Annotated in this window: 55 protein-coding genes (2 of these 55 only partly in view); 29 read left to right on the top strand and 26 right to left on the bottom strand. The window is 65.4% G+C overall.

The window, feature by feature from the left end; all coding sequences use genetic code 11:
• The 3 genes in view from AC5RVN_RS15470 to AC5RVN_RS15460 are tightly spaced (at most 28 nt apart) and all read right to left on the bottom strand, a layout consistent with a single transcriptional unit that may run on beyond the window.
• Window positions 1-1430: the 5' portion of a LicD family protein gene (locus AC5RVN_RS15470; protein ID WP_494138505.1), read on the bottom strand. The gene continues 217 nt to the left of window position 1, outside the view; 1430 of the gene's 1647 nt are visible here — the first part of the coding sequence; the start codon lies at window positions 1428-1430; the stop codon falls past the left edge of the window.
• On the bottom strand, window positions 1427-2899 hold the full coding sequence (locus AC5RVN_RS15465) for an SDR family NAD(P)-dependent oxidoreductase (protein WP_494105275.1): 1473 nt from the start codon (window positions 2897-2899) through the stop codon (window positions 1427-1429). Before AC5RVN_RS15465 ends, AC5RVN_RS15470 begins: the two co-directional genes overlap by 4 nt.
• Window positions 2900-2927: 28 nt before the next feature.
• On the bottom strand, window positions 2928-3845 hold the full coding sequence (locus tag AC5RVN_RS15460; RefSeq protein ID WP_494105276.1) for a metallophosphoesterase: 918 nt from the start codon (window positions 3843-3845) through the stop codon (window positions 2928-2930).
• A gap of 225 nt (window positions 3846-4070) precedes the next feature.
• On the opposite strand from AC5RVN_RS15460, the gene AC5RVN_RS15455 reads away from it, so the two are divergent.
• The 4 genes from AC5RVN_RS15455 (at window position 4071) to ctaD (ending at window position 7606) form a co-directional block, all read left to right on the top strand.
• Window positions 4071-4430 (top strand): hypothetical protein, encoded by a 360-nt coding sequence (locus tag AC5RVN_RS15455; RefSeq protein WP_494105277.1) that lies wholly within the window; start codon window positions 4071-4073, stop codon window positions 4428-4430.
• Between the two features lie 45 nt (window positions 4431-4475).
• Window positions 4476-4724, top strand: a complete 249-nt coding sequence (locus tag AC5RVN_RS15450) for a hypothetical protein (RefSeq protein WP_494041568.1) — start codon at window positions 4476-4478, stop codon at window positions 4722-4724.
• 309 nt (window positions 4725-5033) lie between these two features.
• Window positions 5034-5852 carry an aa3-type cytochrome oxidase subunit II gene (gene ctaC, locus AC5RVN_RS15445; protein ID WP_494138574.1) on the top strand — a complete coding sequence of 273 codons (819 nt, stop codon included), beginning with the start codon at window positions 5034-5036 and terminating at the stop codon, window positions 5850-5852.
• The gene (gene ctaD, locus AC5RVN_RS15440; protein WP_494105278.1) at window positions 5852-7606 is read left to right on the top strand and encodes an aa3-type cytochrome oxidase subunit I; all 1755 of its coding nucleotides are present in this window, start codon (window positions 5852-5854) and stop codon (window positions 7604-7606) included. The genes ctaC and ctaD overlap by 1 nt, the downstream gene beginning before the upstream one ends.
• 72 nt (window positions 7607-7678) lie before the next feature.
• On the opposite strand, the gene AC5RVN_RS15435 is transcribed toward ctaD, so the two are convergent.
• Both AC5RVN_RS15435 and AC5RVN_RS15430 read right to left on the bottom strand, forming a co-directional pair.
• Window positions 7679-8563 (bottom strand): manganese catalase, encoded by an 885-nt coding sequence (locus tag AC5RVN_RS15435; RefSeq protein WP_494138504.1) that lies wholly within the window; start codon window positions 8561-8563, stop codon window positions 7679-7681.
• Window positions 8564-8640: 77 nt separating this feature from the next.
• A complete protein-coding gene (locus AC5RVN_RS15430; protein WP_494138503.1) occupies window positions 8641-9165 on the bottom strand; it encodes a DUF2243 domain-containing protein in 525 nt (174 codons plus the stop codon).
• A 219-nt stretch (window positions 9166-9384) separates the two neighbouring features.
• Here AC5RVN_RS15430 and AC5RVN_RS15425 point away from each other — a divergent pair, with 219 nt between their 5' ends.
• The 5 genes from AC5RVN_RS15425 to AC5RVN_RS15405 all read left to right on the top strand — a co-directional run bounded on the left by AC5RVN_RS15425 (window position 9385) and on the right by AC5RVN_RS15405 (window position 12601).
• Window positions 9385-10533, top strand: a complete 1149-nt coding sequence (locus tag AC5RVN_RS15425; protein WP_494105281.1) for a zinc-dependent alcohol dehydrogenase — start codon at window positions 9385-9387, stop codon at window positions 10531-10533.
• Between the two features lie 13 nt (window positions 10534-10546).
• The gene (locus AC5RVN_RS15420) at window positions 10547-11134 is read left to right on the top strand and encodes a hypothetical protein (protein WP_494138502.1); all 588 of its coding nucleotides are present in this window, start codon (window positions 10547-10549) and stop codon (window positions 11132-11134) included.
• The gene (locus AC5RVN_RS15415) at window positions 11131-11901 is read left to right on the top strand and encodes an MBL fold metallo-hydrolase (RefSeq protein WP_494138501.1); all 771 of its coding nucleotides are present in this window, start codon (window positions 11131-11133) and stop codon (window positions 11899-11901) included. Before AC5RVN_RS15420 ends, AC5RVN_RS15415 begins: the two co-directional genes overlap by 4 nt.
• A gap of 107 nt (window positions 11902-12008) precedes the next feature.
• A complete protein-coding gene (locus tag AC5RVN_RS15410) occupies window positions 12009-12233 on the top strand; it encodes a hypothetical protein (protein WP_494138500.1) in 225 nt (74 codons plus the stop codon).
• Between the two features lie 104 nt (window positions 12234-12337).
• Window positions 12338-12601, top strand: coding sequence for a GlsB/YeaQ/YmgE family stress response membrane protein (locus AC5RVN_RS15405; RefSeq protein WP_494138499.1), 264 nt, complete (start codon window positions 12338-12340; stop codon window positions 12599-12601).
• Window positions 12602-12744: 143 nt separating this feature from the next.
• Here AC5RVN_RS15405 and nhaA read toward each other — a convergent pair whose 3' ends face one another.
• From nhaA to AC5RVN_RS15390, 3 genes are all read right to left on the bottom strand, one after another.
• Window positions 12745-14082: a Na+/H+ antiporter NhaA gene (nhaA, locus tag AC5RVN_RS15400; protein ID WP_494138498.1), complete on the bottom strand. Its 1338-nt coding sequence runs from the start codon at window positions 14080-14082 to the stop codon at window positions 12745-12747.
• Between the two features lie 119 nt (window positions 14083-14201).
• Window positions 14202-14876: a PAS and ANTAR domain-containing protein gene (locus tag AC5RVN_RS15395; RefSeq protein WP_494138497.1), complete on the bottom strand. Its 675-nt coding sequence runs from the start codon at window positions 14874-14876 to the stop codon at window positions 14202-14204.
• Window positions 14877-15041: 165 nt separating this feature from the next.
• Window positions 15042-16262: an FAD-dependent oxidoreductase gene (locus tag AC5RVN_RS15390; protein ID WP_494138496.1), complete on the bottom strand. Its 1221-nt coding sequence runs from the start codon at window positions 16260-16262 to the stop codon at window positions 15042-15044.
• Window positions 16263-16441: 179 nt separating this feature from the next.
• Between AC5RVN_RS15390 and AC5RVN_RS15385 the strand changes: the two genes are divergently transcribed.
• The 5 genes from AC5RVN_RS15385 to AC5RVN_RS15365 all read left to right on the top strand — a co-directional run bounded on the left by AC5RVN_RS15385 (window position 16442) and on the right by AC5RVN_RS15365 (window position 21996).
• Window positions 16442-17104 (top strand): arsenate reductase/protein-tyrosine-phosphatase family protein, encoded by a 663-nt coding sequence (locus tag AC5RVN_RS15385; RefSeq protein WP_494138495.1) that lies wholly within the window; start codon window positions 16442-16444, stop codon window positions 17102-17104.
• 114 nt (window positions 17105-17218) lie between these two features.
• Window positions 17219-18316 (top strand): LCP family protein, encoded by a 1098-nt coding sequence (locus AC5RVN_RS15380; protein ID WP_494138494.1) that lies wholly within the window; start codon window positions 17219-17221, stop codon window positions 18314-18316.
• A gap of 113 nt (window positions 18317-18429) precedes the next feature.
• The gene (locus AC5RVN_RS15375) at window positions 18430-20106 is read left to right on the top strand and encodes an alkaline phosphatase D family protein (protein WP_494138493.1); all 1677 of its coding nucleotides are present in this window, start codon (window positions 18430-18432) and stop codon (window positions 20104-20106) included.
• Between the two features lie 161 nt (window positions 20107-20267).
• Window positions 20268-21044, top strand: a complete 777-nt coding sequence (locus tag AC5RVN_RS15370; protein ID WP_494138492.1) for a histidine phosphatase family protein — start codon at window positions 20268-20270, stop codon at window positions 21042-21044.
• A complete protein-coding gene (locus AC5RVN_RS15365) occupies window positions 21028-21996 on the top strand; it encodes an NAD(P)H-hydrate dehydratase (protein WP_494138491.1) in 969 nt (322 codons plus the stop codon). The genes AC5RVN_RS15370 and AC5RVN_RS15365 overlap by 17 nt, the downstream gene beginning before the upstream one ends.
• A 182-nt stretch (window positions 21997-22178) precedes the next feature.
• Here the strand turns inward: AC5RVN_RS15365 and AC5RVN_RS15360 are convergent, their stop codons facing one another.
• Window positions 22179-22601, bottom strand: a complete 423-nt coding sequence (locus tag AC5RVN_RS15360; RefSeq protein ID WP_494041552.1) for an Hsp20/alpha crystallin family protein — start codon at window positions 22599-22601, stop codon at window positions 22179-22181.
• A gap of 607 nt (window positions 22602-23208) precedes the next feature.
• Between AC5RVN_RS15360 and AC5RVN_RS15355 the strand changes: the two genes are divergently transcribed.
• From AC5RVN_RS15355 to AC5RVN_RS15335, 5 genes are all read left to right on the top strand, one after another.
• Window positions 23209-25446 carry a S9 family peptidase gene (locus AC5RVN_RS15355; RefSeq protein WP_494138490.1) on the top strand — a complete coding sequence of 746 codons (2238 nt, stop codon included), beginning with the start codon at window positions 23209-23211 and terminating at the stop codon, window positions 25444-25446.
• A gap of 120 nt (window positions 25447-25566) precedes the next feature.
• On the top strand, window positions 25567-26319 hold the full coding sequence (locus tag AC5RVN_RS15350) for a peptidoglycan-binding protein (protein WP_494138573.1): 753 nt from the start codon (window positions 25567-25569) through the stop codon (window positions 26317-26319).
• A gap of 6 nt (window positions 26320-26325) precedes the next feature.
• On the top strand, window positions 26326-28758 hold the full coding sequence (locus tag AC5RVN_RS15345) for a hypothetical protein (protein ID WP_494138489.1): 2433 nt from the start codon (window positions 26326-26328) through the stop codon (window positions 28756-28758).
• Between the two features lie 9 nt (window positions 28759-28767).
• Entirely contained in the window at window positions 28768-28974 is a 207-nt protein-coding gene (locus AC5RVN_RS15340; RefSeq protein ID WP_494041549.1) for a hypervirulence associated TUDOR domain-containing protein, read from the top strand.
• Between the two features lie 4 nt (window positions 28975-28978).
• Entirely contained in the window at window positions 28979-30175 is a 1197-nt protein-coding gene (locus AC5RVN_RS15335) for an NAD(P)/FAD-dependent oxidoreductase (RefSeq protein ID WP_494138488.1), read from the top strand.
• Between the two features lie 6 nt (window positions 30176-30181).
• On the opposite strand, the gene AC5RVN_RS15330 is transcribed toward AC5RVN_RS15335, so the two are convergent.
• The gene (locus AC5RVN_RS15330) at window positions 30182-30766 is read right to left on the bottom strand and encodes a GNAT family N-acetyltransferase (protein ID WP_494138487.1); all 585 of its coding nucleotides are present in this window, start codon (window positions 30764-30766) and stop codon (window positions 30182-30184) included.
• A 33-nt stretch (window positions 30767-30799) separates the two neighbouring features.
• On the bottom strand, window positions 30800-31966 hold the full coding sequence (locus AC5RVN_RS15325; RefSeq protein ID WP_494138486.1) for an acetate kinase: 1167 nt from the start codon (window positions 31964-31966) through the stop codon (window positions 30800-30802).
• Window positions 31967-32105: 139 nt separating this feature from the next.
• On the opposite strand from AC5RVN_RS15325, the gene AC5RVN_RS15320 reads away from it, so the two are divergent.
• Window positions 32106-32390 (top strand): hypothetical protein, encoded by a 285-nt coding sequence (locus AC5RVN_RS15320; protein WP_494105299.1) that lies wholly within the window; start codon window positions 32106-32108, stop codon window positions 32388-32390.
• Window positions 32391-32448: 58 nt separating this feature from the next.
• Here AC5RVN_RS15320 and pta read toward each other — a convergent pair whose 3' ends face one another.
• On the bottom strand, window positions 32449-34527 hold the full coding sequence (gene pta / locus AC5RVN_RS15315) for a phosphate acetyltransferase (protein WP_494138485.1): 2079 nt from the start codon (window positions 34525-34527) through the stop codon (window positions 32449-32451).
• Window positions 34528-34761: 234 nt separating this feature from the next.
• On the opposite strand from pta, the gene AC5RVN_RS15310 reads away from it, so the two are divergent.
• From AC5RVN_RS15310 to AC5RVN_RS15290, 5 genes are all read left to right on the top strand, one after another.
• Window positions 34762-35211, top strand: coding sequence for a hotdog fold thioesterase (locus AC5RVN_RS15310; protein ID WP_494138484.1), 450 nt, complete (start codon window positions 34762-34764; stop codon window positions 35209-35211).
• A 6-nt stretch (window positions 35212-35217) separates the two neighbouring features.
• On the top strand, window positions 35218-36570 hold the full coding sequence (locus AC5RVN_RS15305) for an AMP-binding protein (RefSeq protein ID WP_494138483.1): 1353 nt from the start codon (window positions 35218-35220) through the stop codon (window positions 36568-36570).
• Window positions 36571-36620: 50 nt separating this feature from the next.
• Window positions 36621-37244, top strand: coding sequence for a TetR/AcrR family transcriptional regulator (locus AC5RVN_RS15300; protein ID WP_494041541.1), 624 nt, complete (start codon window positions 36621-36623; stop codon window positions 37242-37244).
• Between the two features lie 97 nt (window positions 37245-37341).
• A complete protein-coding gene (locus AC5RVN_RS15295) occupies window positions 37342-38463 on the top strand; it encodes a S1C family serine protease (protein ID WP_494138482.1) in 1122 nt (373 codons plus the stop codon).
• Window positions 38464-38488: 25 nt separating this feature from the next.
• Complete coding sequence (locus AC5RVN_RS15290) at window positions 38489-38782, top strand: hypothetical protein (protein ID WP_494138481.1); 294 nt, start codon at window positions 38489-38491, stop codon at window positions 38780-38782.
• A gap of 67 nt (window positions 38783-38849) precedes the next feature.
• Here the strand turns inward: AC5RVN_RS15290 and paaZ are convergent, their stop codons facing one another.
• Window positions 38850-40958 (bottom strand): phenylacetic acid degradation bifunctional protein PaaZ, encoded by a 2109-nt coding sequence (paaZ, locus tag AC5RVN_RS15285; protein ID WP_494138480.1) that lies wholly within the window; start codon window positions 40956-40958, stop codon window positions 38850-38852.
• Between the two features lie 144 nt (window positions 40959-41102).
• On the opposite strand from paaZ, the gene AC5RVN_RS15280 reads away from it, so the two are divergent.
• Window positions 41103-41549: a PaaI family thioesterase gene (locus AC5RVN_RS15280; protein ID WP_494138479.1), complete on the top strand. Its 447-nt coding sequence runs from the start codon at window positions 41103-41105 to the stop codon at window positions 41547-41549.
• A gap of 52 nt (window positions 41550-41601) precedes the next feature.
• Here the strand turns inward: AC5RVN_RS15280 and AC5RVN_RS15275 are convergent, their stop codons facing one another.
• Window positions 41602-43569 (bottom strand): S1 family peptidase, encoded by a 1968-nt coding sequence (locus AC5RVN_RS15275; protein ID WP_494138478.1) that lies wholly within the window; start codon window positions 43567-43569, stop codon window positions 41602-41604.
• Between the two features lie 101 nt (window positions 43570-43670).
• Window positions 43671-44390 (bottom strand): tyrosine-protein phosphatase, encoded by a 720-nt coding sequence (locus tag AC5RVN_RS15270; protein ID WP_494041535.1) that lies wholly within the window; start codon window positions 44388-44390, stop codon window positions 43671-43673.
• A 150-nt stretch (window positions 44391-44540) separates the two neighbouring features.
• On the opposite strand from AC5RVN_RS15270, the gene AC5RVN_RS15265 reads away from it, so the two are divergent.
• The gene (locus AC5RVN_RS15265) at window positions 44541-45383 is read left to right on the top strand and encodes an SGNH/GDSL hydrolase family protein (protein WP_494138477.1); all 843 of its coding nucleotides are present in this window, start codon (window positions 44541-44543) and stop codon (window positions 45381-45383) included.
• Between the two features lie 5 nt (window positions 45384-45388).
• Here AC5RVN_RS15265 and AC5RVN_RS15260 read toward each other — a convergent pair whose 3' ends face one another.
• Window positions 45389-45997, bottom strand: a complete 609-nt coding sequence (locus AC5RVN_RS15260; RefSeq protein WP_494138476.1) for a GNAT family N-acetyltransferase — start codon at window positions 45995-45997, stop codon at window positions 45389-45391.
• A 75-nt stretch (window positions 45998-46072) separates the two neighbouring features.
• Here AC5RVN_RS15260 and AC5RVN_RS15255 point away from each other — a divergent pair, with 75 nt between their 5' ends.
• On the top strand, window positions 46073-46306 hold the full coding sequence (locus tag AC5RVN_RS15255) for a DUF6480 family protein (RefSeq protein ID WP_494138475.1): 234 nt from the start codon (window positions 46073-46075) through the stop codon (window positions 46304-46306).
• Window positions 46307-46315: 9 nt separating this feature from the next.
• On the opposite strand, the gene AC5RVN_RS15250 is transcribed toward AC5RVN_RS15255, so the two are convergent.
• The 5 genes from AC5RVN_RS15250 to AC5RVN_RS15230 form a co-directional block, all read right to left on the bottom strand.
• On the bottom strand, window positions 46316-47188 hold the full coding sequence (locus AC5RVN_RS15250; RefSeq protein WP_494138474.1) for a 3-hydroxyacyl-CoA dehydrogenase family protein: 873 nt from the start codon (window positions 47186-47188) through the stop codon (window positions 46316-46318).
• Window positions 47188-48012: an enoyl-CoA hydratase/isomerase family protein gene (locus AC5RVN_RS15245; protein ID WP_494138473.1), complete on the bottom strand. Its 825-nt coding sequence runs from the start codon at window positions 48010-48012 to the stop codon at window positions 47188-47190. Before AC5RVN_RS15245 ends, AC5RVN_RS15250 begins: the two co-directional genes overlap by 1 nt.
• The gene (locus AC5RVN_RS15240) at window positions 48012-49238 is read right to left on the bottom strand and encodes a thiolase family protein (RefSeq protein ID WP_494138472.1); all 1227 of its coding nucleotides are present in this window, start codon (window positions 49236-49238) and stop codon (window positions 48012-48014) included. Before AC5RVN_RS15240 ends, AC5RVN_RS15245 begins: the two co-directional genes overlap by 1 nt.
• A gap of 116 nt (window positions 49239-49354) precedes the next feature.
• Window positions 49355-50032 carry a pentapeptide repeat-containing protein gene (locus AC5RVN_RS15235; protein ID WP_494138471.1) on the bottom strand — a complete coding sequence of 226 codons (678 nt, stop codon included), beginning with the start codon at window positions 50030-50032 and terminating at the stop codon, window positions 49355-49357.
• On the bottom strand, window positions 50032-50493 hold the full coding sequence (locus AC5RVN_RS15230) for an SRPBCC family protein (RefSeq protein WP_494041528.1): 462 nt from the start codon (window positions 50491-50493) through the stop codon (window positions 50032-50034). The genes AC5RVN_RS15235 and AC5RVN_RS15230 overlap by 1 nt, the downstream gene beginning before the upstream one ends.
• Before the next feature lie 139 nt (window positions 50494-50632).
• Here AC5RVN_RS15230 and AC5RVN_RS15225 point away from each other — a divergent pair, with 139 nt between their 5' ends.
• Window positions 50633-50809 (top strand): CsbD family protein, encoded by a 177-nt coding sequence (locus AC5RVN_RS15225; RefSeq protein WP_494041527.1) that lies wholly within the window; start codon window positions 50633-50635, stop codon window positions 50807-50809.
• Between the two features lie 133 nt (window positions 50810-50942).
• On the opposite strand, the gene AC5RVN_RS15220 is transcribed toward AC5RVN_RS15225, so the two are convergent.
• From AC5RVN_RS15220 to AC5RVN_RS15200, 5 genes are all read right to left on the bottom strand, one after another.
• Window positions 50943-52013, bottom strand: a complete 1071-nt coding sequence (locus tag AC5RVN_RS15220) for a DNA polymerase IV (protein WP_494138470.1) — start codon at window positions 52011-52013, stop codon at window positions 50943-50945.
• Window positions 52014-52120: 107 nt separating this feature from the next.
• A complete protein-coding gene (locus AC5RVN_RS15215; protein WP_494138469.1) occupies window positions 52121-53581 on the bottom strand; it encodes an amino acid permease in 1461 nt (486 codons plus the stop codon).
• 205 nt (window positions 53582-53786) lie between these two features.
• Window positions 53787-54653 (bottom strand): metal ABC transporter permease, encoded by an 867-nt coding sequence (locus AC5RVN_RS15210; RefSeq protein WP_494041524.1) that lies wholly within the window; start codon window positions 54651-54653, stop codon window positions 53787-53789.
• Window positions 54653-55441, bottom strand: coding sequence for a metal ABC transporter ATP-binding protein (locus AC5RVN_RS15205; protein ID WP_494041523.1), 789 nt, complete (start codon window positions 55439-55441; stop codon window positions 54653-54655). The genes AC5RVN_RS15210 and AC5RVN_RS15205 overlap by 1 nt, the downstream gene beginning before the upstream one ends.
• Window positions 55438-55831 carry the 3' end of a metal ABC transporter substrate-binding protein gene (locus AC5RVN_RS15200; protein WP_494138468.1) on the bottom strand. The gene runs 593 nt beyond the window's last position, so the window shows 394 of its 987 coding nt (coding positions 594-987); its start codon lies beyond the right edge, outside the window; the stop codon is at window positions 55438-55440. The genes AC5RVN_RS15205 and AC5RVN_RS15200 overlap by 4 nt, the downstream gene beginning before the upstream one ends.

Here is a 55831-nt window from a genome sequence, read left to right as displayed (position 1 = left end):
TTCCGCAGAAGCTGCCGGATCAGCCCCAACGTGTTCTCCCGGCCCTGCCAGTCCAGCGAATTCAGCAAAAGGCGCGAGTACACATGCAGCGGACCAGCACCGTCATTGGTCAGTCTGGCCAGTGGTGCAGTTTGCCGGAGCGAGTTGAGGTTGACCCGCCGGGCCTCCAGTGTCCCGGACCCGCACGGCTGCGTTTGCAGGTATTGGAGCGCCGGCCTGCTGTAGTCAACGGCCACTACGTGGTGCCCCTGTTCCGCGAAATGCTTCGCGTCCGCGCCGAGTCCGCAGCCCAGCTCCAGGATGCGTGACCCCGGGGGCAGTCCGCGGGCCAGCTCCGCTGCCCAGGCCGAGGGTGTCTGGCCGGCATCGTGCCCGGCTGTCCGCTGAAGCAGCGCCCGGTGGTGGTCCTCCCAGTTCTCCCGGTCCCAGTCCAGGCCGCCCAGCCAGGTGTCATAACGGCGGCGTGCCGGCGGTGGCGTGACGAAACGGAACGCCGGATCGGGGGTGTGCCAGCCGGGACCGTAGATCGCCTCAAGCATCTGCTCCGGCTCGGCCGGCATTGGCAGTTCCCTGCCGTTGATGGTGAGGTTCCGCAACGGGAAGATGGTTACTTCCTCGGCGCGCTCGCGGGCATGGAAGGTTCCGTGGAACCAGCCGCCCACGTTGAAGTACGTGAAGATGTCCAGGTAAAACCTGTCCGTCCCGTCCGCTCCGGGAAAGAGCAGCTGCAGGTGCCCGGCGGAATGCCGGACGGTTTCGTAACCCTCCGCATGCAGGGCCCGTTCCAGCTCGAAGCCCTCCAAAGCGATGTCCGAGGGGTTTTCGTACCTGCTGAGGTAGGCAAGGTCCACGTCGTCGTCACCGGGCATGACGTGCCCGTCCCGGACAGGCCCCAGGAGCGTGCCGCCTGTGACGAACAATTCGTGGCCGCGGTTCCGCATCAACTCAACCAGCGTGCAGGCCTCGTCCAACGCCTCATCAATCAGGTAGGCCCGCTGGCCTTCGAAGTTCCGCGCGATCCGCCCCCACTTGTTGATAATCTGGGGCACCCCGGTGCCCGGCTCCTCCAGCGAGAACTGGTGGGGTGAGTCATCAAAGATGACCGTCGCCGTCGGACACAACGGCTTTCCGTCTTGCAGCACCGCGAGCTGCGCCCAGCCGGACAGGCGGACGGCCAGGGCCGGCGGCCAGTCGATGGTGCAGCCGCCGGCACCGGCCCTGGCAGCCTCGCCCGTATGGACGCTCCAGATGGGCCTGTCGCCCAGCCGGATGGACAGGGTTGTGCCCGCCGGGATGGGCGGTCCTGTCAGGGTAAGTGACACCCTGTCCGCCCAGAGGCTGTGGCTGTAGCTGCCGCTCCCGGCCGGCACCTGAACAGCCAGAGCCCCGGGAGCCAGCGGGCCGTCCCGGGTCTCGACGTCCTGGCTCATGGCTGCGCCACCAGTTCCGAATCTTTGGACGGGTCCGTGTACGGAAGCCGGACATCCACCACCTGCCCCGTCATGGCCGACGCCAGGACCTGGACGCTCGCCCAGGCCACAGCTGCCGCGGGGAGCAGGGATCCTTCCTCCTCTGCCCCAAAAGCCCTGGTCCGCATGGGCGTGGCGGTCCGGCTGGGGCTGATGCAGTTCACCCGGATGCCGTCCGCGCTCCACTCGTCCGCGAGCGCCTGGGTGAGATTCACGATCGCGGCCTTGGTGGCGGAGTAAACCGTGTAGTTCGCCCGGCCCCGGGTGTAGGAACTGGAGGCGAAAAGCGTCAATGATCCCTTGCTTTCAGCCAGGTACTTCTGCGACTCCTGGGCCACAATAAAAGCCGCCGTGAGGTTCACGTCAACGTCGTGGTGCAGTTGCTCATCGGTCAGCTGGGAAAGCGGCCCCACACTGAGGACGCCGGCTGTGAGGATGACGTGGTCCAGGCGGCCGTGGGTGGCAGCAGCTGAGGCGAGCGCCTCCGCTACGCACTTGCGGTCCTCCACGTAGGTTCCGTTACCGGTGCGGCTCTGCCCCACAACGAGGGCGCCTTCAGCCTCAAGTTGCTGGACAAGTTCCAGGCCGATCCCCGAACTCGCACCGAACACCAGAACGGTGGAACCGCGGAGCCCGTCCGTATTACCGCCGGGGAGCATGGTTTTGTGCCTGAGCTGGAAGAGTTTGTCCGCAAGGTGGATGTCGATGGGCTGGGTGATCTTGATGTTTGCTTCGTCCCCGTCCACCACAAAAATGGGGACATCGGGGCAGTACTTAAGGACCACAGAACAGTCGTCCGTGGCGGAAAAGTCCGGGTCCTGGCCGGCCCTTTCGTACGCCTTTGCGATGACGGGCATGTGGAACGCCTGCGGCGTCTGGCCCCTTCGCAGCTTGGCCCGCGGCGGAACGGCACGAATGAAGTTCTCATCATCCACTTCGATGATGGTGTCCGCTGAGGGGATGGCGGTGTCCACTGCGGCATAGACGTCGAGTGCGCGGATGCAGGCGATGATGATGTCGCCGTCGAGCAGGGGCCGGACGGCGTCGTGGAAGATGACGTTGGCGTCCTTGTCCGCGATGGCGTCCAGCGCCAGGCGTGAGGTTTCGCTGCGGTCCGCGCCGCCGGTCAGGATGGAAGTGAGCTTGCCGAATTTCTTGGCTGCTTTCGCATCCGATGTGGCCCCGGGCCTGTTGCCCAAAAGCAGTTCCTCGGCCCGCGGCAGGTACCCGGGGGCCATCATGACAATGATCTCGTCAACCAGCCCACAGTGCTGGAACAGCTCCACCGTGTGCTCAAGGCTGGTGCGGCCGGCGATCGGAACAAACTGCTTGGGTATGTCCAGGCCCATGCGGGCGCCGATGCCTCCGGCCAGGATGACCGCCACGTTGCGGCGGCGGGTGCCGGTTGGAGAGGGTGGTTTCTGGTTCATGGCTGGTCCTTTCTTGGGGATTGGCGGCCTAGCGGCGGCCGATGGGGGTGCCTCCTGCGTTCTCGGTGGCGGAGGGGATGGTGACGGCCGCGGCCTGGAGCCGCTGGCGGGTTTCCTCGGCAGTGACGTAGGAACTCATCCGGGGGTACTCGCCCACCGGGACCACCGCAGAAACAAAGGTCCGGTTGTGGATGCGGATGAGGTTGAAGGAACGGGCGCCGTCCAGGCCCTGCATGGCCCCTGACGGCAATGCCAGGTCCTGGTTGTAGCTGGTGGAGGAGGCCACCGAAACGGGGATGTTGGCGAACGTGGAAAACACGCTGTGGTGTGTGTGGCCGGACAGGATGCCTATGACGTCACTGCCTTCCAGTACCTGCGCCAGGCTGTCCTGGTTCCGCAGCTCCGAAAGCACCGCGAGTTCCTGTACGGGGGGAACAGGCGGGTGGTGGATCACCAGGAGGGTGCCGTCGTCGGCCCTTGTTTCCAGTTCCGCGGCCAGCCAACGCAGCTGATGGGCGCTGATTTCCCCGTGGTGGTGGCCGGGAGTGGAGGAATCAAGAACCAGCACCCGCAGATTGCCCAAGTAATAGGTACGGTCGATGGGAAGCGTGTCCGGCGCCTCGTCAAGGAGCACCTTCTGGAAATTCCTGCGTTCGTCGTGGTTGCCCATGGCCCATATAAGCTGAGCCCCCATGCGCCCGGCGTACCCCTGGCACGTGGTCCGCAGGCGCCGGTAGGCCTCCACACTGCCCTTGTCCGTGAGATCGCCGGAAAAGATGATCGCTTCCGGTTTCAGGCCGCTGGCCTCTATGGCATCAAGGACTTCCACCAGCCCCGTCTGGGGATCCAGCTCGCCGTACAGCAGCCCCTCTTCCACAAAATGAGGGTCGCTCACGTGGACCAGCACATGGTTAGGGTTGGAGTACTCGGAACGGATCAGATGCATGGAAGCCTTTCAGCTGTTTCCCGGGGAGCCCACCAGGGAAGATGTGCTGACGGGCTCTGCATGCCGTCGAAAGAAGAACATAATAAGCACGCTTATGAATTGTTGGGAAGACTTGTCTTTTGTTACGGCTGTGTGCTGGTGCTGCCCCGGACGTGCTCTGCCGGTTCGGCGGACGGCTGTACTTCCCCTGTACTTCCCCCCTGCCCCGCGAGTAGATTCAGAAGCGTGACGGGCGTACCCGTCCTCCCCGGCACTCCTGCATCGGCCGGGCGAGCAGCTGCTGAAGCCACCCGGTGGCGCATTGTTGCAGAATCGGATAGAGCCATCATGCCGTCCTCGTACTTCCAGCAGTTCCTTGATGAGGCCACAATCCCGGACCCTGAGGCCGAGCACCCGTTGGGGCCCGACTGCCTCTACGGCCTCTATGTCAGCTGGGCTTCGCTGCATGGCTTCCGGGCCAAACCGGACCAGGCCTTCCGCGCTGGCATGTTGCGCTGCGGCGTGGATGTCAACCGCTCCCAATTGCACATGACCGGAGCGGCCGCAGCCGATTACATCCTCCGCAGTTACCCAGACGTCGCCTAAGGCAGCAACACAGGCCTACGGCAACAACGCTATTGGGGGACAGCGATGGGATTTGAACCGCACGAACCGGAGCAACGCCACGAACTCAATGCCGCCCTGCAGGAGGCCGACATCAGCGTCTCCGAGCTCTGGCTCCGGTACTTCAGCATGAGCGGCGTTGCCGGCGAGTATGAGGTCCAGGCCTACACGGAGGGACTGATCTCCCTGCCGGCCCTCCAGCGTGAACTGCTGGCCATGGCGGCCAGGGAAATCATCAGCGAAGCACCCGATGCGGCCGGCGGCGGGGCAAGCTGAAGTGACGCCCGACGCCGATAGTTTCGTCCCGCCGTCGGGCGTCACATCCTGCGGGGTGCCGGGCCGCCCGCTTCGGCGTGGTTGTTGGTGATCCCGGGGTTTGGCCGCGGAGGTCAAGGAAGAGCGCGGCCTCTTCCCATCGCGCTCCTACCCAAGCTAGTGTGGGCACAAAACCACTGGCCAGCGCCATGGGTAATTGGGCTCATGAAGTTGGGCCTCTGGGTCTGTCCGGAGGGAACCGCGGTGAGCACTGGAAGAAACACCTTCAAATGGCGGCGGAGTGCCGCGTTACTTTCGATTCCGGCCCTGATGGCTTTGACCTCCTGCTCTGCGGAGGTCCAGCGCGGCTGGTTGCCCGGCGAGCGGGACACCACGGACCACACGCCTCTGATCACGGACCTGTGGGTTAACTCCTGGATCGCTGCACTGATTATTGGTGTGATCACGTGGGGGCTCATTCTGTGGTGCATCATCGCCTACCGCCGCAGGAAGGACACCGTTGGGTTTCCACGCCAGATGAGCTACAACCTCCCGCTGGAAGTCTTCTACCTGTCGGTGCCGCTGATGATTGTTGGGGTCCTGTTCGTGTTCACCGACCGCGACCAGCGCGCCATAGACGACCGCTTCGAGGACCCGGATGTCATCATCGACGTCCGCGGAAAGCAATGGTCCTGGGACTTCAACTACGTCAAGGAAGACGTCCACGAGGATCCCGGCGTGCAGGCCCACCTGGACGGTAAGTACGGCGCTCCTGACAGGCTGCCCACCCTGTACCTTCCAGTGGGTAAGAAGGTTGAGCTGCAGCTGAACTCCCGGGATGTTCAGCACTCCTTCTTTCTGGTGGAGTTCCTCCAGAAACGGGACATGTACCCGGGCGAAAACCAGTTCAACAGGTTTATCGACATCATTCCCAACCGCACCGGGGAGTTCACCGGCAAGTGTGCCGAGCTTTGCGGTGAATACCATTCCGAAATGCTCTTTAAGGTTCGGGTGGTGACCGAGCAGGAATACAACAGCCACATCTCGGATCTCCGGGCAAAGGGCAACACCGGCATCCTCGGCGACAAATATGACAAGAATCCGGCACAACCGGCCCTGGAACGGGCACAGCAAAGGACGGAACCGTAATGACCGCCATCGGCCAGAACACGGGCATTACAACGGATACTGCCGCACCCTCGGTGGTCAAACGCCCCAAGGGCAGCATGGTGGTCAGTTGGATCACTTCCACGGACCACAAGACCATCGGGTATATGTACCTGATCGCGTCCTTTATTTTCTTCCTCCTTGGCGGCGTGATGGCGCTGTTGATCCGTGCCGAATTGTTTGAACCCGGGATGCAGATCCTGCAGACCAAGGAGCAGTACAACCAGCTCTTCACCATGCACGGCACCGTAATGCTGCTGATGTTTGCCACTCCGCTGTTTGCCGGGTTTACGAACGTAATCATGCCGCTGCAGATTGGTGCGCCGGACGTTGCCTTTCCCCGGTTGAACGCGCTGGCTTTCTGGTTCTTCCTGTTCGGCTCCACGATTGCAACATCGGGCTTCATCACCCCGCAGGGGGCTGCCTCCTTCGGGTGGTTCGCCTACGCGCCGCTGTCCAACACCACCTTCAGCCCGGGCATCGGCGGTGATCTCTGGGTCTTCGGCCTGGCGTTGTCAGGTTTCGGCACGATCCTTGGTGCGGTCAACTTCATCACCACCATCATCTGCATGCGGGCCCCGGGCCTCACGATGTGGCGGATGCCGATCTTCACCTGGAACGCCCTGGTGACGTCCATCCTGGTGCTTATGGCATTCCCGCCGCTGGCCTCGGCCCTGTTTGCTTTAGGAGCGGACAGGAAGTTCGGCGCCCACATCTTCGACCCCGCCAACGGTGGCGCCATCCTTTGGCAGCACCTGTTCTGGTTCTTTGGCCACCCCGAGGTGTACATCATCGCGCTGCCGTTCTTCGGCATTGTCTCCGAGATCTTCCCGGTATTCAGCCGGAAACCCCTGTTCGGCTACAAGGGCATTGTGTATGCCACCATCGCCATCGCGGCCCTGTCCGTAACGGTGTGGGCCCACCACATGTACGTCACCGGCGCGGTGCTGCTGCCGTTCTTCGCGTTCATGACCATGCTCATCGCGGTTCCCACCGGTGTGAAGTTCTTCAACTGGATCGGCACCATGTGGGGCGGTTCGCTGACGTTCGAAACCCCCATGTTGTGGAGCATCGGGTTCCTGATCACGTTCCTCTTCGGCGGCCTCACCGGCATCATCCTGGCGTCCCCGCCGCTGGACTTCCACGTCTCCGACACCTATTTCGTGGTGGCCCATTTCCACTACGTGGTGTTCGGCACCGTGGTGTTTGCGATGTTCGCAGGATTCTACTTCTGGTGGCCCAAGTTCACCGGCACCATGCTGAACGAGCGCCTGGGCAAGATCCACTTCTGGCTCCTCTTCCTGGGCTTCCACGCCACCTTCCTCATCCAGCACTGGCTCGGCGTGGAGGGTATGCCCCGCAGGTACGCCGACTACATGCCGGAGGACAACTTCACCTGGATGAACCAGTTTTCCACCCTGGGTTCCTTCCTCCTGGGTGCGTCCCTGATTCCCTTCTGGTGGAACGTCTACATCACCTGGCGGCACGGCAAGAAGGTCACGGTAGACGATCCCTGGGGCTTCGGAGCATCACTTGAGTGGGCCACGTCCTGCCCGCCGCCGCGGCACAACTTCACCTCGTTGCCCCGGATCCGGTCCGAGCGCCCGGCCCTGGACCTGCACCACCCCGAGCTCAGCGTGCGGGAGCACGCGCCTGCTGACAACCCGATTGCCGACGTCCTGGGCGCTGCGGACATCGGCCCGAGCGACGTCAAGAGCCCGGACCCCAATACGTAGCCGTTCCATAACGAAGCCCCCTGCCGCTGGCCCTTTTTCAGGGGCCGGCGGCAGGGGGCTTTTCGCTGCCGGTTACTCCTTGTTGAGTTTGTCCTGAATGGTTCCCGCTGCCTTTTCCATGATGTTCGGCAGCTCGGTGGTGCCGTAGAAGCGCGAGTCCGGGTGCGTGGGCGGCGGCATGGGGACACCGGCCGGGGGCTCTGCCACGTAGCTGAACTCACCGAGGCCGTCCGGCGAAGGACCCTTGGCCCATGAACCTTCCGCGGCTGCCTGGCCGTCGGAGAAGTTCCGGTACTGGTAGGCGACGTCCCGCATCTCCTTGTTGATGGGGAAGTTGCTGGGCACGGGGAAGTTCTCGTTGCCTTCCTCCTGCAGCTCGCGTGCTGCAGCAATCCACTGGTTCTGGTGCATGGTGTCCCGGGCCAGCAGGAAGGACAACATATCCCGGATGCCGTGGTCATCGGTCATGTGGTAGAGCCGGGCCACCTGGAGCCGGCCCTGCATCTCCGCGTTGGCGTTCGCCCAGAAGTCAGCGAGCATGTTGCCGCTGGCGGTGACATAGCTGCCCTGCCAGGGGTTGCCATTGCTGTCCACCGGCCGGACGCCCGCCCCGGCTACGATGGCAGACTGGACATCGGTTCCGCCCACGATGGCAGCGACAGTGGGGTCTGACTGGACCGCGTCCTCGGTGATTCCGAGGGGCGCTTTTTCGAGCAGCTGGGCGATCATGGTGGCCAGCATCTCCACGTGGCCGAATTCCTCCGCGCCGATCCCGAAGAGCATGTCCCGGTATTTACCAGGCATGTGGGCGTTCCAAGCCTGGAACGAGTACTGCATGGCAACGGTGATTTCGCCGTATTGGCCGCCCAGCACCTCCTGGAGCTTACGGGCGTAGACGGCGTCCGGCTTGTCCGGGGTTGCCTTGTATTGAAGTTCCTGCTTGTGAAAGAAAACCATGAGTATGTCCTCTCGAGCTCACATTCGGGTATTTGGAACCGTGCTGGTTCCGGCAGCCGATTTAATCAGCATGCTTACTATCCTGCGCTAGATCCGCCGGTTTTTCCAGACGCTGGGCTACCCCTGAACAGAAGCCAGCCGCCCAGGACCAACAGCACGCTGACCGCCAGGAATCCGAGGTCCCATACCAGCGGTCCGCCCAGATCATCCCGGACGTGGTGGATTTGCAGCACCTGGTGGTTGATCAGGCCTTCGATGATGTTGAAGACGCCCCAGCCGACGAGGACCAGGCCGGTGTGGAAGTTCCAGCGGGCTGAGAGAGTCCCCTGCTGCCGGGCGCGGATGGCCAGGGCTGCCGCGGCCACCACCAGCACCCACATGGCACTGTGGAACAGGCCGTCCGCCAACGTGTTCAGCTCCAGGCCTGGAACGGTTTTCGTGTTGCCGCTTTCGGTGTGGCTGAGCATGTGGTGCCATTGCAGCAGCTGGTGCAGGACGATGCCGTCCACGAATCCGCCAATGCCCATGCCGAACAGGATCGCAGGGGCTTTGGCCGGCGCTCCGGCCGCCTTCGCCGGCATGGTCCGGGTTTCCCGTGACATTCTTCCGCTCCCCCTTTGATCGAGGCACCTGTCACCCTGTCCCCTACCCGCCGTCGGACGCTCTAAGCATTCTGTGCTCCCCCTTATGTGCCTGCGCTCCGGCCCTTGACCATCTCCTGCCCGAGGTGGAAACGTAGGGCAGGCGGTGCGCCTCAAGGAGCGGGGTGGTTCCTGCACGAGACGGAACCGCACTGCCAGCCAACAACCAAGGCGGCACACATGCGAGCAATGGTTTATCGCGGCCCGTACAAAATCCGGGTCGAAGAAAAAGACATTCCCAAGATCGAGCACCCCAATGATGCCATCATCCGCGTTACCACCGGCGCCATCTGCGGCTCGGACCTGCACCTCTATCACGGCATGATGCCGGATACCCGGGTGGGGATGACGTTCGGGCACGAGTTTGTGGGCGTGGTGCATGAGGTGGGCTCCTCGGTGCAGAACCTGGCTGTCGGGGACCGGGTGATGGTCCCGTTCAATGTGTACTGCGGATCGTGCTATTTCTGCTCCCGCGGCCTGTTTTCGAACTGCCACAACGTGAACCCGAACGCGACGGCGGTGGGCGGCATCTACGGCTACTCCCACACGTGCGGAGGGTACGACGGCGGCCAGGCAGAATTCGTGCGCGTTCCCTTCGCGGACGTGGGGCCTTCAAAGATTCCGGACTGGATGGACGAGGAGGACGCCGTCCTGCTCACCGACGCACTTCCCACCGGATACTTCGGTGCGCAGCTGGGCGACATCGTTGAAGGCGACACCGTGGTGGTGTTCGGAGCCGGGCCCGTCGGCTTGTTTGCGGCCAAGTCCTCCTGGCTGATGGGGGCTGGGCGCGTGATCGTTATCGACCACCTGGAGTACAGACTGGAAAAAGCACGCACCTTCGCCCACGCCGAAACGTACAACTTTGTTGAGTACGACGACATTGTGGTGCACCTGAAGAAAGCGACCGACTACCTGGGCGCCGACGTCGTGATCGATGCCGTAGGGGCCGAAGCGGACGGCAACTTCCTCCAGCACGTCACCGCCTCCAAGTTCAAGTTGCAGGGCGGCTCGCCGGTGGCGCTGAACTGGGCCATCGACGCGGTGCGCAAGGGCGGGACGGTGTCCGTGGTGGGCGCGTACGGCCCCATCTTCAGCGCCGTGAAGTTCGGGGACGCCGTCAACAAGGGCCTGACGCTGCGGATGAACCAATGCCCGGTCAAGCGGCAGTGGCCCCGGTTGTTCGAGCACATCCGGAACGGCTACCTCAAGCCCAGTGACATCGTTACCCACCGCATCCCGCTGGAACACATCGCAGAGGGCTACCACATCTTCTCCGGCAAGCTCGATGACTGCATCAAGCCCCTGATCGTTTCCACCCCGGCCTGAAAGGAACGGCACCATGGCTGAAATACCAACGCCTTACACCGCCGGAAAGCCCGGCCTGAAGGAATCCGCGCAGGACCTGCGGGCGCGCATTCCAGGGTGGGGAGCAGACCTCGATCCCGCCGACCGGCCTTCGTTCCCCCGGGAACAGCCCGGGATTGAAACCGGAGCGCACTGGGACTTTCCCGAACGCCAGCAGGAGGAGTGGCCGCGGGAGAGATCCATCGAGCATGCCTTTGTCACGCCTGTTTTTGGCACCTCCACCCCGCCTGCCGGCGCGTCCGGGGCCATTCGTAAATACGCCTATGCCCGGTTCAGTGAGGGCCGGGCGGCGCACTGGCTGCTGCTCATTGCCGCGGACCGGGTGGACGCGTGGGAGCACCACCTGCGCTCGTTGGCCACGCCGCGCCCGGACAACCCGGTGACCGAGACAGGAGTGCTCAGCGAGTTCTCCCGCCACGGCCTCAGCTCCCGCTTCGGCAAAAAACGGGCGGACGTGAACCACCAATGGATCGATCCGATCCTGGTTGGCGGGCCTTGGGTGCTCGCCGGCCTGGGTGGCGTCGCTGCTGTGCGTGCGATCTTGCGGGCAGGCCGGAAATGACACAGGCCACCTCGGGGAAGGCTTCATTCACCACGGTGGCGGACGGCGTGCACTGTGTCTCAGAAGCCTTCGTCAACTTCTACCTGGTGGAGAGCCCTGACGGACTGACCCTGGTGGACTCCGGGCTGCCTGCGATGTGGAAGACGCTGGAAGAATTGGTCCGGGAACTGGGGCACGGGGTGGGCGACATTAAGGCCGTGGTGCTCACCCACGCCCACTTCGACCACCTGGGCCTCGCACAACGGCTGCACACCGAGTTCGAGGTCCCGGTCTGGGTTCACGGCGGCGACTCCTTCATCGCCCGCCACCCCTACCGGTACCAGCACGAAAAGTCCCGCTTCGTCTTCTCGCTCTCCCATCCCCGCGGCCTGCCCGTCCTGGCCAGCATGACCAAGGCCGGTGCCCTGCGGGTGAAGGGTGTGGACGAACTCACCCTGTTTCCCGCCGGGAACGGTACGCTGCCCGTGCCGGGGTCCCCTGAGGTGGTGTTCTCCCCTGGCCACACCGCCGGGCACTGCGGGCTATATCTGCGGGACCGGGACGTGCTGTTCAGCGGGGATGCCCTGGTGACCCTTGATCCCTATTCGGGCCGGACAGGGCCCCGCATCGTGGCCGGGGCTGCCACCATGGACAGCCGGCAGAACCTGGACACCCTCACACAGCTCGCCCGGACCGGTGCCTCCCTGGTTCTTCCCGGGCACGGCCAACCCTGGACCGGCGGCATAGAGGAGGCGGTGGCGGCAGCCCGGCGGGAGGCGGGATCCTGAGCCCGACGGCTCATCTTTTTGACGCAGGAAAATCACGCTGTTGAAACATCCCAGCAATCTGGGCACGGCAAGCTGTGCGTACGGGGATACAACAGCAGGAGGCTCTCATGAAGGCACACAAAGTACTGACGGACCAGCTTCGCATCGGCGACCAGATCGAGGCGTGGCACAACGGCAAGCTCTTTCACCGGGGGCGGGTGACCGACGTCGTACCCGCCCTGGAACTGTTCTGGATCCTGGACGCCAGGACCGGCACGAGGAAGCTGCTGGATCCGGAGGCACTGGAGATCCGGCACGTCGAGGCACCGGTCGCGCCGGTGGCTACGGCCTAAGACTTTGATTCCCGGGACAACAGTAAGCATGCTTACAATAGAGCCATTGCGGCACCCTGCGGCAGTCCGGGCCGAGCCCGGTGACCACCATGAAGGAGCACACCGTGATTGGATTCATTGTTGCCGGCCTGATCATCGGCGCGTTGGCCCGCCTCATTAAGCCGGGCAAGCAGAACCTTGGCCTGCTTGCCACTCTCCTGCTGGGCCTCGTTGGGTCGGTTATTGGCGGAGTTGTGGCGTCCCTGCTGGGCACGGGGGACATTTTTGAACTGAACTTCCTGGGCTTTATCGTGGCTGTCATCGCCGCGGTGCTCCTCATCGGCACCGCCGAGGCGGTCGCAGGCCGCCGGAATGCAGTCCGGCGCTAAAACCGCCTAAGCGCCCATTCAAAGTGGGCAGCCAGACGACGGAACGTCATGCAACAGGCCCCGGGATTTCCCGGGGCCTGTTGCAATTAAGTGCTCCCGGCCGGCTGCGGTGACAGCCCGACGCCGGCCGATGGTTGGGCTCCCTACGCCCGGTCCTGGTACACGTCGGGGATGCCGTCCTGGTCCGCGTCCACCTTTTCGGCTTCCTCAGCTTCGCGGTACTGGCGGTTCCTGGTCCGCAGCACGGCCGTGGCCAGCAGCGCCGCCAACAGTGAGGCGGTGAGGATCCCTACTTTGGCGTGGTCGTCGTGCAGGCTGCCCTGGCCGAAGCTGAGTTCGGCCACCAGCAGGGACACAGTGAACCCGATGCCGGCCAGGAGGGACACGCCAAAGACGTCAATCCATTTGAAGGACTTGTCCAGCTCCGCCCGGCTGGTTTTGGTCAGCAGCCAGGTGGTGCCCATAATCCCGATCGGCTTTCCGAAAACCAAGCCCGCGATGATGCCGACGGCCACGGGATCAGCCAGCGCCGAGCCCAGCCCTTCCCAGCCGCCCACGGCCACACCGGCCGAGAAGAACGCGAAGATCGGCACGGCGATGCCTGCGGAGATGGGCCGGAAACGGTGTTCAAAAATTTCTGCCAGCCCCGGTCCTGCTTCGGGCCCGCCGCCTGCCTGTGAGCGGATCACCGGTACGGCGAAGCCGAGCAGTACTCCGGCCACCGTGGCATGGATGCCGGAGGCGTGGACAAGTGCCCAGGTGATCACCCCGAGCGGCAGCAGGATGACCCAGGCCGCGGGCGCCTTCATGCCGAAGAAATAGCGGAACCTGTGCGCCAGGAAGGCATAGAGCGCCAGCGGTATGAGGGCCAGGAGCAGCGGCATGACGTGCAGGTCGCTGGTGTAAAAGAAAGCGATGATGCTGATGGCGATCAGGTCATCCACGACGGCCAGGGTCAGGAGGAAAATCCGCAGCGCGCTGGGCAGATGCGATCCGATGATGGCCAGGACAGCTACCGCGAACGCGATGTCAGTGGCCGTGGGGATGGCCCAGCCGCGGATGGTTTCGGGGCTGGCAACGTTGAATGCGATGTAGATCAGCGCGGGGACCGCTACACCGCCTACTGCGGCAGCCACCGGAACGATCGACTTGTTGATTTGCCGCAGGTCCCCCGCAACGAACTCCCGCTTGAGTTCCAGTCCCACCAGGAAGAAAAAGATGGCTAGCAGCCCGTCTGCCGCCCAGGCGCCGAGGCTGAGGTCAAGGTGCCACGGTTCGTAGCCTACTTTGTAATCCCGCAGGGCGAAGTAGCTGTCGGCGGCGGGCGAGTTGGCCCAAACCAAAGCAATGATTGCTGCCGCAACCAGCAGGGCTCCGCCCACGGTCTCTTTGCGAAGAATCTCCCCGATCCGTAGGGATTCGGCGTAACTGCCGCGCCCAAAAATAGTGGAGCGGGGGTTGGGCGGGGGCATTTGACTCATAAAGTGTCCTTATATCCGGGCTCGACAATTCTATTGCCGACCAGACTTCCCGGCGCACCTTCGGTCCATTCTACAGAGCGGGGCTTGGTTCCCACTCCAGGTGTTGCAATATGACACTTTCACCCGGCCCGGCGCGCGGCGCTTCCCGGCCACCTGCTGTCATGGGCGATGGCCTTCACTGCGGCGTCGAGATACCCGCCTGTAGCCGCCGAGTTTGCCAGCTGGACCAGTTCGGCTGCCACCACCACCAGTTTGACGTTGCGGTGGCTGCTGGTGCTCACCAGCACCTGGAAGGCATCGTCAGACCCCAACTTCAGCTGGCCCATCAGAATCCCCCTGGCCTGGTCGATGACGCTGCGGGTGGAGGTTGCCCCCGCTACGGCTTCGCGGGTTTTTTCCTCGGTTTCACGCTGGAGCGTGGAGGTGAGGTCGATCATGACCCCTTCCATGGTGGTGACTTTCCCCGCCTCACCCATCATGGCTTCCCCGGATGTGAGGACGCGCCGGGTCCTTCCGCGGGAGTCGATAATCCGGTGATACATGCAAAAGTAGCCTCCGGTCTTAATAACCTGTGCCACGATGTCTTCACACTTGGGCCTGTCATCAGGGTGCTTGTGCGAGAACAGCAGCTCCACCGTGGGGACCACTTCGCCGCGCTCATACCCGTGCAGTTGGTACATGCCGTCCGACCATTGAATTTTCCAGCCCTCCACGTCTACGTGGAAGGTGCCCGCCGCGCACTCGTTGCCTCCCAACGCGCTCGAGTACGTGTAGGGGCCGCTCAGCTCAGCCACAGAGCCACCTCCGGTTAAATTTTCAGCCCCACCCAGCGGGCGCAGGCGTCGTTGCCTGTTTTCTTCATTATGGCCAAGAAGCGGCGCGGCGGATAGGCCGGTGCCTCCCCCGCCGCCCGAAGATGATTGAGCGCGGCCTTTGCGTGCAGCTGGCGGCCTGGGGTTTCAGGTACTGCGGCTGTTGACGTGTTCGGGGCGGATTCCTATTCCGACGAAGCGGGCTGTGACCGGACGCAGCAGCGGCGAAGCGGTCCGGATCAGGACCACCAGCCAGCGGGGTGCGATGCGGCGGCCGGCAGTTGCCCTTGCCAGCGCCTTGTGGCCATTCCGCTGCAGCCTTTGCATGATCTTTACGGGTATTTCCCGCCTTCGCTGCACGCCCGCAAGCTTTTCTTCAGGAGCCGCCCCGTTTGCTAGGTCCTCCGCGACGGCGTTGAATAGTGCGACGGCATCCTGGATGGCGAAGTTGACGCCGACTCCGAACATCGGGGACATCGCATGGGCGGCGTCGCCGATGGCGATGAATCCCGGCCGATACCAGCGCCGGAGCCGGTTGATCTGGACCGACAGGAGTTTGACCTGGTCCCAGCCCAAGAGGGTGCCCACCACCGGCTGAAGAACAGGAGCAGCAGCGGTTATCCGTGCCTGAAGGGCGTCGATTCCTCCGGCGCGAAGTTCGTCGAAGCCGCCCTTTGGGATGACCATCCCGGACTGGTACCTGTCGCCACGATCGATAGTGAGGACCATTCCCTGGGCGGATACGTATCCAAGGGTGGCTGGCGGTGGCTTGGGCGGTTTTGGCAGGTTGAAGCACAGCACGTCGATGGGCACGCCGTATCCATCGGGAGCGAGCCCGGCAGCGGCGCGCAGAACCGAAGCACGGCCGTCCGCAGCGACGGTAAGCGTCGCACGGATGTCCAGTCCGCCGTCGGCCGTTCCCGCTTGGACACCGCAAACCTGGCCGTTCTCAATGATGAGGCCGGTTGCTTCAGTGGACATGCGCAGTTCGAAGTTGGGGAAGGCCGCCGCCTCCCGGGCAAGGAAGTTCAGGAAGTCCCATTGCGGGGCGAAGACGAGGAAGTTGTCCGGACGTGGCAGGGTGCTGAAGTCGACGATGGTGATGCGCTGGCCGTCGACAACCGCGTCCAGGGTGGACAAACGCGTCAGCGGCAGTTCCAGGAACTTTTCGCGCAGCCCGATTTCGCCGAGCAGTGTCACGGTGGAGGGATGGACCGTGTCCCCGCGGAAGTCGCGCAGGAAGTCCCCGTGTTTCTCCAGGACGGTTACACGCAGGCCGTTGCGGGCGAGCAGGTAGCCGAGGACCATCCCGGCCGGGCCGCCGCCGGCGATGACGCAGTCCCGTTCGATAGCGCTTTCCACACTCATATCATCGTGCCTATTGCAGGAAAGTGAGAGACGATCCCGGGAAAACCTGCGTTGTGTGGAAGAGGATCCCGGGAAAACCTGCGTTAGGTGAGAAAGCGTGCGGGGAGGTGCGTCCGGCGCCGGGCGGTTGCGTGTAAGTTGAAAAGCACGGACGCACCGGCTGGAAAGAGAAATCTCCCTTGGACTCACCCGCACCAGTAAGAATCCTGACCGTCTGCACGGGCAACATCTGCCGGTCCCCCGTGGCCGAACGGCTGCTGCAGGCAGGGCTCAACCAGGTGCTGCCGGGCGGTTTCGAGGTTGCCAGCGCCGGGACCCGGGCCATGGTGGGCGACCCCATGCAGCCCATCTCCGCTGACATCGTGCGCACCTTCGGCGGCGACCCTGACAACTTCGCTGCCCGCCAACTGACGCCCAGGATCCTGCGCGGCGTGGACCTGGTACTGACGATGACCTCCGGGCACCGCGGCGAGGTCCTGCAGCTGGACGCGTCCCTCCTTAAACGGACCTTCACCATCCGCGAGTTCGCCCGGATGCTTGACGTCCTGGACGGGCGAGCCGCCACCTCCGGGGGCAAGGAACCTCAATCAGGATTGTCCGACGACGGCGACCCGCTGGCCGTCAACCATGCCTTCTGGCGGGGCTTGCCGGCGAGCGCAGCCGCCGTGCGGCACCTGTCGCTGCCTCCGGACCCGTCAGAGAACGACATCATCGACCCCTACCGCCGCGCGCCGGAGGTGTACCGGCAGATGGAAGACGAACTCGCACCGGCCATCGTGTCCATCCTGCGCCATGCACGCCTCAACGCTCCCGTTCCCGGGACGCGTGCCGGGACCTTGTAGCGTTCGGGCAACCCGGCGCCTTTCCCTGAGATGACAGTTTGGACACGTCTGTAGCCAGGGAGGCCTCGTGGGGCGGACACTGATCCCACCATCCCCACACTGAGGTGAGGCACAATGAGTTCGCCTGGCGGTTCTGAACCCGGCACCAGCCCCTCCAGCCCCCGGCCACGCGGCCCTGTCCTGGCTTCGCTCGGGCGGCGCCGGTGGATTGCTGCACTGCTGGCGCTGGCGCTCGTGGCGGTTGCCGTCGTCGCCGTCGTCAGCCTCAACCGCACGGGCGCTGAGGCACAACCGGCTGCAACGCAAAGCGAAACCCCCTCACCCACCCCAACTGCAACACCTTCCGAAACCCCGCCGCCGGCCCCGCCTCCTCCGCCGCCTATTCCGGAACACCCTGCCGTTGCCATGAACGTCCTGGTGATCGGCAGCGACATGCGGGGCATCGCGAAGGACGCGGCAGCCCATACCGAGGCAACCGGCCAGCCCATGGACCAACGTGCCGATGTCCTGATGCTGGTCCACGTCCCGGCCGACCGCCGGACCCTGTACATCGTGTCCATGAACAGGGACATGTGGGTGGATATCCCCGGCTTCGGCGGAGGGAAGATCAACGCCGGCCTCCAGTACGGCGGGATCGACATGGCCACCCGGACGGTGCAGCAGCTGTTGGGGATCACCATCGACCACACCCTGATGCTGGACTTCGGCGGCTTCAAGCTGATGGTGGACGGGCTGGGCGGCATCGACGTCAACGTTCCCGTCCCGTTCCAGTCCACGCACGATACCGGGCACGTCTTCGGGCCGGGTGTGAACCACCTGGACGGCCAGGCGGCGCTGGAGTTTGTCCGGGAGCGGTACGCGTTCGTGGACGGCGACTTCCAGCGCGTGCGCAACCAGCAGATCCTGCTCCGCGCCGTCCTCGCACGCCTCACTACCGGCGGCGCCCTGAACGACGTGACGGCCGTCCGGAGCCTGGTGGATTTCGCATCCTGCTGCCTGACGGTGAACAAGGGCTTTGACCCTGTGCAGGCCGCCATCCTCGCATACAGCCTCCGGAACCTGGACGTGAACGCCATCGGTACGATGACGCTGCCTACGGCCGGCAACGGCTTCATCGCCGGGCAGTCCGTGCTCCTTCCGGACTACGGCGCCATCTACGCTGTGGGGGCAGCCCTGCGGGAGGGCCGGATCGGGGAGTTCGCAGTGCCATAGGTCCGGAGCCGGAGGAGCGGCCGGACGTGCCCCCTCCAGCTGTTCAGCCCTGGCTCACCGCCCGTTCATCGAAGGGAAACAGTCTGTGCGCCGGGGGCCGGGAGGCTGGCACCATGACTGACATTTCCCGCCGTACCATCGTCAAAGGTTCCGTCCTCGCTGCCGCACTGGCCGCCACCCCTGCAACTGCCCAGGCTGCCCCCTTCCGCGCGCCCGCCGGCGTTGCTTTGGTCCGCAACCGGCTCACCCTTCCCAGCGGCATCGCCACGGGCGACGTCACCTCCGACTCCGCCGTGCTCTGGTCCCGCGCTTCGGGCGCCGGGCGGATGACGGCGCTGCTGCGGGCGATTGACGACAGCGGCCAGGTCCTGCACGGCCGTGGCTCCTTTGAACGCACCCTGCGCGGGCCGCGCGCCACCCAGGCGTCCGACTTCACTGCCAAGATCCACGCGGGCAACCTGCCGTCCAACACCCGCTTTGCGTTGGAGATCAGTTTCGAGGACGACGGCGGTGCTGCGGGTGAGACGGTCCGCGGCACCTTCCGCACGGCTCCGGACGCCGGGACGGTCAACGGCAAGGGGCGCACCGGCGAGACGAGCGCCGGAGGTGAGGTGCCGGCGTCGTCCGCCCAGAGCTTTGCCTGGACCGGCGACACCGCCGGGCAGGGGTGGGGCATCAACGAGGAGATCGGCGGGATGCGCGGCTACCGGGCCATGCACCAGACCCGGCCGGACTTCTTCATCCACTCAGGGGACACCGTCTACGCTGACGGCCCGCTGACCGAAACCGTGGTGGAGAAGGACGGGCAGGTGTGGCGGAACCTGGTGACCGAGGAGGTGTCCAAGGTGGCCGAAACCCTCACGGAGTTCCGCGGCCGGCACCGGTACAACTCGATGGACGCCAACATGCGTGCCATGTTCGCGGAGGTGCCGGTGATCGCCAACTGGGACGATCACGAGACCACCAACAACTGGTACCCGGGTGAAATCCTGGATGACCCGCGCTACACCGTCCGCGATGTCAACACCCTTGCGGCCCGCGGCCGGCAGGCGTGGCAGGAGAACATGCCGATCGCCGACTCGTCCGCGCTCTGGCGCCCAGGTACGTTCGAGGATGCCGGCCAGTACCAGCCCGCGCGCATCTACCGGAAGATCAGCCGGGGCCCGCAACTGGACATCTTCTGCCTGGACATGCGCACTTTCAAGTCCCCGAACACCGACGGCAAGGAACCCTACGCCACCAACATCCTGGGTCAGGAGCAGGTGGACTGGCTCGTCCGTGAGGTCACCAGGTCCAAGGCGACCTGGAAGGTGATTGCCGCAGACCTGCCGCTGGGCATCATCGTCCCCGACGGCACCGTGAACCAGGAGAGCCTGGCGAACCGCGACGCCGGCGCGCCGCTGGGCCGCGAGCTGGAGATCGCAGGGGTACTGAGTGCGTTCAAGCACAACCGGGTTAAAAATGTGGTGTGGCTGACGGCGGATGTGCATTACTGCGCCGCCCACCACTACTCCCCCGAGCGCGCCGCCTTCACGGACTTCGATCCTTTCTGGGAATTCGTGGCCGGGCCCATTGCCGCAGGGTCCTTCGGCCCCAATCCCATGGACGGCACCTTCGGCCCGGAGGTGGTCTTCGCCAAAGCCGGGCGCTTTCCCGGCGAGTCACCGCGCGACGGCGAAAACCAGTTCTTCGGGCACGTGCAGTTGGGCGAGGACAGCAGCTTTACCGCAAGCCTCCGCAACGCGAACGGCGCCACAGTGTTTTCGAAGGTGCTGACGCCGGAGCGGTAGCCGGGGCGGTGGGCGGGGCTTCCCGGGGCGCGCCACTTGCTGCGCGCCGGCGGGCTCCGCCGTCATCCGTTCCCTGTTGGTCGTTTACTTGCCCCGCCCTCTGGGTACGCCGCTGGTAATGTTCCTGCATTCGGCACGGCACACGGACGGGGTGAGGCTTTGTGAAAGAAGACGGACTGACAGAGGCTGTCCAGGAAGCCGGGGCGGTGGAGTTGATCCTGATCCGCCACGGTGAGAGTGAAGGCAACGTGGCGGCCACGGATGCGCGGCTGGCCGGAGCGGAGGTCATTGAGGTCCCCGCCCGGGACGCGGACGTGAACCTGTCCGGCACCGGGCAGGAACAGGCCAAGGCCCTGGGTGCCGCGCTGGCCCGCATCGCAGAGGACCTCCGGCCCGACGCCGTGGTTTCCTCCCCCTACGCCCGTGCACGCCAGACGGCCGAGATCGCTGTTGAGGCAGCGGGCTGGCCGGTGAAGGTGCGGACGGATGAACGCCTGCGCGACCGCGAACTCGGCATACTGGACCGGCTGACGCGCCGCGGTGTTGAAAACCGCTTCCCGGAAGAAGCGGAGCGCCGCGAGTGGCTGGGGAAGATGTACTACCGGCCCCCGGGCGGTGAATCCTGGGCGGACGTGGCACTGCGGCTGCGGTCCGTCCTGGATGAGCTGAACAACCTTGGCACAGGCCACCGGGTAATGCTTGTCTGCCACGACGCCGTGATCCTGCTGTTCCGCTACGTGCTGGAGGGCATGACCGAGCGGGAAATCCTGGACCTTGCGGCCGGCACATCCGTCCTCAACGCTTCCCTGACCCGCTATGTGCGGCCGTCCGGCGAAGGGCCATGGACCTTGGAAAGCTTCAACGTGGCGGACCACCTTACCGAGCAGGGCGTAACAGTGACCGAACACGCAGGAGACGCCAGTGTCCACCCAAAGTGATTCCGTAGCCACCGCCGGAACCGGCACCGCGTCGCCCACGCTGGTGACGCCGTCCCTGCTGCGAGACTGGCCGCTGCCGGCGCCGGGCGCGGACAAGTATTCGCGGGGCTCCGTGCTGGTGATCGGCGGTGCCCGGGCCACGCCCGGAGCGGCACTCCTGGCAGGTACCGCTGCGTTGCGGGCAGGCGCCGGAAAGCTCACGCTCGCCGTGGCCGAGTCGGTAGCAATGCAGTTGGGCGTGGCCCTCCCGGAGTGCGGGGCGATGGGGCTTCCGGAAACCGCCGAGGGGTCGCTGACAGGTGAGGGCCTGGACCGGATTTCTTCTTATCTCGACCGCGCCGATGCGATCCTGGTGGGCCCCGGGCTTGACGATCCGGACCTCGCCGAGGAGCTGCTGCGGGCACTGCTGGACCGGGAATCGGGCGGCTCCGGTGATTCAGGCTCTGGTGAGGGGACCACAGGCGGAGGTCCCGCCGTCGTGCTTGATGCCTACGCCCTCGGCGGCCTGGTGAAGGTGGCGGACCGGCTGGATCCGTGGAAGGGGCGGCTGATCCTCACGCCGAACCCGAAGGAAGCCGCTGTCCTGCTGGAGCGCGACGTGGAGGACCTGCCGGCAGATATTGCTGAGATCGCCGACAAGTTCCAGGCCGTGGTGAGCTGCCAGGGCTTCATCGGCCGACCCTCCGGCGGGGACGCACCGGAGGAATCGGAACTTTGGAAGATGACTACCGGGTACGGAGGCCTGGGAACGTCCGGGAGCGGGGACGTGCTGGCCGGGGCGATCACGGGCCTGCGCGCCCGGGGAACCACCAGCGCGCAGGCGGCATGCTGGGGGACCCACCTTCACGCCGCGGCAGCAGACCGGCTCGCCAGCAGGTTGGGCCCACTGGGATTCCTGGCCCGCGAACTGGCCGACGAATTGCCCGCCCTGATGCTGGAGCTGAACACCTAAAGCCATCCACGGCGGTTCCAGCCCGGACATGGGACGACCCCCGGCCGAAACCGGGGGCCACCGTATCGGGAAGTGCAGGCCTACCCTGCCCGTGCGCGTCCAGCGCTGTGGCGTGCTCAGAATGGCTATCCGCCCAAAAGGCAGTCAACAGTCTTTGCCCGACATCCCGATCCTGCTGGGGACTAGGCGGAAATTTCCTGCTTTGCCCCCTTCGTCTCAATCTCAATTTTACGCGGCTTGGCCTTCTCAGCGACAGGAATCCGCAGGGTAAGGACGCCGGCGTCGTAGGACGCCTTCACGTTGTCGGTGTCCAGGGTGTCACCAAGGATCAGCTGGCGGCTGAACACGCCGCGCGGCCGCTCGGAGGCGATCATCTCGGTATCCTTGCCTACAGGTTCAGGGCGTTCTGCCCGCACCGTCAGGACATTCCGTTCGACATCAAGGTCCACTGAGTCCGCTGCAACACCGGGCAGATCAAAGGCGACTACGAAGTCCTGGCCTTCGCGCCAGGCGTCCATGGGCATCGCTGCCGGACGCGCTGCCGTGCCGAGGACCTGCTGGGCCAGCCTGTCCAGCTCGCGGAACGGATCGGTTCGCATCAACATGGCTTCCCTCCTCGTGAGAGACGGTCCAACATAGTTTTTGTACCAGCCGATCTGTATTGGCTGATATAGATTTTTTAGCACTGGCCAAAAAGATCTGCAAGTGGTTCCGGGAAAAATTTTTCCTGCTCCTGACCGGGCGCCCGGCCACGAAAAAGGGGCCTTCGCAGCGTGTGAAGACCCCTTCACGTGACGGGTTGCCGTTCAGCTTCGGGTGGGGTCCGGGCGGAGCGGTGCAGGCCCGGGATCCGGCACCGGCAGCGGCCCGGGAGGCTCCGGCACCGGGAATGGGTTGGGCGGCGGCGGACCAGGATGGCCGGGGTGGGCAGGATCAGGGCTTGGGCCCGGCTCCGGCGGAAACGGCTCGGGCTCGTGCACTGGCGGGATGGTCATAAACTTCCCCTCTCACGCTGGGCGGATGTTGCCTTAGCGGAAACAGAATACGCCTGCCTCCGGAGCCCCACTAGGGCAGCCCCCTCCCGGGTGCGCCGGCAGGCCATGGTCCCGGTTGGCTCGGTTCAGCGACCCAACCAGGCATGATATCGCCAGGGTTCTCGTCCGGTAGCGAACGGCCGGTTAATTGTCAGGGCGGGTGGATATATTTGAACTCATGACCCAGACTCCGCTGCAGGATTCCGCCCGCACCGCCGCCACCGCCCCGAATCCCCCGGTTGCCAGGAAGATTCCGTTCCAGCGGCGTCACCATGGGGACATGTTCGTGGACAACTACGAGTGGCTGCGGAATAAGGATTCTGCCGAGGTAGTGGAGCACCTGAAGGCCGAGAACAGCTACCAGGAAGCGGTCACCGCGCACCAGGAGCCGCTCCGTGAAGCGATCTTCCAGGAAATCAAGGGCCGCACGCAAGAGACGGACCTGTCCGTCCCGCACCGGAAGGACGGCTGGTGGTACTTCAGCCGCTCGGTGGAAGGCAAGGAATACGGCATCCAGTGCCGGGTCCGTGCCGGCAACAGCGGCAACCCGGTGGATGACTGGACGCCCCCGGCGGTGGAACCCGGCGTAGAGATTCCAGGCGAGAAAATCCTGCTGGACGGCAACGTCGAAGCGGAAGGAAAGCCGTTCTTTTCCGTCGGCGGCACAGCTGTCACCGTCGACGGCAACCTCTACGCCTATGCCGTGGACAATGCCGGCGACGAACGCTTCACCCTGAACATTAAGGACCTCCGGACCGGCGAACTCCTGCCTGACGTCATCGAGAACGTGTTCTACGGCGTCTCCTTCTCCCCCGACGGCACCCGCATCTTCTACACAGTGGTTGACGATTCCTGGCGCCCGTACCAGGTCAAGGCCCACACGCTGGGAACGCCCGCCAGCGAGGACGTGGTGGTTTACCAGGAGGACGACGTCGCCATGTGGCTGGGCTTCGAACTCTCCGCGGACCGGCGCTACCTCGTGCTGGGCATCGGCTGCTCCGAGTACAGCGAAACGCGCCTGCTCCGTTTCGATGATCCCAGCCAGGAACTCACCACCGTGATTTCCCGCGATGAGCGCGTGCTGTACGAGGCCGAACCCTTCCTGCTGCCGGGCCCGGACGGCTTAAAGACTGAACGCATCCTGCTCACCCACAACCGCGGTGCCATCAACTCCATGGTCTCCCTGACGGACTGGGCAGAGCTTCACAAGCCGCTCGCCGATCAGCGGTGGGACACCGTCGTCGAACACTCCGGGGACGTCCGCGTCAACGGCGCAGGCGTTACTTCCACACACCTGGTCGTATCCATCCGCAAAGACACCATCGAGCGCGTGCAGGTGATCGGGCTTGAAGGCCTGGGCACGGCTGCCCAGGAAGCGGCCGTTGAGCCCGCCTTTGATGAGGAGCTGTACACCGCTGGAGTCGGGGGCTCGGACTACGAGGCGCCGGTAATCCGCCTCGGCTACACGTCCTACTTCACGCCCTCGCGCGTTTATGATTTTGTGCTGCCCACTCCCCGGCAGCCCGCGGGTGAGCTGCTGCTAAGGAAGGAAAGCCCGGTCCTGGGCGGCTACGACGGCAAGGACTACGTGGCCACCCGCGAATGGGCAACGGCGGCGGACGGCACCCGGATCCCGCTCTCCGTGCTGCGCCACAAGGCGGTCAAGCAGGATTCGACGGCGGCCGGCCTGGTGTACGGATACGGCTCCTATGAATTGAGCATGGATCCCGGCTTCGGCATCGCCCGGCTCTCCCTGCTGGACCGCGGCGTGGTGTTTGTGATCGCCCACATCCGCGGCGGCGGCGAGCTGGGCCGGCACTGGTATGAGGACGGAAAGAAGCTCGCCAAGAAAAACACCTTTACCGATTTCGTCGCTGCCACGGACTGGCTGGCGCACTCGGGCTGGGTGGACCCGGCGCGGATCGCGGCCATGGGTGGCTCGGCCGGCGGACTGCTGATGGGGGCCGTGGCCAACATGGCCCCGGAGAAGTACGCCGCGATTGTGGCCCAGGTGCCGTTCGTGGACGCCCTCACCACCATCCTGGACCCGGAGCTGCCGCTGTCCGCCCTTGAGTGGGAGGAATGGGGCAACCCCATCACGGACCCGGAGGTTTACGCCTACATGAAGTCGTACTCCCCCTACGAGAACGTCCGCGCGGCGGCCTACCCGAAGATCGCCGCCGTGACGTCCTTCAACGACACCCGCGTGCTGTATGTGGAGCCGGCAAAGTGGGTGCAGGAGCTGCGGAACCGGACCACGGGCTCTGAACCGGTGGTGATGAAAATCGAGATGGACGGCGGGCACGGCGGCGCGTCCGGCCGCTACGTGCAGTGGCGCGAAAGGGCCTGGGACTACGCGTTCATCGCCGATTCACTCGGAGCCACTGAATTGCTTCCCGGCGCTGGCCTGCGGTAATACCCCCGCAAAAGGATCTGCTCCGGTACCGAAAAAAGCTAACCATGCTTACTATTGTCTGGCGCTGGCTGCCCGCTGGGGGCAGGCCAACCGGTGCCGGATGTGGAGGTTTGCGTGAGCATGGAAAAGGAAATGCGTCCCCTGACCGACGACGAACTGCTGTCGGAGCAGGCAACAGCGCTGCCGGACAAGGAAGTTGCTTCTGTCCTTGACCTGAATGCGGATCTGGACCTTGGCATCGACGCCGCCGCACCGATCGACCTTGCCGTGGCGGCGAACGCCAACGTGGCCGCGCCGATTGACGCCGCGGCCTCTGCAAACATCCTTTCCTACGGATCGGACGCACAGGCACTCGCCGATCAGGGGGTCATGATCGAACAGGGCATTGCGGCGGACGCGAACGCCCAATCCACCCAGGACAGCATCATCGACCAGGGCAACGACACCGTAGACGACGGCGGTGCCACCACCGAGGCGGGCGGCACCGAAGCTGCTGGCACTGGCACCACTCCCGACGCCGGCACCCTCCTTCCCGACGGTACGTCCACCGATGGCATTGTGCCTGAAGACGGCCTGGGCGGAGAACTGCCCGACGTCGGCGCCCTGCCGGTGGATCAAGCAGCCGCGCTCGACGGTGACCTGCTCAACGTCAACGTGGACCTCGCCGCCGATGCGGACATCGCCGCCCCGATCAACGGCGCAGTAGCCGCCAACGCGAACGTCGCCGCCCCGATCGACGCGGCCGTCGCCGCGAACATCGGTTCCATCGACAGCCAGGCCTATGCCGTGGCCGAACAGGACGCCATTATCTCCCAGCACATCGAGGGCGAGGCCAACGCCTCCGCTGACCAGCAGTCCGACCTCGAGCAGTAAGCACAGATGAGCCGCACTACCGGCGGGCTGCGCTCCCAGGGCAGCCCGCCACCGTCCGCTGCCCCCGTTGCCGGGCACCCGCTGCTGGTTCCCGCCCTGGCCGACGGCGTCCAGCTGATCGGCAGGGCCGAGGGATCGGGCTACCGGGAGGCGCCCTCGCTGGTCCGCCGCGCGGACGGCCAGACCCTCCAGCTCACACCACTGCTGTTTCTGGTGCTCGAGGCGGTGGACGGCCAGCGCGGCCTCGAGGAAATCGCCCAGCACGCCAGCGCCGCTTCCGGAAGGCTGGTCAGCGCGGACAACGTCCGCACGCTGATGGACTCCCAGCTCCTGCCGTTGGGCCTGCTCCGCCTCGCGGACGGGTCCCAGCCGGAGGTCCGGAAAGCTGACCCGCTGCTGGGGATGCGCTTCCGCTACACGGTGACGGATCCGGAGCGCACCCGCAGGATCACCGCGCCCTTCGCAACCCTGTTCAATCCGTTGATCGTGGCAGCGGTGACCGCGGCATTCCTGGCAGCGTGCTGGTGGGTGCTCATGGTGAAGGGGCTCGGATCGGCCACCCATGAAGCGTTCGAAAACCCTGTTCTGCTTCTGCTGATCTTTGCCATCACCATCGTCTCCGCGGGCTTCCACGAGTTCGGGCACGCCGCCGCCGCGCGCAGGGGCGGAGCCACGCCCGGGGCCATGGGCGCCGGGCTGTACCTGGTCTGGCCGGCCTTTTTCACGGACGTCACCGACTCGTACCGGCTGGGCCGCGGCGGCAGGCTGCGGACAGACCTCGGCGGCCTGTACTTCAACGCGATAATTGCGGTGGCCATCATGGGCCTGTGGTGGGCCACCGGCTTTGATGCGCTGCTGCTGGTGGTGGTAACCCAGATCCTGCAGATGGTCCGGCAACTGCTCCCCCTGGTCCGGTTCGACGGTTACCACATCCTGGCCGACGCCACGGGGGTGCCCGACCTCTTCCAACGCATCAAACCCGTATTGCTGGGCCTGCTCCCCTGGCGTTGGAAAAGGCCGGAGAACAAAGTCCTCAAGCCATGGGCCCGGGCAGTGGTCACGGCGTGGGTGCTGGTCACCGTGCCGCTGCTGCTGTTCAGCCTGGCCATGATGGTGCTCGCCCTGCCGCGGCTGTTGGCCACTGCATGGAGCAGTGCCGCCAGGCAGCAGGAACTGCTGGCCGAAAGCCTCTCCGCCGGGGACCCTGCCGGCGCCGCCGTACGTGTCCTGGCTATCGTGGCCGTCGCCCTTCCTGTGCTGGGCATGCTCTACATCCTGCTGCGGCTGCTGAGGCAGCTGGTCACCGGGCTCTGGCAGAAGACCCGCGGCAAGGTCCTGCAGCGCACCGCCGCCATGGGCGCGGTGACGGTACTGCTGGCCGGGCTGGCCTGGGCCTGGTTGCCCGACGGCGGGACGTACCGTCCGGTGCAGCCATACGAACGCGGCACGCTGGCTGACGCAACAGCGTCCGTCCTCCCGGCAGCAAGCACCGTCCTGCGGGAGGGCGGCAGCGGAATGACACTGGCGCTGTGGCCTGATGCTGCGCCCCTGCCCACCCGGGAGAACCCGCAGCTGAGCATGGTGCTGGTTCCGGTGGAGGCTTCTCCGGGGTCCGGCCCTACCAGGTCCCCGTCTTCTTCTCCCGGTTCCGCCGCCCCGTCCTGGGTGTTCCCGTTTGACCGGCCGGCCGCCTCGAAGGAGGACGGCAACCAGGCGCTTGCCGTGAACACCACCGACGGATCAGTCACCTACAGCGTGGCTTTCGCGCTGGTGTGGGCCGAGGACGGCGGACCCGTCGATACCCGGAACGAGGCCTACGCCTTTGCCAGCTGCACCGGCTGCGCCGCCGTGGCGGTGGGCTTCCAGGTGGTCCTTGTCGTAGGCCAGGCGGACGTGGTGGTACCGGAAAACCTGTCCGCGGCCGCCAACTACAACTGCGTTGAATGCCTCACCTACGCCCTGGCCAGCCAGCTCGTCCTCACTTTGGACGGTCCCCTGAGCGATGCCGGCATGGAGCAGCTCATGGCGCTGTGGGCCGAAATCGCCGAGTACGGCCGGAACATCCACAACGTTCCGCTCTCGGAAATCCAGGCCCGGCTTGCCGCCTACAAGGAGCAGATCCGGGCCATCATCAAGGCTGATCCAAGCGCCGCCCAGTCTAACGAGACGCTGGCGCCGGTTGCTACGGACACCGCTGCGCCCCCAACTGCGCCGGCAGCGGGCACCGCGCCCACCGAAACCCCTGCTACTGGCGAAACACCCGCAACCGCGCCGGCACCTGCTCCGGCAGGAACCGGGGCCGCCACCGCCCCGGCGACGCAGCCCGCCCCCGTTGACCCGCCGGCGTCGTACGCGCCCATTGAGCCGCCGGTGCCAACGGCGGATACTGGGGGCACGGCGCCCGCCGCTGAGCCCCGACCCACCGAAAACCCCAGCTAGGAGAACAGAATGTCGTTAAGCAAGGGAACGTCCGTGGAGTGGAACACCTCGCAGGGCAAGACGCACGGCAAGATTGTGGAGAAGAAAACCAGCGACTTCGAGCTGGACGGACACACGCACCGGGCCAGCGAGGACGAACCGCAGTACATCGTGGAATCCGCGAAGACCGGCGCACGGGCAGCACATAAAGCCTCCGCCCTGACGGAAAAGAAGTAACCCGGTGGCAGCACAGCACGAAGTGGTCATCATCGGCGGTGGGAACGCCGGAATCGCGCTGGCGGCCCGGCTGGAGCGCTACGGCGTGAAGGACGTGGCGGTGGTTGAGCCGAAGGACCACCACCTCTACCAGCCGCTGTTCTCCCACATTGCCGGGGGCAGGGCGTCCGCGAAGGAAGCGGTCCGGACCCAGGAGTCAGTGATTCCCAAAGGCGTCAGGTGGATCCGGGACAGCGCAGTGGCCGTGGACACCGACGCCAACACCGTAAGCCTGGCGTCAGGATCAGCTGTTTCCTACGGCCAGCTGGTGGTCTGCCCGGGAATACAGTTCGACTGGGCCGCGGTGCCCGGCCTGGCCGAGGCAGTGCATTCACCGCACGGCACTTCGCACTACGAGTTTGAGCTGGCATCCAAGACCTGGACCCTCCTCAGCGGACTGACATCGGGCACGGCAGTGTTCACCATGCCGGCAGGTCCGGCCACGTGCGCCGGCGCGAGCCAGAAACCCATGTACCTTGCCTGCGACTACTGGAAGGAACAGGGCGTCCTGGACAAGATCCGAGTTGTGATGGTCCAGCCCTATCCCACTGTTTTCGGGGTGCCGGAGGTTGACCGGGAGCTGGACCGCAAGATTGCGGAGTACGGCATTGAGTTGTGGACCAACAGCGAACTCGTAGCCGTGGATGCCGCCAGTCAGAAGGCGACCATCCGGAACACCGAGTCCGGCGCTGAGGAGAACCTGCACTACGACGTCCTCAACGCCGTCCCGCCCCAGTCCGCGCCTGACTGGCTCAAGGCGTCAAACCTGCCGGCAGCCGGGGACGACGGCGGCTTCGTTGAGGTGGACCGGCAGACGCTTCGGCACATCCGGATCCCCAATGTCTGGTCCCTGGGCGACGCCGCGGCTACCACCAATTCGAAAGCCGGCGGAGCCCTCCGTAAACAGACGATGGTCCTGGCCAAGAACCTGGTGGCCGCCCGGAAGGGGAAACCGTTGCCGGCCAAGTACAACGGCTACTCCGTCTGCCCGTTCACGGTGTCCCGCAATACGGTGGTGTTTGCTGAGTTTGATGACCGGTACCGTCCCATGCCCACCGTTCCGCGCATCCCCACATGGAACGAGAGCAAGCTGTCCTGGGTGGTGGACCGGGACATCTTTCCGCAGGTGTACTGGAACCTGATCCTCAAGGGGCGTGCGTAGCCGCAGTCAGCCGCCCTGCCGGGCCTGCCGCTTAAGCGCCTGGTCCACGCGCCACTCGTCAGCCAGGACTGCATAGATCAGCTCGGTGGCCCACTGGCCTTTGTAGTGCCATTTGTCCACGTGCCGCGCTTCCTGCCGCATGCCGAGGCGGCAGCAAAGCGCGGCAGATGCTGTGTTCAGTTCGTCAAGGCGCGCCTCGATCCGGTGCATGCCCAGCTCCTCGAAGCCGAGGCGGAGCATGGCCGCCGCCGCTTCCGTGGCGTAGCCCTTGCCCCTGGCCCCGGGCGCCAGGCTCCAGCCCACTTCGCCCTGGCCGTATCCCGGCAGCCATTTGAGGACCACTTCACCCTGCAGCCCGCCGTCGTCCGCTGCCTCGACGGCGAGCGCCACCCAGTCACCCTCCTTCGCGAAAACAAAGTTCGCGTACCGGCCCACCCGCTCCATTGACTGCGTGTAGGTTTTGGCCGGCCCAGGCAGGAACCTGGCGGTCTCAGCCAGTGAATGGTAGGCGTGGAACGCATCAAGATCGCCGCCTTCGAAGCGGCGCAGGATGAGCCGTTCAGTGCGGATGGGCAGGGTGATGTCAGGCATGGGGAGAGGCTGCTCCTTGGTTCAGGAGGGCGGTTACCGCGCCACTGAGGCGGAAACGACGGCGGCTGTCGCCTCCGCGATGGCCCGCTCCTCATCGGTGGGAACCACCAGGACAGGGATGGCGGACTGCGGCGTGGAAATAACGCGCGGCTCCTTGGACCGCTCTGCGTTCAGGCCGGCGTCGAGCTGTATGCCCAAGGCGCCCAGCTTCTCCGCCACGAGCGCCCGGAACTGGTGGGAGTTCTCGCCGATTCCGGCGGTGAACACGAGTGCCTTGGCTCCGCCCACGGCCACGTGGTACCCGCCGATGTACTTGGCCAGCCGGTACGAGGTGACCGCGAGCGCTGTGTCCGCCCTGGCGTCGCCGGATTCGGCAGCCTCCACCACCGAGCGCATGTCGTTGTTGCCGGCCAGGCCCTTCAGTCCGGATTCCCGGTTCAGCATGGTGTCGAGGTCTTCCGGCGTCCAGCCGGCCCTGCCGAGGAAGACCAGGATGGAGGGGTCGAGATCCCCTGAGCGGGTTCCCATCACCAGGCCCTCCAGCGGGGTGAAGCCCATGGACGTATCCACCGAGCGGCCGCCCCGGATCGCGGTGGCGGAGGCGCCGTTGCCCAGGTGGGCGATGACGCCGTCGAACTCTTCAACCGGAAGGTCCAGCAGTGCCGCGGCCTGGCGGGTCACGTACTCGTGGGACGTGCCGTGGAAGCCGTAGCGGCGGATGCCGTGGTTTGTGTAAAGCTCATCCGGGACGGCGTAGCGCCACGCCTGCTCCGGAAGGGTGCGGTGGAACGCGGTGTCAAAGACGGCCACCTGGGGCATGTCCGGCCACTTTTTGGTGATGGCGCGGATACCCAGCACGTTGGCGGGGTTGTGCAGGGGCGCCAGCGGGTTGAGCCGTTCGATGGCGCGGGTGATTTCGTTGTCTACCAGCACGGGTTCCGCGAAACGCTCGCCGCCGTGCACCACCCGGTGCCCCACCGCGGCCAGCTCCAGGTCGCCGAGCTCCTGGTGGATGGCGGCGTCCACCTGTTCCAGCGCCTCGGCATGGTCCCGGGGGCCCACGATCTCGCCGTCCCCGTCACCGCCGTTGCCCATCCCGATCTTTTCGATCAGCCCCTCCGTGAGTACGCTCCCGGCAGCGACATCACGCACCTGGTACTTGAGCGAGGACGAGCCGGAATTGATGACGAGGACGAGCATGCGGGCCTCCTGAGCCTGGCGTCTGCGGTTCAAACCACACTATAGGTTGCCCCGGCAGCGGCGCTGTTTCCTTGCGGATGGAAGCCGGCTGTGCCTAGAGTCGGCGGACAGGCTGGACCACGCCCGAGAGGACACTTCCATGACGAACGAGCCCACTTCGATCGACGAGAACGACCCCACCAACACCGGATCCAGCAGCACCGCGCCGCTGAACGCTGGGGGCTCCGGCACCAAGGACCCTGCCGGCGTCGAGGGCGCCAACCCCGCCCTGGATGACACCGGCGCCAGCAAGGCCGGTGAAACGGGCGAGTCCCCGCAGGCGCCGGAGAACCTTGAGGACCTCGACCTCACCCCGCAGGGCCTGTCCGATGAGCCGGCCAAGCAGGAGGACTCCGAGAGCTTGGCGAAGCCGGACAACAGCTGACCCACGCGAAAGGACGACGCCGGCCCCCACCCGGGTGCCGGCGTCGTCCTTTGCGTGCTTACAAAGCCGGCGCCTGCGCCTGGATGGCTGTGATGGCCACCGTGTTCACGATGTCCTCCACCGTGCAGCCGCGGGAGAGATCGTTGACCGGCTTCCGCAGGCCCTGCAGGACTGGCCCGACGGCGACGGCACCGGAGCTCTGCTGCACCGCCTTGTAGGTGTTGTTGCCGGTGTTAAGGTCCGGGAAGATAAACACGGTGGCCTGGCCGGCCACCGAGGATCCCGGCATTTTGGACTCCGCGATCGAGGCATCCACGGCGGCGTCGTACTGGATGGGGCCTTCGACGGCGAGATCAGGGCGGCGCCGGCGCACCAGTTCGGTGGCCTGCCGCACCTCGTCCACCGCCTCACCTGAGCCGGAGCCGCCGGTGGAGTAGGACAGCATGGCCACCCGCGGCTCCACGCCGAACTGCGCAGCCGTTTCAGCTGAGGCGAGCGCGATGTCCGCCAGCTGCTCAACGTTAGGGTCCGGGTTCACTGCGCAGTCGCCGTAGACCAGCACCCGGTCCGGCATCAGCATCAGGAACACCGAGGAGACGATCTTCACGCCCTCGCGGGTCTTCACGAACTCCAGCGCCGGCCGGATGGTGTGCGCGGTGGTGTGGGCCGCGCCGGACACCATCCCGTCCACCACACCGAGCTGGACCATCATGGTGCCGAAGTAGCTGACGTCCTGCATGATTTCCAGGGCCTTGGGGAGGTCAACACCCTTGTGTGCCCGCAGCCCCGCGTACTGCTCGGCGAATTTTTGCCGCAGGTCCGAGGTGGCAGGGTCCACGATGTTGATTCCGGACAGGTCGATGCCGCGGGCGGCGGCCAGCTCGCGGACATCCGACTCCGGCCCCAGGACAGTGAGGTCACAGACGTCGCGGCGGTGCAGGATCTCCGCAGCCCGCAGGATGCGTACATCCGTCCCCTCGGGGAGGACCACGTGCCGTCGCTGGCCGCGGGCCCGCTCAATGAGGTCGTGGAGGAAGCGGAGCGGGGTCATTCGTTCGGCCCGCGGCAGGTGCAGCCGCTCCATCAGCTCGGCCTCATCCACGGTGCGGGACCAGAGCCCCAGGGCGGAGGCGACCTTGCGGCGGTGGCCGGACCAGATCTCGCTCCGGACCTCAGAGACGCGGCGCGCGGTGGTGTAGGTATCGTCCGCGGCGGCGAACACCGGGAATGGTGCCTGTGCCAGGAGCGGGTAGATGTTGGCATCCGGTGCCAGGCCGCCGGTGAGGATCAGCGCCGAGGCCACCGGGAATTCGGGTGAGAAGGACGACGCCAGGCACGCGACCATCACGTCCGCGCGGTCTCCGGGGACGATCACCAGGGCGCCCTCGTCAAGGACGTTCAGGAAGTTGCCCACGTTCATGGCCGCCACCTTGATGTCCTTCACGTCCCGCTCCATGTCCGCACGGCCGGCGATCTGCCGGACACCCAGGGCCGCGGCAACTTCACCGGTAGTGGGGCGCGCGATCTCCTCGAGCTCGGGCAGGACGTACACCGGCCGCTTGGAGGCGCCGGGCTTCACGGCGGCGGCGATAGCCTCGACGTCGTCCGGATCAGCGCGGTTCACCATAATGGCCAGCAGGGCGCACTTCTCGGCGGCGAGCTCCTTGCGGGCCACCTCGACGGCGGCCGCCGCCTCCGCCACGGTCCGCCCCTTGGCGCCCACCACCGCAACCACGGGGGCGGCAAGGTTGTTGGCCAGGCGGGCGTTGAGGTCGAACTCGACGGCGGCATCCTGGCCGGTGAGGTCCGTGCCCTCCACGATCACCACGTCGCAGTGGCGGGAGATTTCCGCGAAGATCTCCACACAGCGGGAATCAATGTCCTCCCGTTTGCCATCTGCAAGCAGGGACCTGACCTCCTCGTGGGTCAGGCCGCCGCGGCATCGCTCATCTTCCAGGGCGAACCGCGATTTCATCAGGGCCACCATGGGATCGTCCGCCGCGTCCGGGCCGTGGACCACGGGCTTGAAGAAACCGATCCTGTCCGCATGACGGTGCAGGGTGTCCGCCAGGCCCAGGGCCACAAGGGACTTGCCCGATCCGGGAGTGGTTGCGCTGACGTAGATGCTTTTGGCCATGGTCCGCCCTTTTGCTGTTCTGCTGGTTCCGGTCCTCCCATCCTTGCACTTTTCGTCGGAATAGCTTCGGGCAGTCCTGACACGTGGCCCACATAAGTGGCGCCGCCGTGCCGGTTCCGGCACTCAAACCGGGACGCGGCGCTGACCCGGTCCGGCGGGCACGCCCTTGACACCGGACCGTCTCATAGGATTACCTAATGAACATTCGGTAAATAAAGCTGGAGGCAATGACGCATGGCTGAAACAACAGTTTCCGGGGCCATCCACCCCATCCTGGAAAACGACTACGCCTCCATCTGGATGGGAATCGAAGTCCTTGCCGTCAGCGAGGGCCACGCCACCATCCGGATGACACTCCGCCAGGAAATGCTCAACGGCTTCGGCATGGCGCACGGCGGAATGATCTTCGCCTTCGCGGACTCCGCCTTCGCCATGGCCTGCAACCCGGTCCACCCGGCGCCCGGCGAGGAAAACAACATCACCGTAGCCTCCGGCGTCGACATCAACTTCCTCAAGCCGGCCTACCGCGGACAGGTGATCACCGCCGTCGCGGACCGCCGTTCCAGCGCCGGCCGCAGCGGCCTGTACGACATCCAGGTTTTTGCCGCCGACCCGGGCGCCCAGGCTCCGGGTGAACTCATCGCCGAGTTCCGCGGACGCAGCCGGACCATCCCCAAAAAGTAGGACACCATGACCCTCCACGCCCCCGAAACACCCACGCCCACTGCCTCCGGCGCGGAACTTGACCGCGAAGAAACGATCTCCCGCGACGAGCTCGAAGCCCTGCAGCTCAGCTGCCTGCAGCACACCGTCACCTACGCCTACGAGCGCGTGCCCCTGTACAAGCGAAAATTCGACGACGCCGGCATCCACCCCGGGGACCTGCGCGAACTCAGCGACCTCGGCAATTTTCCCTTCACCACCAAGGACGACCTGCGCGCCGAATACCCGTTTGGGATGTTCGCCGTGCCGCAGAGCGAAGTAGCCCGCGTCCACGCCAGCTCGGGCACCACGGGCCGGCCCACCGTCGTCGGCTACACCAAACAGGACCTGGCGGACTGGGCCAAGCTCGTGGCCCGCAGCTTCCGCGCCTCCGGCATCCGCCCCGGGATGAAGGTCCACAACGCCTACGGCTACGGGCTGTTCACCGGCGGGCTCGGCGCGCACGCCGGAGCAGAGGCTTTGGGCTGCACCGTCATCCCGATGTCCGGCGGGCAGACCGAACGCCAGATCCAGCTCATCCAGGACTTCCAGCCGGATGCCATCCTGGCCACCCCCACCTACCTCCTGACCATCGCCGACGCCATGGCGCACATGGGCATCGACCCCGCCTCCACGTCCCTGAAGTTCGCCGTCCTCGGCGCCGAACCCTGGACCCAGGAGATGCGGCACGAACTCGAAGTCACCATGAACATCAAGGCCTGCGACATCTACGGCCTTTCCGAAGTGATGGGCCCGGGCGTCGCCGGCGAGGCGGTGGAAACCCAGGACGGCAGCCACATCTGGGAGGACCACTTCCGCCCCGAAATCATCGACGCCTTCAACCCCGTGGTGGGCAAGGAGAACGTCCTGCGCGACGGCGAGCACGGCGAACTCGTCTTCACCTCGCTCACCAAGGAAGCACTGCCCATCATCCGGTACCGCACCAAGGACCTCACCCGGCTCCTGCCCGGCACCGCCCGCCCCGCGCACCGGAGGATGGGACGCATCACCGGCCGCAGCGATGACATGATCATCCTGCGCGGCGTGAACCTCTTCCCGTCCCAGATCGAGGAAATCGCCCTCCGCATCCCCGAGCTCAGCCCGCACTTCCAGCTCGAACTCGCCCGGCCCGAGGGCCAGCGGATGGACCAGCTGACGGTCCGGATTGAACGCCGGGATGCCGTGACCTCCGAGCAGAGCGCGACGGCGGCGCGAACCCTGCAGGAGCAGATCAAGATCCACGTGGGTTCTTCGTGCTCAGTGGACGTCGTGGAGCCGGGCTCGCTGGAGCGGTCCAACGGCAAGCTGAAGCGCATCTACGACCTCCGGCCCAAGGGCTAGGGGCATCAGCCGGCGCCGACCGACCGACCGTTCATGAGAAACTAGGCTCCATGCCCAGCACCACTGACACCACCAGTTCCGCCGCCGGCGCCAAGCGCGGCCGGCCGGGATACGACCAGCAGTCGGTGCTGCGCATCGCCGTGGACGTGTTCAACCGGCATGGTTACGACGCCACGTCCATGGGCATCCTCGCGGACAACCTGGGCATCTCAAAGTCCGCCATCTACCACCACGTACCGTCCAAAGGCGACCTCCTCAAGCTTGCCCTGGATCACGCGCTCGGCGGTCTCGAAGCCATCCTGGAAGAACCCGAAGCTACCTCCGGTGCAGCCGATTCCCGCCTCGAATTCGTGCTCCGGCAAACGGTCGCGGTGCTGGTGGACCGGCTGCCGTTCGTCACGCTGCTCCTGCGCCTTCGCGGCAACACCGAGATTGAACGCGACGCCCTGGAACGCCGCCGCACGTTCGACCACAAGGTGGCCGGGCTGATTTCCGCTGCACGGGACGAGGGCTCGCTGCGCCAGGACATCGATCCCCGGACCGTCACCCGGCTCCTGTTCGGCATGATCAACTCCATCGTGGAATGGTACAAACCCGGCGGCTCCCTCTCGCCGGAAAGGCTCGCCGACGACGTCATCACCATGGCGTTCGACGGGCTCCACTCCCAACCGTAGGATCGTTGCGCCGATCCCAAATACTAAGCGTGCTTGGTATTTTTGTTGGTCCACGGCTACGGTGGTAGAACCAGCCAGCATCCGCAGGAGGCCGTCCATGAGCACCACCACCAGCCAGGGTTCATCCCGCCCGGCGCGGGCGCGCGCAGCGGCCTGCGGAGTGCTGCTCGCCCTGGCCCTTACGGCGTGCACTGGCTCGCCCACGCCCCCGGCCCCAAGCGAAACGTCCGCTTCGACAACCGGCAGCACCGTGTCCCCGGGTGCCACGCAGCCCGGCCCCACGGGTTCTGCCGGCAGCACCGCGCCGGCACCTGACGCAGCCGGCGGTATTCCTGACCTGGTAGCCAACCTTTCCCCGTCCGTGGTGACGATCTTCACCGAGGGCGGCGGGCTGGGCAGCGGCGTGGTCTATTCAGAGGACGGCCTCATCCTCACCAACGAGCACGTGATTCGGGGCAACACCAGGGTGGAAGTCGGATTCGCGGACGGCCAGCGCGTGGCCGGGACCGTGCGGGCCACTGATCCCGTCACCGATTTGGCCCTGGTCCAGGCCGACCGCACCGGCCTGCCGAAGCCCGTCTACCAGAACGACCTGCCCCGCGTGGGTGAGGGTGCACTGGTGTTGGGCTCACCGCTGGGCTTCGAGAACACAGCCACGGCCGGCATCATCTCCGGGCTCCACCGTTCCATCCCCGGGTCCGCCTCCAACAGCCTTTCGCTGGTGGACCTGATCCAGACCGACGCGCCCATCAGCCCCGGCAACTCCGGCGGCGCGGTGATCAACATGCGCGGTGAAATCATCGGCATCAGCGAAGCCTATATCCCGCCATCGGCCGGAGCCGTCTCACTGGGCTTCGCTATACCTGCGGCCACCGCAGTGGAGGTGGCCGAGGAGCTGCTCGCAGACGGCACCGCCGAGCACGCCTACCTGGGCCTCACCCCGTCCCAACTGACCCCGCAGATTGCTGACCAGCTGGGCATCGACATCACCACCGGCGTGGTGGTTTTGTCCGTTGACGAGGACGGCCCCGCCGGACGTGCCGGAATCCGCCCCGGCGATGTCCTGGAGTCCATGGAGGGCGTGGAGTTGACTGCGCCTGAGAAACTCCTGGCTGAACTCCGGAACCGCAACCCCGGCGATACCGTCGGCTTCAAAGTCCGCCGGGACAGCCAGACGCTGGACCTGAAAGCGGACCTCATCGACCGGCCCACAGAGTAGTACACCCGAGAGAAAGGTTAGACACATGAGCAACCACAGGGAAGAACCGAACGCCGGATACATCACTCCGGACCCGTCCAAAGTCCGCGAGGACATTCCCGGCGACGCCGGAGACGAAGCCAATGCCATCCGCTTCAGCGAGGAGCAGGCGCTGATCGAGGAACAGGCCAAGGGCATCCGTCCCGACACCTACAGCGTCCCCTCCGGTGGCCCCACCATGGACGAGGCCCGGGGAAACATGGACCTTTCAGACCAGACCGGAGCAGCGCCGTCGGACGACAGCAGCGACGACGGATTGCACAGCGGCGCCGAATCCTGACCCCGGCATGAAACAGCGGTAGGGGCGTCCCGGTTGATCCGGGGCGCCCCTGCCGTTTTCGAAGCGGCTACTTGGCTACGAGGGTGAGGACGTCGTAGGTGGCCACGATCTCGTCGTTCTGGTTGGTCAGCACAGCGTCCCAGGCGACCTCGCCGTACTCGTCCGTCTCGCGCGGAGTGATCTTCTTCGCGGTGAGGGTCACCCGGATGGAGTCGCCCGCGGCCACCGGAGTGATGAACCGCAGGTTCTCCAGGCCGTAATTTGCCAGCACCGGCCCGGGGGCAGGCTCCACGAACAACCCTGCACCCCAGGCCAGCAGGAGGTAACCGTGCGCCACGATGCCGGGGAAGAACGGATTGGCTTCCGCCGCTTCCTGGTTGGTGTGGGCGTAAAAGGTGTCGCCGGTGGTGTTGGCGAACGCTGTAATGTCCTCCAGCGTCACTTGGCGGAGGTCGGACCTCACGGCGTCGCCGATGCGCAGTGTTTCAAGCGGCTTCCGGAACGGATGCGTCCCCTCGGTTTCCACAGTGAAGTTGCGGTCGGCGCCCGGATGCCAGACCCCGGTGACAGCGGTCAGCATGTTCGGCGAACCCTGGATGGCCGTGCGCTGCATGTGGTGCATTACCGAGCGGATGCCGCCCAGTTCCTCGCCGCCACCGGCCCGGCCCGGCCCGCCGTGGACCAGGTGCGGCACGGGCGAGCCGTGGCCGGTGGAGCTGCGGGCGTCCTCGCGGTTGAGCATCAGGACACGGCCGTGGTGGGCGGCGATACCCGTGACAAGTTCGCGGGCAATGGCAGGATCATTAGTACACACCGAGGCCACCAGCGAGCCGCTGCCCCGGGCGGCGAGGCGGACGGCGTCGGGAATGTCGGTGTACCCGATCACGGAAGAAACCGGGCCGAAGGCCTCCAGCGAGTGGACCTCCTCGGCCTCCGGGTCCTGCCAGTTGAGCAAAAGGGGAGCCATAAAAGCCCCGCCGTCCGCCACACCCGTGGATCCGTCAGCGGAGGTGACCGACGGCGCCTCGAGAGTTCCGTACGCAAGCTCGCCCCCGGCGTCGAGCATGGACTGCACGGCCGCGCGGACGCCCTCAAGCTGCTCCACGGAGGCGAGCGCACCCATGGTGACGCCGTCCGCCCGGGGGTCCCCAAGGACAACCCGCTCCGAGATGCGCCTGCCGATGGCCGCCGACACGGCGGGCACCAGTTCCTGCGGCACGATGGCACGCCGGATGGCGGTGCACTTCTGCCCGGCTTTAGCCGTCATCTCAGTGACGACGGACCGGACGAAAGCGTCAAATTCCGGCGTTCCCTCCACCGCGTCAGGTCCGAGGATGGCGGCGTTCAGGGAGTCGGTTTCGGAGCTGAAACGGATTCCGCCCTGAACCACATTGGGGTGGGACTTCAGCGACAGCGCGGTGGAGGCGGAACCGGTAAACGCCACCAGGTCGCGGTAGTCGAGCACATCCAGCAGTCCGCGGACGGAGCCGGAAATCAGCTGCAGCGAACCCTTGGGCAGGATGTTGGATTCGACAATCGCCTTAACTACGGCGGCCGCCACGTACCCCGTGGGTGTTGCGGGCTTGACGATGGTTGGGACACCGGCGATGAATGCCGGGGCCAACTTTTCCAGCATGCCCCATACCGGAAAGTTGAAGGCATTGATCTGCACGGCAACGCCCGGGATGCGGGTGTAAATGTGTTCACCGGCGAAGGACCCGTCCTTGGACAGCACCTCCATCGGACCGTCCACCACCACCTGGGAGTTGGGCAGTTCGCGGCGGCCCTTGGAGCCGAACGTGAAGAGGACGCCGATGCCGCCGTCAATATCGATCATCGAGTCCACCTTGGTGGCGCCGGTCTGGGCGGAGAACGAGTAGAAGTGCTCGCGCCGGGCGTGGAGGTACTGTGCCAACTCCTTGAGCTTGAGGGCGCGCTGGTGGAAGGTCAGCTGGCCAAGTTCCGCCTGCCCGGTGGTGCGGCCGTAATTGACGACGGCGGCGAGGTCCAGCCCCTCGGTGCTCACCTTGGCCAGGATCTCCCCGGTGCTCGCATCACGAACAGGGACGGCGGAACCTGTGGAACCGTCAGGGGTCCACCACGCGTCCATGATGAAGCTGGGTACTGTCTCCACGGTGTCGACCGTGGCCTGGGGAGCTGTGGCGGTGGTGGTCATCGTTGACGGGTCCTTCCAACAAGGGACATACAAAGGCGGCCAGTGATTACTGACCGTCCGTTCGGTAATATAGTCACCATACATGAAGGCCGCTGGTGCAGACTAGAAGGCCGGGCTGGAAATGGTCACCCCAAAGGAGAACTAATGAGCGCCCCGTCACCGAAGGATGCACCCGTCGAGAACCATCCCAACGCGCACCAGCTGTGGAAAATCACCCTTGGCGAGCTCGACGAGAAGATGGGCGTGAAGATCCTCGAGGAATCGGTGGAGCGGGTGGTAGCCACCATGCCCGTGGAGGGAAACCGGCAGTCCTTCGGGCTTCTGCATGGCGGAGCGTCGCTGGCCGTGGGTGAAGCGGTAGGGTCATGGGCGGCCGTGATCCACGCGAGCACCATGGGCAAGACGGCCGTCGGCGTGGACGTTTCGGCCACCCACCACCGCTCGGCGCGCGAGGGCCAGGTGACCATCACCGCCACGCCCATCCATCTGGGCGGCACCCTGACCACGCACGAGGTGGTCATTACCAACGAGGCCGGCCAGCGGCTCTGCACCATGCGCATCACCAACCTGCTGATGCGGCGCCACAAATAAACCCGTCGCCCTGGCGCATAGCGTCAGTCACTCCCCGGCCGTCCCTTAGAGCTTATTTCGTGGTGGTGCGTTTCCTGCGGACGCGGACGAGCACCATCAGCAGGCCGCCGACGGCGATAGCCGCCGCGGCCGCGCCTGCCGCGGGCGCCAACGCTGACGCTCCGGTGTAGGCAAGAGTGCTGTTATCCCTTCGGTTATCGCCGCCTCCGGTGCCGGCGAGTGGAGCGGCCGGACTGTTCACGGGCGGGTTCTCGACGACGGCGCTGGGCGTGGGCGCCGGGGTTGGCGTTGCGGATGGGGCAGGGCTCGCCGGGGCCGGCATAGGTGCCGAAGCAGAATCTGCTACCGGGGTGCCTGTAGAGCCGGTGCCTGCTGGTGCGGCCGGCACGAACTCGAAGCTGCTGGTTCCGGATGTGCTGTACCCATTGATCGTCTCCGCCGTGAACTTCAACGCTTGTGCGCCGTCAGGGGCGGCAAAGCTCCAGGTGCCGTCACTGCCAACGGGAACTTCGAACGGTTCCTGCCCCTGAATGGTGATCCGGACTTCCGACCCGGCTGCAATCCCGGTAGCAGGGGCTGCCGGGACGTTCCCGCTGATCACCTGGCTTGGCTCGTAGGTTGCTCCCGCGGCGGGGGCGGCTACCACCGGCTTGTTAAGGAACAGCTCCAGCTGGTACCCGGGCAGGACGGCGAGGCTTCCGCTTAGGGTGGCGGCGACGGCCTGATTCGGAAGTGGTGGTTGACCGGGTTTTGGTGCAGGTTCCCCGGCGGCATGCGTACCCACGGCGTAGTTGCCGCTCACATAGGGTCCGCCGGAATCGCCCCCGCTGGACTGGACATCATAGGACAGGAAGCCGTTGAAGGCACGGACGTCCTTGGGGTCCGAAGTGACGGCAGGTCCTCCCACCAGGAAAATACCCACGGCATCTATGGTGCCGCAGGACCAGGCCGAGGTTCTGCCCGAACGGCAGACAGCCATCCCCGCTACAGGTTCTACCGTGCCGATAATTTTGACATCATGTGCCGGCTGGGAGGGGTCGCCCCAAGTGCTGGCTGCCGGAAGCGGTTCCACATCGGGGCCGAGTGACTCAACCACCGCGATGTCCGTTCCCACGTTCCCGGGGTCCGACAGGGCCGTGTGGTCCGAACCCGTGGCGGTGTTGGCGTCCAGCACCCGTGAGTTGCCCGGACCGCCAAACTGGCTGAATCCAAACCTGCCCAAGAACCCGATCCGGTTGAACTGCGATTCCAATTCGGCTGTTTCTGCAGCACCATCGGAAGCACAATGCCCTGCCGTGAGGACTGCAGGCAGCCCTGCGGGGTCGAAGGCAGAGAAACCCGTTGAACAGACCCAGCCGGTGTCGGCGATGTAGCCAACCCCGCCGGGTACGTCCGCTTCAGGCGCCAGTGGACCTCCGCCGTCGAGCTCCACGTTGGCGTAGCGGGAGACAAACTCAGCCGGCGATTTCTTGCCCGCACCCCCTGCCGGCGTCGCGTCTTCGGCGCCGTCCAATCGGGCCTGCGCACCAGCCGTATCCGGCACCGACTCCGGGAAGTTGATGTCTCCGGTCCGGATGACGAACTTCCCACCTGACGACACCACGGCCTGCAGGCCACTCGCGCCCACTTCGCGGAGGTACGCCTGAAACAGCTGCTCCGTGCTGACAGCCACTTCCGTGCCTTGGGGTTCCTCATCAGGAGCTTGAGGAGTTTCAGCTTCGGGCAGCTGGGCCGGATCTTCGACAGCCAGCGGGACGCTGACGGAGAGTGCTGCCACTTCCGCCAGCAGTTCCGCCCCGGAACCTGTAACAACGATCTGCCCGTCCTGGAGCCGTGTCCCCGTATAGCCCGGGACGTTCCGCAACCGGGCTGAAATTTGGCCCGCCTGGGTACCCAGCTCCCCCGCTGCGGCAAACTCCGCCGGGGTCATGCCGAGGTCCCGCGCGACGGCCTCCTCGAGGGCGGCGTCGGACAGGCCCGAATGCTGCGACCCGGACACGGTGGCAGAAGGTGCTGGCACAGGTTCGTCCGCCGCCCACGCCGGTCCGGCGGCGTACGCAGAAGACGCCAGAACTCCCGCAGCGGCGCCGGCAGCGAGGGAACGCCTGGCTCTACCGGCCCTCATCGGGGCACCGCGGCTCCGCAGAGCGTCAGCACCGCGTCCAGCTCTTCAGGGGTGAGTCCGTGCCGCAGGAGGAAAGCACGCGTGTCAAGGCTCCGTACAAAGTCCACCACTGCGGCGCCGCGCTGCTCCAGCAAAGGAACTAGCTCGGCTTCCTCAACATAGCGTTCCCGGGCATGCGGCGGGCCGTGGGTGCGGTAGCGCTCATTGATGCCGCGGGCTGCGCGCCGATAGCCGTCGGCGATCTCTTGGTCGGACGCACCCGCCAGGTCCTGCACCATGGCCGCAACCATCCCGCTGCGGTCCCTGCCGGCTGCGCAGTGGAGCACTACATCCCCGCGCACCGCTGCCGCAGCGAGTTCACGAAAGACGCCCGCCAGCTTTTCCGGAAAAATCCGGGCGTTGTCCGGGTAGTAGGCGGGATCGTTGAGGTAGGGCCCGGACAGCTCGGTGAAGCGCGGATGGCCCGGTTCCTCGGTGGGTGCGGACACAACAGCGATTCCCGCCCAGGCGGTATCAGCCACCATCGGGTCGCTGTCCCGGCGCTGCACCTCGGCAGCGTTACGGAGGTCAATGACAGTGCGGACCCCGTCGTCGTACGCCTGCCGCCAGCCCGCTTCCGTCAGCCATTCTCGCCTGCCCATCCGGTAAACACCGCCGGCCACATGCCACGCATTGACAGCACCATCCCAGTCCATGGACCCGTCCGCTTTGCTCATCCGCACAGCTAACCACAAGCGTTAGGTAGGTGCACGTCACATTGGGGGAAGCGCTGGTGAAATTGGGGTAGCCGCTGAGGGTTACGTCCGTTGCCGCGCGGCGTACGGTACACATACCTGTCCTCTGCCCAGCACCAAAGGAGAGCCACGATGGGGAGCACAAAAGCACGACGGCGTCACTCCGCTCTTGCGGCGGGCCTGGCCACTCTTGCAATGACCTTAAGCTTCGCCGCTCCGGCCCAGGCGGGCAAAATCCAGGACTATGTAGCTTTGGGAGACTCCTACGCCGCCGGAATAGGAGGTGGAGAATACAGGAACAAGGATTGCCTCCGCAGTGCGAACGCCTATCCAGAACTAGCGGACGATCTCAAATCTGTCAGGGACGTTACAAACGTGGCCTGCGGCGGAGCTACGACGCAGCAAGTGGTGCTCACCCAGCTCGGCCAGCTGGACAAGAAGACCGATTTAGTCACCATCACGGCCGGCGGCAATAACCTGGGCTTCGGGACTCTTGCTAGTGCTTGTGGTCCTATCCTGCTGAATCCCGTCGACGCCACGACATGTTTCGGCGCCATCGCTCAAGCCCGGGCCTTGATTGCCAGCGGAGTTCTGCACGAGGACCTGGTCACGATGATAGAAGCTGTACAGGCTGCCGCACCGAAGGCCGACGTCGTGCTGACCGGGTACCCCTACCTCTTCGATCCCATCCCCTTAGATCCACACAATCCGAAGTCTGTCTTCATCAACGAAGCAAATTTCCTGGTATTCAAGCTGAACGCCACCATCGAGGCCGCCGCCCTGGCCACCGGGACCGAGTACGTCGACGTTACGGACGAATTTGCGGGCCATGGCATCAGCTTGGTGTCCAACGACTCGTGGATCAACTTCAACCCAGACCCAACGGCCTCGAACAGCTTCGAAAACCTCCACCCCAACGCCGAGGGCTACGAGGCATACTTCGCAGCACTCCACAGCGAGGGCGTCTATAACTAGCGGCCTTAGCCCCGCCGCGCCAGCCGGTACTTGAGTCCGGCCCGGACCATGGGCCACTCGTGCTCAAGGATTGAAAACACCACGGTGTCGCGCAGGATCCCGTCACGCGTCCTTGAGTGGTTGCGGAGCACGCCGTCCTGCTTGGCACCCAGCCTCGCGATGGCCTCCCGGGACTGGTGGTTGAGCCAGTGCGTCCGGAACTCCACAGCCGGGCAGCCCAGAACCTCAAAGGCGTGGCGCAGGAGCAGCAGCTTTGAGTCTGGATTCGTACCGGTTCCCTGCACAGACGCGGCATTCCAGGTGGAGCCGATTTCCACGCGGGGAGTGCCGGCGTCGACATTCATGTAGGTGGTCATTCCGATGATCCTGCCGGCGCCCCCGGTGGCAGGATCCACCAGCCGGGTGGTGAAGGGCAGCATGGAGCCCTGCTCCTGCAGCGCGAGCCGCCGCTGGATTTCAGCAGCCATCTCGCCAGGGGCCGGCACCGACGTGTACCAGAGGCGCCACAGCTCACCGTCCCGTGCCGCGTCCACCAGGCCGTCATGATGGTCCGGATCCAGCGGTTCGAGGGTTACATACCGCCCGGTCAGGGTAAGGGGTTCAAGGAAGGTCACCGCACCAGCCTAGGTCCAACCGCCTGTGCCGGGGTTAGGCTGGAGAGCACCAGGACGCAAACGAGGGAGAAAATCGTGTCAGGACAGAATCCGGACCCGGAAGAAGACAAGCTCACTGGCCTGGAGCCTGGAGGCGGAGTGCCGCCAGGGGAAACGCCCCCGGGCGAAGCCTCAACCACCACCACCCAGGGCCATGACGAGCACGGAACGAGGCGGGGCACGCAGTTCTTCGTGATTGCAGCCATCGCAGTGGTGGTCCTGCTGTCACTGCTGTACTTCGTCGGCTACATCGTGGGCTTCTTCGATTAGCCCGCTATCCTAGCTGGGCCAGTCAAAAAAGCCCTTCCCGGTCTTGCGTCCCAATTCGCCCCTTGCCACCTTGTCCCTGAGGATCTGCGGCGGGGCGAAACGGTGGCCAAGGGTGGAATGCAGGTATTCGGCAATGCCGAGCCGGACATCCAGCCCCACGATGTCCGTGGTTTTCAGCGGCCCGGTGGGATGCTTGTAGCCGAGGACCATGGCGGCGTCGATGTCTTCGGCCGATGCCACCCCCTCCTCCACCATGCGCATGGCCTCCAATGCGATGGCAACGCCCAGCCTTGAGGAGGCAAAGCCCGGAGCGTCATTGACGACGACGGCGGTCTTGCCGAGTGCTTCCACCCACCCTTTCGCCGCGGCAGCGAGTTCAGGAGACGTGCGCGTTCCGAGCACCACCTCGATCAGGGTGGATGCCGGAACCGGATTAAAAAAGTGCAGTCCCAGGAAGTTCCCTGGCCGCTCGAGTTCGCTGGCCAGGCCGCTGACGGACAGCGACGAGGTGTTGGACGCCAAGTACGCGTCATCGGCGAGCCGCTCCTCAATTCCGCGCAGCGCGGTCACCTTCAGGTCCCAGTCCTCCGGCACGGCTTCAATCACCAACTGCCGGTCTTTGAAGGCGTCGTAATCGACGCCCACGGCAAGCCGGGAGACAAGCTCGTCCAGGTTGGCGTCGACGGCTCCGCGCTCGATGCTTTTTGCCGCGGCGGACTCGACCCGTTCCCGGGCACCCTGGGCGGACTGCTCGTCACGCTCGATCACCAGTACGTCCGCACCCTTGACCAGGAACGCATGGGCGATGCCCGCACCCATCCGGCCGCCGCCAAGGACGCCAACGCGGGACGGGAGCTTCGGGGCGGATTGCAGCGTGTTCATCAATTCGTCTCTCCGGTCTTATTGCCGGCCTTCGCACCGGCACTCCTGTCGGCCTTCTTTGCGGCGTTCTTGTCGAGGAACCTTTGCATCCGGTCGAACTTGGCCTCTGATTCAAAAAGGATGCCCTGGGCCAATTGGTCGATCAGGGGGTGGGCTTCCGCCGGGGCGTGGAACACGGACTTGGTGATCCGGACCGCCAGAGGATCCTGCCGGGCGATCCGGTCCGCCAGGTTCTGTGCCGCCTCCAGGAGCTCCGCCGGCTCGTGGACTTCGGTGATGAGGTTGACGGCCAGTGCCTCTTCGGCTCCAAGGACCCGGCCTGCCAGCAGAATTTGCTTTGCTACCGGCTCCCCCACCAGTTCCTTAAGCCGCCAGCTGGCGCCGGCCGCGGCGAGGATGCCCAGCCCGGTTTCCGGATTGCCGATGCGCACGCCGGGGGTGCCGATGCGGAAATCGGCGGCGTAGGCCAGTTCCGCTCCACCGCCGAGGCAGTACCCGTCCACGGCAGCGATCACCGGCATGGGCAGTTTGGCGATCCGGACAAAGATGGTGGAGTTGATCCCCTGCAGGGCATCGTCCCGGCGCCGCTGGCGCAGCTGCCCGATGTCTGCCCCTGAGGCGAACACCCCGCCCACACCCGCGATGATCAGCACCTTCGGATTCTGTTCAAGGGCTGTGCAGACAAGGTGGAGTTCGTCCACCATCTGCTGGTCGATGGCGTTCCGGACCTCAGGACGGTTGAGGAGCACCACTACGCGGTCGGTGCGCTCCTCCACCAGCAGCGCATGGAACTTTTCGGACGCCAGGTCCACGGCGCCCGGCATCAAACTTTCTCCAGCAGCATCGCGGTGCCCTGGCCCACACCAATACACATGGTGGCCAGCCCCACGCGGGCATCCTCCCGCTCCATCCGTCCCAGCAGGGTGATGGCGATCCGGGCCCCGCTGGAACCCAGCGGGTGCCCCAAGGCGATGGCGCCGCCGTCGTTATTGACGATCTCCGGCTCCAGTCCCAGGCGGCCGATGCAGGCGAGGGACTGCGTGGCAAACGCTTCATTAAGTTCGACGGCGCCAAGGTCGCCTACGCTGAGGCCGCTCCGCTTGAGGACTTTCTGGGTGGCAGGCACCGGACCAATGCCCATGATCTCGGGCTCGCAGCCCGCCGAGGCACCATCAATGATCCGCGCGCGGGGCGTGAGGCCCAGCCGCTCAATGGCGGCTTCCGAGGCGACGATGATTGCAGAGGCACCGTCATTCAAGGACGACGAGTTGCCGGCCGTGACCACCGTTCCGCCGTTCGCCACCGGCCTCAGCCCGGACAGGACCTCCATGGTGGTGTCCGCCCGGGGGCCCTCATCCGTGTCCACCACATGCTCCGACTTCCGGGTCTTGACGGTAACCCCGACAATCTCGTCTTTGAACCGGCCGGCAGCCGTGGCGTCCAATGCCCGCTGGTGCGAGCGGACGGCGAAGGCGTCGGCGTCCTCGCGGAGGATGCCGTCAACGCGGGCCACTTCCTCTGCCGTTTCCGGCATGGAGTAGGTCATCTTGCCGTCACGGGACAGCTCGCCCTTATGGAAGTGCGGATTGGTGAATCGCCAGCCGATGGACGTGTCAAAAATCTGGCCCGGCTTGGCAAAAGCGGAAGTGGGCTTCTCCTGCACCCAGGGCGCGCGGCTCATCGATTCCACGCCGCCGGCAATGACGATGTCCGCGGCGCCCGCTTTGATCATTTGACTGGCCTGGATAATGGCGCTAAGGCCGGAGGCGCAAAGCCGGTTGACCGTGATGCCCGGAATGTGGAGCGGCAGCCCGGCAAGTATGGTGGCCATCCGCGCCACATTCCGGTTTTCCTCACCGGCCCCGTTGGCGTTCCCAAGAATGACCTCGTCGATGCTGTCCGGGTCCAGCCCGGCACGGTTCACCGCCTCCCGGATGACCAGGGCCGCCATATCGTCAGGGCGGACGGACGAAAGCGCGCCACCGTACTTGCCTACCGGCGTTCGGACCCCGCCTACAAGGAAAGCCTGCGGACCTGCGGTTGCAGCCATGGAAACACCCTTCACGCGATAAACAGCACTGTCATCGGCGGCAGGCAGAGCACAGCACTTACCGACCGTTCGTTCTGTAAATAGTACACGGGCGGTTGTCCCATGGGTACCGGGGCTTAGAGGACCGAGAGGCCGAGGTGGGCGGCAAGCAGGGGCGCCAGAAGGCCCAACTGGTACTCATCCACCACCACGCCCGCCATGCTGCCGAGCCCGTTGATGCTGCGGAACCCCGTCCCGCGCAGGTCGAAGTCCTTGAGCTTCGCCCCGGTGAGGTCGAGGGACCCGATGGTGCAGTTCTTCAGTGCCACGCGTGTGCCCGCGGCAGAGCCCAGGTCCAGTTCGTTGATGATGCAGTCGGTGATGAGCACGTCCGTAAGCCTGGCGCCGCGCAGGTTGAGGAAGTCCAGCTTGCCGCCGTCGATCCGGACCGACTGCCAGCCGCTTTCATACAGCTCCCCCGAGCCCAGCCGCGGGTTCCGCAATTCAACATCACGCCACGTGGAGCGGGCGGCTTTGAACACCGGCGCATACAGCTCACCCAGGATGCAGTCGCGGAACGAGGAGCCGCGCAGCTGGGTGTCGTTGAATGAAACCCCTTGGAACCCGCACTCCGCGAAGTCCGTGCCGCTCAATTCCAAACCGTCAGCCTCCGCACGGCTGTACCGGCCGCCGTCGTACCGACCGCCGCGGCGGAAGTCTGACGCCGGTTGCTCCGTGAGGTTTTCCAGCCGGACCGGGGTAAGCCTGGGCGCGGCCACCTTGAAGGCAGCCGCTTTTGCGGAACGCCCGGCCACTACGGAAGCGACTCTGCTTTGGCCGCGATCTCCGCCAGGTCCTTCGCCAGGGCCTTGCGGGTGGCGGCCATGCCCATCCTGCCGAACAGCAGCATCATGAGGCGGCTTGCGAACGTCGGCTTGATGACCTCGGCGCCGAAGGTGAGGGTCAGGTCCGTGCCGCCGTCTCGGGCGGCAAGACCGAAGCGGGTGGTGTAGTCCGCCCCGCCCTGGACAGCCTTCACGGTGGTATTGCGCTGAGGTTCGGCCTCGGCCACCCACATCTCCACCGTCTCTGCTTTGCCCAGCATCTTCCGGGTCTCCTTCCAGCGCGTCCCTTCCCCGTAGGGGCCGTCGGTGAGAAGCTGCACGGAATCCACTCCGGACAACGTCGCCGCCGAGCCGGGGATATCCGTGATGACGGACCAGACCTTTTCCGGGGACGCGTTGATGTGCTGGGTGAGGCTGATGCTGTGGTCCATGTTGTGAGCCTAGCCGCGCATCCGGACAATCAACAGGCACCCCTCCCGGGCGGGATGAGCCGACGTGAAATAGTAAGCAAGCTTCGTATTAGTGTGAAAATGCACTGTTGATCAGCGGAAACGAAAGGAGGCCACCACCATGGGCCTCGGAGACAAGATCAGTAACGCAGCAGAAGAATTCGGCGGCAAGGCCAAGGAAGCCACGGGCAATGCCACCGGTAACGACCGGCTCAAGGCTGAAGGCCAGACCGACCAGGTCAAGGCTGACGCCAAGAAGGTCGGCGAAAGCGTCAAGGACGAGTTCAAGCGCGACTAGCCTCTTCCTGCGGCAGCCCGGCCCAACCAGGCCGCTGTAACAGAGCACAACGGCGGCGGTTCCTCAGGGAACCGCCGCCGTTCTGTTGGGCACCGAAAGCTGTCCGGTTACATCATCACAGCCAAAGCCAGGGTCACCAGCCGCTGCGGGTGGGAGTGTGGCCCTTCCGTGAGTCCTCCGGCATGGGCATCTCGGCCCGCAGCCCCAGGAGCCGGATGGGGCGGCCCGCCTCGATCTTCGCCACCAGGTCCAGCGCGCGGGCGAGCACTTCAGATGCGTCAGACGTCTCGGGAATCTTCCGTGCATATGTCTTGGTAAGGAACGGGGCGTAGCGGACCTTGAGCGTCAGTCCGATCACCGGGCGCCCCTCGGCCGTGACATCGTCCAGGACGCGTGCCGCCAGCTCCCCGACCGCGTCGTTAATCTGCCCGGGTTCGGTGAGGTCCTGCTGGAAGGTGGTTTCCCGGCTGTGGCCGCGGGCCACCCAGGGGGTGTCATCCACGGTCCGCGCACCGTCGCCGCGCCCGAGCTGCGCGTACCAGGGACCCATTTTCGGTCCAAACTCGGAAACCAGATCATCCGGGTTGGTTGCTGCGAGGCCGGCGACTGTCTCGATGCCGAGCTTGGCCAGGCGGCGGGAGATCTTCGTTCCGACGCCCCACAGCTCGATGGTGGGGCGGCTGCCCATGACGTCGAGCCAGTTGTCTTCCGTGAGCCGGAAGACGCCGGCGGGCTTGCCGAACGACGTCGCCACCTTGGCCCGGACCAGGGTGTCGCCTACACCGACGCTGCAGTGCAGGCGGGTCTGCTCCAGGACGGCGTGCTGCAGCTGCCGGGCGTAGGCCTCCGGGTCCTCCGTCTGCACACCGACGAACGCTTCATCCCACCCGAGCACCTGCACCGTGGCGCCCGGCCGCGAGTGCAGCACCGCCATAACTTCTTCGGACGCAGCGAGGTAGGCGTCCTGGTCTACGGGGAGGATAACGGCGTCAGGCACCTTTCGTGCGGCGATGCGCAGCGGCATTCCCGAACCAACCCCGTACGCCCTGGCTTCGTAGGACGCCGTCGATACCACTGCACGCTCGGTGGGATCACCGCGGCCGCCAATAATGACCGCCTTGCCCGCGAGCTCCGGCCGGCGCAGCACTTCGACGGCGGCAATGAACTGGTCCAAGTCCACATGCAGCACCCACGGTTCGCTCACACGCCCCAGTCTGCCCCCGCCGCGCGTTCCGCACCACCTCCCGGGCCGGGAAACGACGACGGCGGGTCCCCTCCTAAGGGATCCCGCCGTCGTCGTACTGCTGGTAGTTAGCTGTAAAGCGCGTTCTTGGGCTCGTTGTTCTTGACCTTCTGCCAGCCCAGCCACAGGAGTACCGCGAAGAACGGGATGGTGGCCAGGGTCCAGAGGCCCAGGTAGAACACCTCGCCGCTCTTGCTGGTCATGGTGTCGAACCCGATCAAGACCGTGATGGCGAGCAGGGCGATCAGGCCGGCCCAGCTGGTCCACGGCGAACCGGGCATCGGCAGGCTCGAGGTGACGCCCTTCTTGTGGCGCAGCGCGATCTGGCTGGCGAAGATGGCGCCCCAGGTGAAGATCACGCCGATGGAGGCGGTGTTCAGGGCCAGGTCGAATGCGTGTGAGCCGCCCAGCCAGATGTTCAGCATGATGCCCACCAGGTAGAACGCCGCGATGGCAAGGATGGCCGCGTACGGGACGTGGCGGCGGGACATCTTGGTAAGCCACTGCGGGGCGTGGCCGTTGTTGGCCATGGTGCGGAACACGCGGCCGATCGAGTACAGGCCCGAGTTGCAGGAGGACAGGGCCGCGGTGATCACGATCATGTTCATCACGTCGCCCACCCAGGCGAGGCCCATCTGGCCGAACACGGTGACAAACGGGGATGTGCCTGCCACGTACTGGTCGGACGGCAGGAGCATGGCCAGCAGGGTGACGGAACCGACGTAGAACACCACAATGCGGAGCACGACGGCGCGGATGGCCTTGGGCACTTCGCGTTCCGGGTTCTGCATTTCGCCGGCGGTGATGCCCACGAGTTCGATGCCGTTGTAAGCGAAGATCACGGCGTTGAGGACCAGGACCATGACCAGTGCGCCCTTGGGGAACATTCCGCCGTCGGCCGCGAAGAGGTTGGCGACCGATGCGTTGCCGTCACCCACCTGGGCGTTGGTGACCACCATGAACGTGCCCACCACGAGGAAGATCAGGATGGCGCCAACTTTGAGGCAGGAGGCCCAGAACTCGAATTCACCGAACGCTTTGACGCTCAGCAGGTTCACGGCCACCAGGAGCGCCAGCGCGGCGATGGCCGAGGCTTCCACCGGGACGTTGGGGAAGAAGAACTGGAAGTAAAGTCCGATGGCGATCAGCTCGGCAATGCCGGTCATGCCCCAGTTGATGAAATACATCCAGCCGGACAGGAACGCGCCCTTCTTGCCGAACATCTCACCGGCATAGCTGACAAACGACCCGGACGTCTGGCGGTACATGATGAGCTCGCCCAGGGCCCGCATCAGCAGGTACGCAATGACGCCGGCGATGGCGTAGGAGAAAATCAGGGCCGGCCCGGTGGAGGCAAGGCGTCCGCCGGCTCCCATGAACAGGCCGACGCCAATGGCGCCGCCCATCGCGATCATGGTGACGTGGCGCCTGCCCAGGGTCTTGCTGTAACCCTCGGCGCTGAGAGTGGGATCGACGGCGGTGGATGGTGCCGCGTGGTTCTGAAGATCTGTGGGGGTACTTTGAGGCACAACGATTCCTTGTGGGTTGGGGGTTGGCCGCATCCGGGCCACACATGATTCCACTCACAAATTCGGTGTTTTGCTCTGCTGAGCAGCCGAATGTGACCGGAATCTCTCGTGGCGCCGAAGCTTCGAGCGGCTCATCTATCCTACAAGACTCAGAGGGGTGCTACGTGACGCAAGCTACACCTGGGTCTGCAGCACAGGGTGAACGCTAAGCAGCGGCCGCAACAGCCTTCCTGCGGCGGGCCTTCGCAAGCCGGGTGCCGATCAGCCCCTGCCGTGGGCTGAAGAGATAGACGGCGGCGAACACCACTCCCTGGGTGAGGACCACCATGGCGCCGGAGGCCGTGTCCAGGTAGTAGCTGAGGTAGATGCCCGCAAGGGAACAGGCCGCCGAGACCACGGGGGCGATGACCAGCATGCGCGAGAAGCGGTCGGTCAGCAGGTACGCGGTGGACCCGGGAATGATCAGCATGGCAACCACCAGGACCACGCCCACCGTCTGCAGCGCCACCACGGAGGTCAGCGCGAGCAGGCCCAGGAGCAGCGCACCGAGCCGTTGCGGCGAAAGCCCGATGGCGTGCGCGTGGGTGGGGTCGAAGGCGTAAAGGGTGAGGTCCCGCCGCTTGAGGATAAGGATGACAAACGCCACCACCCCCAGCACCAGGACCTGGACCAGGTCCGGCACGCTGACGCCGAGCAGGTTGCCGAAGATGATGTGGTTGAGGTCTGTCTGGCTGGGCGTGACCGAGATCAGCACCAGGCCCAGGGCGAACAGTGAGGAAAATACGATGCCGATCGCGGCGTCTTCCTTCACCCGGCTCGTGTTGCGGACCACCCCGATCAATGTCACGGCGACGAGGGCGAATACCAGCGCGCCCAGCGCAAACGGTGCGCCCACGATGTAGGCGAGCACTACTCCCGGCAGCACGGCGTGGGACACGGCGTCGCCCATCAGGGACCACCCGATCAGCACCAGCCAGCAGCTCAGCACAGCACAGACCACCGCGGCCAGGGCGGTGGTCACCAGGGCACGGACCATGAAGTCATAGCTGAGCGGTTCGAGAAGTATCTCCATTATTGGTTCACCCGCTTGCCGTCCGGAAGCTGCGCAGGAACTTTGCCCTCCGGCAGGTCGCGTTCCAGCACGTCCAGGCCGAAGGCCATCGCAAGGTTTTCAGGCTGCAGCACCACCTCGGGCGGGCCGTGCATCAGTACTTTGTGCATCAGCAGGACGGCCTCGTCGCACAGCTGCGGCAGGGCGTGCAGATCGTGCGTGGACACCAGGATGGTGCAGCCGTCCGAGGCGAGTTCCCGCAGGAGCCGGGTGATGGTGGCCTCGGACCGCTTGTCCACGCCGGCGAAGGGTTCATCAAGGAGCATGATGGTGGCACCTTGGGCAATGCCGCGGGCCACGAAGGCGCGCTTTTTCTGGCCGCCGGAGAGCTGCCCGATCTGGCGGCCGGCGTACGGTCCCAGTTCCACCCGGTCCAGCGCTTCGTCGACGGCGGCGCGGTCCGCCCTGGACGCACGGCGGGTGAACCCCTGGTGGCCGTACCGGCCCATCATGACTACGTCCCGCACGGACAGCGGAAACTGCCAGTCAACGTCCTCGCTCTGCGGCACGTAGCCGATGCCGCCCTGCTTGCGCGCCCTGGACGGTGAGTGTCCGTTGATCCGGACCGTGCCGGCGTCGGGCCTGATCATTCCCATGATCACCTTGAACAGCGTGGACTTACCGGAGCCGTTCATGCCCACCAGCCCGCAGATCCGGGCGGGGTCCACGGCCAGGGTGGCGGCATCCAGCGCCCGGACCTCCCCGTAGTGGACTGTCACCTTCTCCACCAGGATTGCCGGGGTGGTCATGATCCTGCTCCGGCGGTTGCCCCGGCGAGCGCTCCGGTGATGACTTCGGCGTCGTGCCGGATGAGGTCCAGGTAGGTGGGTACCGGCCCGTCCGCCTCGGAGAGTGAATCCACGTAGAGGGTGCCGCCGAATTTGGCCCCGGTGGCGCCCACTACCTGCTGCATGGGCGCGTCCGAAACCGTCGATTCGCAGAAGACGGCCGGGACGTTGTTGGCCCTGACGTATTCGATGGCGCGGGTGATCTGCTGCGGTGTTGCCTGCTGCTCCGCGTTGACCGCCCAGATGTACACCTCCCTCAACCCGGCGTCGCGGGCAAGGTAGGAGAACGCGCCTTCACAGGTGACGAGGGCGCGCTGGGTTTCGGGTACTGCGGCAAGACTGGACGTCATT

It is taken from the genome of Arthrobacter sp. sptzw32 (genome assembly GCF_059089735.1).
Note: the sequence above shows the minus strand (reverse complement) of the source record. Positions and strands in the feature narration are given on the sequence as shown.

Bases quoted from the DNA above. Each gene is read 5' to 3' on its own strand.
- AC5RVN_RS15340 (WP_494041549.1), top strand. From the start codon at position 28,768: ATGTCGTTAAGCAAGGGAACGTCCGTGGAGTGGAACACCTCGCAGGGC.
- AC5RVN_RS15305 (WP_494138483.1), top strand. From the start codon at position 35,218: ATGACCCTCCACGCCCCCGAAACACCCACGCCCACTGCCTCCGGCGCG.
- AC5RVN_RS15355 (WP_494138490.1), top strand. From the start codon at position 23,209: ATGACCCAGACTCCGCTGCAGGATTCCGCCCGCACCGCCGCCACCGCC.
- AC5RVN_RS15250 (WP_494138474.1), bottom strand. From the start codon at position 47,188: ATGAACACGCTGCAATCCGCCCCGAAGCTCCCGTCCCGCGTTGGCGTC.
- AC5RVN_RS15425 (WP_494105281.1), top strand. From the start codon at position 9,385: ATGCGAGCAATGGTTTATCGCGGCCCGTACAAAATCCGGGTCGAAGAA.
- AC5RVN_RS15435 (WP_494138504.1), bottom strand. From the start codon at position 8,563: ATGGTTTTCTTTCACAAGCAGGAACTTCAATACAAGGCAACCCCGGAC.
- paaZ (WP_494138480.1), bottom strand. From the start codon at position 40,958: ATGACCACCACCGCCACAGCTCCCCAGGCCACGGTCGACACCGTGGAG.
- AC5RVN_RS15240 (WP_494138472.1), bottom strand. From the start codon at position 49,238: ATGGCTGCAACCGCAGGTCCGCAGGCTTTCCTTGTAGGCGGGGTCCGA.
- AC5RVN_RS15420 (WP_494138502.1), top strand. From the start codon at position 10,547: ATGGCTGAAATACCAACGCCTTACACCGCCGGAAAGCCCGGCCTGAAG.
- nhaA (WP_494138498.1), bottom strand. From the start codon at position 14,082: ATGAGTCAAATGCCCCCGCCCAACCCCCGCTCCACTATTTTTGGGCGC.
- AC5RVN_RS15225 (WP_494041527.1), top strand. From the start codon at position 50,633: ATGGGCCTCGGAGACAAGATCAGTAACGCAGCAGAAGAATTCGGCGGC.
- AC5RVN_RS15280 (WP_494138479.1), top strand. From the start codon at position 41,103: ATGAGCGCCCCGTCACCGAAGGATGCACCCGTCGAGAACCATCCCAAC.
- AC5RVN_RS15265 (WP_494138477.1), top strand. From the start codon at position 44,541: ATGGGGAGCACAAAAGCACGACGGCGTCACTCCGCTCTTGCGGCGGGC.
- AC5RVN_RS15345 (WP_494138489.1), top strand. From the start codon at position 26,326: ATGAGCCGCACTACCGGCGGGCTGCGCTCCCAGGGCAGCCCGCCACCG.
- AC5RVN_RS15415 (WP_494138501.1), top strand. From the start codon at position 11,131: ATGACACAGGCCACCTCGGGGAAGGCTTCATTCACCACGGTGGCGGAC.
- AC5RVN_RS15205 (WP_494041523.1), bottom strand. From the start codon at position 55,441: ATGACCACCCCGGCAATCCTGGTGGAGAAGGTGACAGTCCACTACGGG.
- AC5RVN_RS15230 (WP_494041528.1), bottom strand. From the start codon at position 50,493: ATGGACCACAGCATCAGCCTCACCCAGCACATCAACGCGTCCCCGGAA.
- AC5RVN_RS15325 (WP_494138486.1), bottom strand. From the start codon at position 31,966: ATGCTCGTCCTCGTCATCAATTCCGGCTCGTCCTCGCTCAAGTACCAG.
- AC5RVN_RS15465 (WP_494105275.1), bottom strand. From the start codon at position 2,899: ATGAACCAGAAACCACCCTCTCCAACCGGCACCCGCCGCCGCAACGTG.
- pta (WP_494138485.1), bottom strand. From the start codon at position 34,527: ATGGCCAAAAGCATCTACGTCAGCGCAACCACTCCCGGATCGGGCAAG.
- AC5RVN_RS15350 (WP_494138573.1), top strand. From the start codon at position 25,567: ATGGAAAAGGAAATGCGTCCCCTGACCGACGACGAACTGCTGTCGGAG.
- AC5RVN_RS15330 (WP_494138487.1), bottom strand. From the start codon at position 30,766: ATGCCTGACATCACCCTGCCCATCCGCACTGAACGGCTCATCCTGCGC.
- AC5RVN_RS15450 (WP_494041568.1), top strand. From the start codon at position 4,476: ATGGGATTTGAACCGCACGAACCGGAGCAACGCCACGAACTCAATGCC.
- AC5RVN_RS15270 (WP_494041535.1), bottom strand. From the start codon at position 44,390: ATGAGCAAAGCGGACGGGTCCATGGACTGGGATGGTGCTGTCAATGCG.
- ctaC (WP_494138574.1), top strand. From the start codon at position 5,034: ATGGCTTTGACCTCCTGCTCTGCGGAGGTCCAGCGCGGCTGGTTGCCC.
- AC5RVN_RS15210 (WP_494041524.1), bottom strand. From the start codon at position 54,653: ATGGAGATACTTCTCGAACCGCTCAGCTATGACTTCATGGTCCGTGCC.
- AC5RVN_RS15360 (WP_494041552.1), bottom strand. From the start codon at position 22,601: ATGTTGATGCGAACCGATCCGTTCCGCGAGCTGGACAGGCTGGCCCAG.
- AC5RVN_RS15295 (WP_494138482.1), top strand. From the start codon at position 37,342: ATGAGCACCACCACCAGCCAGGGTTCATCCCGCCCGGCGCGGGCGCGC.
- AC5RVN_RS15310 (WP_494138484.1), top strand. From the start codon at position 34,762: ATGGCTGAAACAACAGTTTCCGGGGCCATCCACCCCATCCTGGAAAAC.
- ctaD (WP_494105278.1), top strand. From the start codon at position 5,852: ATGACCGCCATCGGCCAGAACACGGGCATTACAACGGATACTGCCGCA.
- AC5RVN_RS15245 (WP_494138473.1), bottom strand. From the start codon at position 48,012: ATGCCGGGCGCCGTGGACCTGGCGTCCGAAAAGTTCCATGCGCTGCTG.
- AC5RVN_RS15380 (WP_494138494.1), top strand. From the start codon at position 17,219: ATGAGTTCGCCTGGCGGTTCTGAACCCGGCACCAGCCCCTCCAGCCCC.
- AC5RVN_RS15410 (WP_494138500.1), top strand. From the start codon at position 12,009: ATGAAGGCACACAAAGTACTGACGGACCAGCTTCGCATCGGCGACCAG.
- AC5RVN_RS15320 (WP_494105299.1), top strand. From the start codon at position 32,106: ATGACGAACGAGCCCACTTCGATCGACGAGAACGACCCCACCAACACC.
- AC5RVN_RS15300 (WP_494041541.1), top strand. From the start codon at position 36,621: ATGCCCAGCACCACTGACACCACCAGTTCCGCCGCCGGCGCCAAGCGC.
- AC5RVN_RS15390 (WP_494138496.1), bottom strand. From the start codon at position 16,262: ATGAGTGTGGAAAGCGCTATCGAACGGGACTGCGTCATCGCCGGCGGC.
- AC5RVN_RS15460 (WP_494105276.1), bottom strand. From the start codon at position 3,845: ATGCATCTGATCCGTTCCGAGTACTCCAACCCTAACCATGTGCTGGTC.
- AC5RVN_RS15375 (WP_494138493.1), top strand. From the start codon at position 18,430: ATGACTGACATTTCCCGCCGTACCATCGTCAAAGGTTCCGTCCTCGCT.
- AC5RVN_RS15430 (WP_494138503.1), bottom strand. From the start codon at position 9,165: ATGTCACGGGAAACCCGGACCATGCCGGCGAAGGCGGCCGGAGCGCCG.
- AC5RVN_RS15290 (WP_494138481.1), top strand. From the start codon at position 38,489: ATGAGCAACCACAGGGAAGAACCGAACGCCGGATACATCACTCCGGAC.